General features: G+C 54.6%; 40 protein-coding genes (1 of these 40 only partly in view). 21 read left to right on the forward strand and 19 right to left on the reverse strand.

All coding sequences use genetic code 11. From position 1 onward, the window contains the following. From rsmF to yebS, 3 genes are all read right to left on the reverse strand, one after another. Window positions 1-1,108 carry the 5' portion of a 16S rRNA (cytosine(1407)-C(5))-methyltransferase RsmF gene (gene rsmF / locus HFD95_RS12350; protein ID WP_207713351.1) on the reverse strand. 320 nt of this gene lie to the left of the window's left edge, so the window shows 1,108 of its 1,428 coding nt (coding positions 1-1,108); its start codon is at window positions 1,106-1,108; its stop codon lies beyond the left edge, outside the window. A 161-nt stretch (window positions 1,109-1,269) separates the two neighbouring features. Next, complete coding sequence (locus tag HFD95_RS12355) at window positions 1,270-3,903, reverse strand: PqiB family protein (RefSeq protein WP_010258767.1); 2,634 nt, start codon at window positions 3,901-3,903, stop codon at window positions 1,270-1,272. Continuing rightward, window positions 3,872-5,116 (reverse strand): membrane integrity lipid transport subunit YebS, encoded by a 1,245-nt coding sequence (gene yebS / locus HFD95_RS12360; protein ID WP_029519361.1) that lies wholly within the window; start codon window positions 5,114-5,116, stop codon window positions 3,872-3,874. Before yebS ends, HFD95_RS12355 begins: the two co-directional genes overlap by 32 nt. Window positions 5,117-5,330: 214 nt before the next feature. Here yebS and HFD95_RS12365 point away from each other — a divergent pair, with 214 nt between their 5' ends. From HFD95_RS12365 to htpX, 4 genes are all read left to right on the forward strand, one after another. Further along, entirely contained in the window at window positions 5,331-5,831 is a 501-nt protein-coding gene (locus tag HFD95_RS12365; RefSeq protein ID WP_010258773.1) for a GAF domain-containing protein, read from the forward strand. 96 nt (window positions 5,832-5,927) lie between these two features. Continuing rightward, window positions 5,928-6,629, forward strand: a complete 702-nt coding sequence (proQ, locus tag HFD95_RS12370) for an RNA chaperone ProQ (RefSeq protein ID WP_010258776.1) — start codon at window positions 5,928-5,930, stop codon at window positions 6,627-6,629. A 19-nt stretch (window positions 6,630-6,648) separates the two neighbouring features. Further along, window positions 6,649-8,688, forward strand: a complete 2,040-nt coding sequence (prc, locus tag HFD95_RS12375; protein ID WP_010670770.1) for a carboxy terminal-processing peptidase — start codon at window positions 6,649-6,651, stop codon at window positions 8,686-8,688. Between the two features lie 244 nt (window positions 8,689-8,932). Then, window positions 8,933-9,814 carry a protease HtpX gene (gene htpX / locus HFD95_RS12380; protein WP_003852678.1) on the forward strand — a complete coding sequence of 294 codons (882 nt, stop codon included), beginning with the start codon at window positions 8,933-8,935 and terminating at the stop codon, window positions 9,812-9,814. Window positions 9,815-10,076: 262 nt separating this feature from the next. Here htpX and HFD95_RS12385 read toward each other — a convergent pair whose 3' ends face one another. Further along, window positions 10,077-11,447: an MFS transporter gene (locus HFD95_RS12385; protein WP_052270530.1), complete on the reverse strand. Its 1,371-nt coding sequence runs from the start codon at window positions 11,445-11,447 to the stop codon at window positions 10,077-10,079. Between the two features lie 187 nt (window positions 11,448-11,634). Between HFD95_RS12385 and kdgR the strand changes: the two genes are divergently transcribed. Further along, complete coding sequence (gene kdgR / locus HFD95_RS12390) at window positions 11,635-12,426, forward strand: DNA-binding transcriptional regulator KdgR (RefSeq protein WP_010670769.1); 792 nt, start codon at window positions 11,635-11,637, stop codon at window positions 12,424-12,426. A 30-nt stretch (window positions 12,427-12,456) separates the two neighbouring features. On the opposite strand, the gene HFD95_RS12395 is transcribed toward kdgR, so the two are convergent. After that, window positions 12,457-12,693: a YobH family protein gene (locus HFD95_RS12395; RefSeq protein WP_010258788.1), complete on the reverse strand. Its 237-nt coding sequence runs from the start codon at window positions 12,691-12,693 to the stop codon at window positions 12,457-12,459. 212 nt (window positions 12,694-12,905) lie between these two features. Here HFD95_RS12395 and HFD95_RS12400 point away from each other — a divergent pair, with 212 nt between their 5' ends. From HFD95_RS12400 to rlmA, 4 genes are all read left to right on the forward strand, one after another. Beyond that, window positions 12,906-13,178, forward strand: coding sequence for a YebO family protein (locus HFD95_RS12400; RefSeq protein WP_010258793.1), 273 nt, complete (start codon window positions 12,906-12,908; stop codon window positions 13,176-13,178). Between the two features lie 18 nt (window positions 13,179-13,196). Further along, a complete protein-coding gene (locus HFD95_RS12405; RefSeq protein ID WP_111533876.1) occupies window positions 13,197-14,207 on the forward strand; it encodes an MBL fold metallo-hydrolase in 1,011 nt (336 codons plus the stop codon). Window positions 14,208-14,862: 655 nt separating this feature from the next. Next, a complete protein-coding gene (cspE, locus tag HFD95_RS12415; RefSeq protein ID WP_003852684.1) occupies window positions 14,863-15,072 on the forward strand; it encodes a transcription antiterminator/RNA stability regulator CspE in 210 nt (69 codons plus the stop codon). A gap of 137 nt (window positions 15,073-15,209) precedes the next feature. Beyond that, the gene (gene rlmA, locus HFD95_RS12420) at window positions 15,210-16,019 is read left to right on the forward strand and encodes a 23S rRNA (guanine(745)-N(1))-methyltransferase (protein ID WP_167430303.1); all 810 of its coding nucleotides are present in this window, start codon (window positions 15,210-15,212) and stop codon (window positions 16,017-16,019) included. Here the strand turns inward: rlmA and HFD95_RS12425 are convergent. The 4 genes from HFD95_RS12425 to manX all read right to left on the reverse strand — a co-directional run bounded on the left by HFD95_RS12425 (window position 16,016) and on the right by manX (window position 19,253). Then, window positions 16,016-16,474: a DUF986 family protein gene (locus HFD95_RS12425; RefSeq protein ID WP_022625541.1), complete on the reverse strand. Its 459-nt coding sequence runs from the start codon at window positions 16,472-16,474 to the stop codon at window positions 16,016-16,018. The genes rlmA and HFD95_RS12425 overlap by 4 nt on opposite strands. A gap of 91 nt (window positions 16,475-16,565) precedes the next feature. Then, window positions 16,566-17,411: a PTS mannose transporter subunit IID gene (locus HFD95_RS12430; RefSeq protein ID WP_010260523.1), complete on the reverse strand. Its 846-nt coding sequence runs from the start codon at window positions 17,409-17,411 to the stop codon at window positions 16,566-16,568. Between the two features lie 15 nt (window positions 17,412-17,426). Beyond that, window positions 17,427-18,227, reverse strand: a complete 801-nt coding sequence (locus HFD95_RS12435; protein ID WP_010260525.1) for a PTS mannose/fructose/sorbose transporter subunit IIC — start codon at window positions 18,225-18,227, stop codon at window positions 17,427-17,429. A 63-nt stretch (window positions 18,228-18,290) separates the two neighbouring features. After that, entirely contained in the window at window positions 18,291-19,253 is a 963-nt protein-coding gene (gene manX / locus HFD95_RS12440) for a PTS mannose transporter subunit IIAB (RefSeq protein WP_010260527.1), read from the reverse strand. Between the two features lie 507 nt (window positions 19,254-19,760). Here manX and HFD95_RS12445 point away from each other — a divergent pair. Then, entirely contained in the window at window positions 19,761-21,341 is a 1,581-nt protein-coding gene (locus tag HFD95_RS12445) for a TerC family protein (RefSeq protein WP_010260533.1), read from the forward strand. 141 nt (window positions 21,342-21,482) lie between these two features. On the opposite strand, the gene HFD95_RS12450 is transcribed toward HFD95_RS12445, so the two are convergent. From HFD95_RS12450 to pabB, 4 genes are all read right to left on the reverse strand, one after another. After that, a complete protein-coding gene (locus HFD95_RS12450; protein WP_064691385.1) occupies window positions 21,483-23,045 on the reverse strand; it encodes an EAL domain-containing protein in 1,563 nt (520 codons plus the stop codon). Between the two features lie 224 nt (window positions 23,046-23,269). After that, window positions 23,270-24,634, reverse strand: a complete 1,365-nt coding sequence (locus HFD95_RS12455; protein WP_089414127.1) for an L-serine ammonia-lyase — start codon at window positions 24,632-24,634, stop codon at window positions 23,270-23,272. A 182-nt stretch (window positions 24,635-24,816) separates the two neighbouring features. Further along, the gene (locus tag HFD95_RS12460; protein WP_022625545.1) at window positions 24,817-25,380 is read right to left on the reverse strand and encodes a CoA pyrophosphatase; all 564 of its coding nucleotides are present in this window, start codon (window positions 25,378-25,380) and stop codon (window positions 24,817-24,819) included. After that, the gene (gene pabB / locus HFD95_RS12465; protein WP_167430304.1) at window positions 25,364-26,743 is read right to left on the reverse strand and encodes an aminodeoxychorismate synthase component 1; all 1,380 of its coding nucleotides are present in this window, start codon (window positions 26,741-26,743) and stop codon (window positions 25,364-25,366) included. The genes HFD95_RS12460 and pabB overlap by 17 nt, the downstream gene beginning before the upstream one ends. 110 nt (window positions 26,744-26,853) lie before the next feature. Between pabB and HFD95_RS12470 the strand changes: the two genes are divergently transcribed. Further along, on the forward strand, window positions 26,854-27,048 hold the full coding sequence (locus HFD95_RS12470; RefSeq protein WP_010260545.1) for a YoaH family protein: 195 nt from the start codon (window positions 26,854-26,856) through the stop codon (window positions 27,046-27,048). A gap of 11 nt (window positions 27,049-27,059) precedes the next feature. Here the strand turns inward: HFD95_RS12470 and HFD95_RS12475 are convergent, their stop codons facing one another. Continuing rightward, window positions 27,060-27,404 (reverse strand): RidA family protein, encoded by a 345-nt coding sequence (locus tag HFD95_RS12475; RefSeq protein WP_003852699.1) that lies wholly within the window; start codon window positions 27,402-27,404, stop codon window positions 27,060-27,062. A gap of 67 nt (window positions 27,405-27,471) precedes the next feature. Beyond that, complete coding sequence (locus HFD95_RS12480) at window positions 27,472-27,831, reverse strand: hypothetical protein (protein ID WP_045139908.1); 360 nt, start codon at window positions 27,829-27,831, stop codon at window positions 27,472-27,474. Window positions 27,832-28,184: 353 nt separating this feature from the next. Here HFD95_RS12480 and HFD95_RS12485 point away from each other — a divergent pair, with 353 nt between their 5' ends. Continuing rightward, entirely contained in the window at window positions 28,185-28,352 is a 168-nt protein-coding gene (locus HFD95_RS12485; protein WP_010260551.1) for a hypothetical protein, read from the forward strand. A gap of 382 nt (window positions 28,353-28,734) precedes the next feature. Here the strand turns inward: HFD95_RS12485 and HFD95_RS12490 are convergent, their stop codons facing one another. Continuing rightward, window positions 28,735-29,409: an ATP-dependent Clp protease proteolytic subunit gene (locus HFD95_RS12490; RefSeq protein WP_167430305.1), complete on the reverse strand. Its 675-nt coding sequence runs from the start codon at window positions 29,407-29,409 to the stop codon at window positions 28,735-28,737. 1,857 nt (window positions 29,410-31,266) lie between these two features. Between HFD95_RS12490 and HFD95_RS12495 the strand changes: the two genes are divergently transcribed. The 6 genes from HFD95_RS12495 (at window position 31,267) to rnd (ending at window position 38,669) form a co-directional block, all read left to right on the forward strand. Further along, window positions 31,267-32,004, forward strand: a complete 738-nt coding sequence (locus HFD95_RS12495) for a carbonic anhydrase (RefSeq protein WP_033771955.1) — start codon at window positions 31,267-31,269, stop codon at window positions 32,002-32,004. Window positions 32,005-32,246: 242 nt separating this feature from the next. After that, complete coding sequence (locus tag HFD95_RS12500; protein ID WP_010260556.1) at window positions 32,247-34,163, forward strand: ATP-dependent DNA helicase; 1,917 nt, start codon at window positions 32,247-32,249, stop codon at window positions 34,161-34,163. Between the two features lie 44 nt (window positions 34,164-34,207). Continuing rightward, window positions 34,208-34,906 (forward strand): tRNA (adenosine(37)-N6)-threonylcarbamoyltransferase complex dimerization subunit type 1 TsaB, encoded by a 699-nt coding sequence (gene tsaB / locus HFD95_RS12505; RefSeq protein ID WP_045139911.1) that lies wholly within the window; start codon window positions 34,208-34,210, stop codon window positions 34,904-34,906. 60 nt (window positions 34,907-34,966) lie between these two features. Further along, complete coding sequence (locus tag HFD95_RS12510; protein WP_010260563.1) at window positions 34,967-35,563, forward strand: Slp family lipoprotein; 597 nt, start codon at window positions 34,967-34,969, stop codon at window positions 35,561-35,563. A 209-nt stretch (window positions 35,564-35,772) separates the two neighbouring features. Continuing rightward, the gene (gene fadD / locus HFD95_RS12515; protein WP_010670758.1) at window positions 35,773-37,449 is read left to right on the forward strand and encodes a long-chain-fatty-acid--CoA ligase FadD; all 1,677 of its coding nucleotides are present in this window, start codon (window positions 35,773-35,775) and stop codon (window positions 37,447-37,449) included. A 98-nt stretch (window positions 37,450-37,547) separates the two neighbouring features. Further along, a complete protein-coding gene (gene rnd / locus HFD95_RS12520; RefSeq protein WP_061703877.1) occupies window positions 37,548-38,669 on the forward strand; it encodes a ribonuclease D in 1,122 nt (373 codons plus the stop codon). Between the two features lie 53 nt (window positions 38,670-38,722). On the opposite strand, the gene minE is transcribed toward rnd, so the two are convergent. From minE to minC, 3 genes are read right to left on the reverse strand one after another with little or no spacing between them, the layout of a single operon-like run. Then, entirely contained in the window at window positions 38,723-38,992 is a 270-nt protein-coding gene (gene minE / locus HFD95_RS12525) for a cell division topological specificity factor MinE (protein ID WP_008925314.1), read from the reverse strand. A 3-nt stretch (window positions 38,993-38,995) separates the two neighbouring features. Continuing rightward, the gene (minD, locus tag HFD95_RS12530) at window positions 38,996-39,808 is read right to left on the reverse strand and encodes a septum site-determining protein MinD (RefSeq protein ID WP_010260569.1); all 813 of its coding nucleotides are present in this window, start codon (window positions 39,806-39,808) and stop codon (window positions 38,996-38,998) included. Window positions 39,809-39,841: 33 nt separating this feature from the next. Then, window positions 39,842-40,549, reverse strand: a complete 708-nt coding sequence (gene minC, locus HFD95_RS12535; protein ID WP_010260571.1) for a septum site-determining protein MinC — start codon at window positions 40,547-40,549, stop codon at window positions 39,842-39,844. Between the two features lie 155 nt (window positions 40,550-40,704). On the opposite strand from minC, the gene HFD95_RS12540 reads away from it, so the two are divergent. From HFD95_RS12540 to HFD95_RS12550, 3 genes are all read left to right on the forward strand, one after another. Next, window positions 40,705-40,980 carry a YcgL domain-containing protein gene (locus HFD95_RS12540; protein ID WP_010260572.1) on the forward strand — a complete coding sequence of 92 codons (276 nt, stop codon included), beginning with the start codon at window positions 40,705-40,707 and terminating at the stop codon, window positions 40,978-40,980. A gap of 316 nt (window positions 40,981-41,296) precedes the next feature. Continuing rightward, entirely contained in the window at window positions 41,297-41,956 is a 660-nt protein-coding gene (locus tag HFD95_RS12545) for a fumarylacetoacetate hydrolase family protein (RefSeq protein WP_167430306.1), read from the forward strand. A gap of 65 nt (window positions 41,957-42,021) precedes the next feature. After that, the gene (locus HFD95_RS12550) at window positions 42,022-42,468 is read left to right on the forward strand and encodes a YcgN family cysteine cluster protein (RefSeq protein WP_010260578.1); all 447 of its coding nucleotides are present in this window, start codon (window positions 42,022-42,024) and stop codon (window positions 42,466-42,468) included. Window positions 42,469-42,687 lie beyond the last annotated feature (219 nt).

The raw sequence follows: 42,687 nt of genomic DNA on the forward strand, positions 1-42,687 counted from the left end.
CGGCCTTCGGGAACAGCCAGATCTCTTTATCACGCTGCCACAGCTCCAGCGACGCATCCCATTTAAGAGAGACAGCGGCGGCGGCCTGGGCTATCTCACTTTCCAGCTTGCGGCTGAGGTGGGAGAAGGGCAATTTACCCACTTTGTAGCCCGGCAGCGGTAAGGGCTCGACCGACGCGGTTTTACGCAGCCGCGCAACGAAAAAGCCTTCGCTGTCGAACATCTGCGGGAAGACATGCAGATAGCCCTCGGGCGTCGCGGCCTGTCCGGCACCCTCAAACAGCCCATCGAGCGCTACAACCTCAACAGCGTCGGGATAGCGCGCCAGCAGCCAGGCAATGACCTGCTGATTCTCAATCTGATTCAGGGTGCAGGTGGAGTAAACCAGCGTGCCGCCGGGTTTGAGGGCGTGAAAGGCACTGTCGAGCAGATCGCGCTGGGTCGCGGCGATCTCATGCGTACTTGCCAGCGTCCAGTTTTTCAGCGCATCAGCATCTTTGCGAATCACCCCTTCGCCGGAGCAGGGAGCGTCGAGCAGGATGGCGTCAAACTGTTCCGGCAGGGCTGGCCCGAAGACCCGCGCGTCAAAGTGCGTTAAGGCACTGTTGCTGACGCCGCAGCGGCTGATATTGGCGTGCAATACTTTTACCCGGCTGGAGGAGAATTCGTTAGCCAGGATAACGCCCTGATTGCCCATCCGCGCAGCAATCTGGGTCGTTTTAGAACCCGGTGCCGCCGCCATATCCATCACGGCGCTGACCTCTGACTGAGCATCAAACAGCGCGGTCACCGGCAGCATGGAGCTGGCCTCCTGAATGTAGAACAGGCCACTGAGATGCTCAGCCACGCTGCCCAGCGGCAGGCTCTCATCTTCCCGGCTGAGCCAGAATCCCTCTTCGCACCACGGCACCGGCGTCAGCTGCCAGTCATAACCCGCGGTCTGACTCAGAAAGTCAGCCACGCTGATTTTCAGGGTATTGACGCGAATACTGCGGCGCAGGGGTTGCTGACTGTAGGCAATAAATTGCGCGAGGCTCGCCTCATCGGGCAGGCTCTGGCGAATTAACGAGAGAAAATCGGCGGGGAAAAGCGAAGAAGCATCTGACACGGGCACATTCCAGTTAAGGCAAAGGCGGCAGTGTACCATGAGGAAAGGAAACGGGCAGCCAGGCTGCCCGTTTGAGGGAGTGAATAAGGCGTATGATCCCTGAGCCGGTGCTGACTTTAAACGCCTAAAAGGGCAGCCAGGCTGCCCGTTTGAGATAGCCTTTAGCGCGGAGACGGGATCGCCGTTCCCCAGTTACGCCAATCTTTCGGCGCTTCATCCTGCAGCAGGAAGTGTTTATCCGGATTCGCCTGTGGCGCCAGCGGCACCGTCGGCGGCGTCGCAAACTGAATGCCACCGCGAATAAACTGCTGGAAGGTCCCGGTTTTCACTACGCCACCCACCAGACCGAAGTCCAGGTTATAGCCGGATGCCAGCCAGAACACCGAGTTATTACGCACCAGATGCTGGTACTTCTTACTGATGCGCAGGGCGATCTGCACACGATCCGCCATATTACCCAGTGAAGTGCCGGTCACGGTACCCACTTCCACACCACGGAACAGCACCGGCGTACCCAGCGACAGTGAACCGGCCTCAGTGGCATCAACATAAATGTTCAGGCCATTAAGGTAGCGGGAGTCGGTAATGGTGCTCTCCTGCAGTTCAAACGTGCGCGCGGCGCCACCTTTACCGGGATCCACGTTGACGTAAGGCTGCAACAGGGTTTCCAGATGATTCACGCCGGTAGCGGAAATCTCCGGTGAGACCACCGAGAAACGGCTGCCGAGACGGGCGAAATCGTTGACATACTCCGGATAGAGTACCGCTTTCGCTACCACCTGATTGTTATCTTTGCTTAACGACAGTGACTCCACCTGGCCGACATTAATACCCAGGTAACGAATCGGCATTCCGGCAGAGAGCTTGCTGGCGTCATAGGTGTGCAGCGTAATCTGGCTACCCACCGCGCGGGCGGCGGTTTCAGACGGATAGAGGACGCGTTTGGCCCCTTTGGCCGACTGCGCACCACTCATATTGTCGAAACTGATCGCGCCTTTCAGCGCGCGGTTAAGCGGCGATGCCTGCACCGTCAGGCCGCTGCCGTTAAGGCTGACGCGTGCGCCACCCTCAGCCCAGAACACGCTTTCGCTGGTCAGCAGCTTGCGATATTCCGGCTGAATATGTACCGCAATATCAAAGGCGTCAGCGCGCGGCGTGACTTTGACAATCTCACCCACCTGAAATTTGCGGTAAAGCACGACAGAGCCGGCCTGCACGTCAGGCAGACTGTTGGCGGTCAGCATCAGCGTGGTAGAAGGGCCATCGCCGGTAATGCCTTCTTCCGCTTTTTCAGCATCGGCAAACAGCGGATAGGCACTTTTTGGCTCACCCTTTTTGCCCGGATCCAGCCGGATACCGCCATCCACCCATTCACGGGCGCTGGCACCTAATACCTGCATGCCATCAAGACCGAACTTCACATCCAGTCGACTGTTGACGATAAATTTGCTGTCGCCATGCACCAGATTGCGATTTTCAGGATTGACCGCTACCACGAAATTCACGCCATTTTCATCCAGCGTACGCGACATCACCTGACCAATCTGCATGCCGTGCAGCATCAGCGGCTGGCCCTGATCGATACCATAGCTCTCTGGCGCGCTGAGTTTTACCGTCAGTACATTGGGCTTCTGCAGCAGAGTCTCATTGGACGCCAGCACGGTGTAGTGCTGCTGCGGCTCGCCTTCGCCCGGCACCAGTTCCAGCGTGTTGCCGGTCAGCAGCGCGCTAAGGCTTGTATCCGTCAGGCTGATTTTCGGACTGTGCATCTCAATGCGGGTGCCGCTGCGCATCAGACCGACAACAGAGGGATCGATCGTCAGCTCGCCGGTGACCTTGCCGCCATCCTGCAGGTTCAGTTTGGTCAGCGTGCCGACCTCCAGTCCCTGATACATCAGCGGGGTGCTGCCCGCCTTGAGATTGTTGCCGTTAGGCAGATCCAGTGTGATCTGCACGCCGCGCTGACTATGTGCCAGATCGGGGTAGAGCCGGTAATTCTGCTCAGCTTTGGCCGTTTCCGCACCCTGTGGCGAGTCAAACGCGATCGCGCCATTGACCAGCGCCGCCAGACTCTCCAGCTGCACTTTAGCCCCGCTCAGGCTGACGTCAGCATTCATGCCTGACACATTCCAGAAACGGCTGTTGGTTTTCACCAGATTGATAAAGCGACGGTCAATCAGCACATCAATCGACACGCCATCGGATTTGCTGTTAATGCTGTAGTCATAGACCCGGCCAACCGGAATTTTGCGGTAATAGACCAGCGAGCCGGTGTTGAGCGAGCCGAGATCGGGCGCATGCAGATGGATCATCAATTCGCCGGTATTCACCCGATACTTGGGCTGCGTATCCAGCGCGGTGAACGACTCGCTGGGTTTACCTTTACCCGGCATCATCCCGATGTAGTTGCCGCCGACCAGCGCATCCAGCCCCGACACACCCGCCAGCGAGGCTTTAGGCGTCACCAGCCAGAACTGCGTATCTTCACGCAGCGCATCGCGCATGTCGCTTTTGATGCTGGCTTTAATCTGAATGCTGCGATAATCATCACTGAGATTAATGCCCTGTACGGTGCCCACTTCCACGCCCTGATAGCGGATCGGGGTGCGACCCGGCACGATACCATCCGCCGTCTGGAAATTGATGGTGATGGTGGTGCCGCGCTCCTGATAATTGGTCCAGAGCAGCCAGCAGGCGATCAGCATCGCAATAATCGGCAGCAGCCAGAAGGGCGAAATTTTGCGCTTATTGCGCAGCGTTGCGTTAGTCGGTGTAGTCGGCGTTTCCTGTTGCATGTGCATCCCAGAGCAGGCGGCTGTCCAGCCACTCAACAGACATAATGGTCAGGATGACGGCCGCGCCAAAAAACAGCGCCGCCGGTCCCATGGTAAAAGCCAGCAGCTGATCACGGTTGACCAGCGACATGGTTAACGAAATGACAAACAGATCGAGCATTGACCAGCGGCCAACCCAGGTGACAAACCGCAGCAAGCGGATGCGGGTTCTCAGCCCCTGTTCACAGCGAAAATGAATGCTGAGCAGCAGCGTCAGCATCACCAGCACCTTGATAAACGGCACCAGAATACTGGCGATAAAAACAATCGCCGCCACCGGAATATTGCCTTCGCCCAGCCCCAGGATGCCGGAGAAGATGGTGTCCTCACGCCGTGAACCATTAAGGTAGACCACGGAGATCGGCATCAGATTCGCGGGGATTAACAGCACAATCGATGCGATGAGCGCGGCCCAGGATTTCTGCAGGCTGTGGCGGCGTCGGAAGTCGAGCGGCGTGTGACAGCGCGGGCAGCGGCCCCGTTCATCGGGTATGCTGGTGTTGTGACAGTTCAGGCAGACCTGCATATCGTCACGGGCCATATTGCCAGGCGTCTGCGGGTAGAAATGCTCCCACAGCTGCTCCATATTCAGATGGATCAGTGTCAGCACGCTCAGCACCGTCAGGGCGATGTAAGCCGCCAGCCCGTAGCCAATCTCCAGCGAAGCATAGTCCTGCACTTTAATTGACGCCACGGCGATGCCGATCAGATAGATATCGAGCATCACCCACTCTTTCAGCTTCTCAAGCATCAGCAGAACGGGGCGCAGATTCATGCCGAGCCGGTGGCCGATACCGAGATAACAGATACCCGCCACGAGCGTCACCGGCGCGCCGATGGTGCAGAACGCCACCATCGAGGCCGTCAGTACATCACCCTGCTGGGTCATCTGGATGATGCCTTCCAGTACGCTGGCATCGATGCGCATGCCAAGCAGCCGGATATCTACCAGCGGCAGGGAGAAAGCAAAGGGCATTAACACAATCATGGTGGCGGCCATCGCCATAAGACGGGTCATCGGCCAGTCGCGACCACTGAGAATTTCGGCGTTACAGCGTGGGCAATGTGCCGACTGATGCGATTTCACATCCGGTAAGGAAAAAAGGGTATCGCATTGCGGGCAACGCTGATAACGTGCGTGAGGCAATGTCTGGCTGATAGCGTGAATTTTCATAGGGTGATGCAATCTTCGCTCTTCAGAAGTAACAGATATCGGTCATAAAGACATTGTCTGTGTGCCTGTCTCGGGCATCACGCTTCGATCCACAGAATGCTAAGGGTATAGCAACTAACGCTATGATTCACCTTGTGGCTCTGGATATTTAAAACTTATTTTTAACGAACGGTCTTTAATGCCCCGTTCAGATGTCATTGGTAACGGTTAAATAATGAACAAAACTGCCTTTTACGCCGATTTGAATCGCGATATGCGCGCCTTACTGGCGGGAGAAACGGCGTTCCTCGCCGCGATGGGAAACTTTAGCGCGCTGCTGTACGAACGTCTCGATGGCGTGAACTGGGCTGGTTTCTACCTGCTGACGGAAGCGGATACGCTGGTGCTGGGCCCGTTCCAGGGCAAAATCGCCTGTGTGCGCATTCCGGTCGGTAAAGGTGTGTGTGGCACGGCGCTGGCAGAAGAAAAAGTGCAACGCGTAGATGATGTGCATGCCTTCCCGGGCCACATCGCCTGTGACGCTGCCAGCAATGCTGAGATTGTGATTCCTCTGAAAGTGAATGGCACTGTGGTTGGGGTGCTGGACATCGACAGCGTAGCGTACAATCGCTTTGACAGCGACGACGAATCGGGGCTGGTCACACTGACTGATGGGCTTTGTGAAGTGCTTGCGAACAGCGACTTAGAAAAATATCTGCAGCTGACGCGCAGCTAATCGACTGGATCACATGGCATTTAGCGATGTTGTCATTATAATGTCGCCTGTTCATGCCTGCGCTGGTCGGCAAACCCGTTGTAATCAGGAAATTTCATGGAAAATCAACCTAAGTTGAATAGCAGTAAAGAAGTCATCACTTTTCTGGCGGAGCGCTTTCCGCACTGCTTTAGCGCTGAAGGTGAAGCGCGTCCGCTCAAAATCGGTATCTTTCAGGATCTGGTCGAGCGTGTTCAGGGCGAAATGGGTCTGAGCAAAACACAGCTGCGTTCCGCGCTGCGTCTCTATACGTCAAGCTGGCGTTATCTGTACGGCATCAAAGCTGGTGCTATCCGTGTCGATCTCGACGGTAATGCCTGTGGCGTGCTGGATGAGCAACACGTTGAGCATGCACGTAAGCAACTGGAAGAAGCGAAAGCACGCGTCCAGGCGCAGCGTGACCAGCAGCGCGCCGCGCGTCGTGAAGCAGGCGAAAGCGAAGAGGGCGCGGCACCGCGTCGTCCACGCAAGCCCGCGGCACGTAAGCCTGCAGAAGGCGAAGCCGCGCGTAAACCGCGTCCGCAGACCACTGCACCGCGTGCGACCGCCTCACAGCATCGCAAGCCAGCCCCACGTCCGGAGCAGGAAGCCCGACCCATCACTGATACCTCAACTTTGCAACCCGGCCAGAGTATTAAAGTTAAAGCAGGCAAAAGTGCGATGGACGCTACCGTTCTTGAAGTATCAAAAGACGGCGTTCGGGTCCAGCTCGCTTCCGGCATGGCAATGATTGTGCGCGCAGAACACTTGCAGTTCTGAAACGGAGGCTAACCCCGGCATGAACACCCTTTTTAAAGTTGGACTTATTGCGGGCCTGCTATTAGCAGGCCCAACCTTCGGCGCGGAGAACATTACCCGCGCCGATCAGATTCCCCAGCTTCACGAAGATCCGCAGGATCCGACGGTCAGTGAGCGCGTAACCTCGCGCTTTACCCGTTCCCACTATCGCCAGTTCGACCTGGATCAGAACTTTTCAGCGAAAATTTTTGATCGCTATCTGAACATGCTCGACTACAGCCACAATGTGCTGCTGGCGTCAGATGTGGCGCAGTTTGCCAGCAAAAAAACCACCGTCGGCGATGAGCTGCGCAGTGGCAAGCTGGATCTCTTTTACGATATTTATAATCTGGCGCAGAAACGCCGTTTTGAGCGCTATCAATATGCGCTGACGGTGCTGGCTCGTCCGATGAATTTCAGCGGCAATGACACTATCGACATTGACCGCGCTAAAGCACCCTGGCCAAAAGATCAGTCTGAACTGAATGCGCTGTGGGATGCCAAGGTCAAATATGATCAGCTGAGTCTGAAGCTGGCGGGCAAAGATGATAACGAGATCCGCGACGTTCTGACCAAGCGTTACAACTTCGCTATCCGTCGTCTGGCCCAGAGCAACGGTGAAGATGTTTTCCAGCTGGTGATGAACGCTTTTGCCCGCGAAATCGATCCGCACACCAGCTATCTGTCGCCGCGTAACACCGAGCAGTTCAACACCGAGATGAGCCTGTCACTGGAAGGCATCGGTGCGGTTCTGCAGATGGATGACGACTATACGGTGATCAACTCGATGGTCGCAGGCGGCCCGGCCGCGAAGAGCAAAGCCATTACCGTTGGCGATCGCATCGTCGGTGTGGGTCAGCCAGGCAAGCCGATGGAAGATGTGATCGGCTGGCGTCTGGATGATGTCGTGGCAAAAATTAAAGGACCTAAGGGCAGCAAAGTGCGCCTGGAAGTTCTGCCAGCCGGTAAGGGTACTAAAACCCGTACTGTGACGCTGACGCGTGAGAAAATCCGTCTGGAAGATCGCGCGGTTAAATTGACCATCAAAAATGTCGGCAAGCAGAAAGTGGGCGTGCTCGATATTCCTGGTTTCTATGTCGGCCTCACCGACGACGTAAAAGTACAGCTGCAGAAACTGCAGAAACAGAACGTCGACAGTGTGGTGATCGATCTGCGTACCAACGGCGGCGGCGCGCTGACCGAAGCAGTCTCGCTTTCTGGTCTGTTTATTCCGAGTGGTCCGGTAGTTCAGGTACGCGACAACAATGGTCGGGTTCGTGAAGACAGCGATAACGACGGCGTTGTCTACTACAAAGGACCGCTGGTGGTGCTGGTCGATCGTTTCAGCGCCTCAGCCTCTGAGATCTTCGCTGCCGCGATGCAGGATTACGGTCGTGCGGTGATTGTCGGCGAGCCAACCTTTGGTAAAGGCACCGTTCAGCAGTATCGCTCTCTGAACCGCATCTACGATCAGATGCTGCGTCCGGAGTGGCCTGCGTTAGGCTCCGTTTCTTACACCATTCAGAAGTTCTATCGCATTAACGGCGGCAGTACACAGCGTAAAGGCGTCACGCCGGATCTGCTGATGCCAACCGGCGTTGAAGCGGCTGAAACCGGTGAGAAATTTGAAGATAACGCACTGCCGTGGGACAGCATCAAAGCGGCGACTTATGTCAAAACCGGTGATGTGAAACCGCTGGTAGTGCAGCTGACTAAGCAGCATGCTGACCGCATTGCTCAGGATCGCGAGTTCCAGTACATCATGAAGGACATTGCCCGTTACAATGCCCTGAAAGATAAGCGCAACATCGTGTCGCTTAATCTCGCTCAGCGCGAGAAAGAGAATCACGAAGATGATGCGTCTCGTCTGGAGCGGATCAACGCGCGCTATCAGGCCGAAGGCAAAAAACCGCTGAAAAATCTGGATGAGTTGCCGAAAGATTATAAAGAGCCGGATCCCTATCTTGATGAGACGGTGAAGATCGCTAACGATCTTGCGCAACTGGAGAAATCCCAGCCAGAGGCGCCAGCGGCTAAATAATCCGCTGTTGCCAGAAAAAGCACCGCTCAGCGGTGCTTTTTTTTGTACTCAGAAAAGTTTCCAGTAAGCAATGATTAGCGCTGGTGAAGGTGCCTGAAGGCTGGGCTCCTCATCAGGCGTGTCAGAATGTAAAGTTATGTCTTTTTAGGCACTTAAACGTTAAGGTTGCTTGAAAAGCAGCCCAATGCCCATAGGATATGGATCCGCGTATAGGCGCGTGAACTACTGAGGAAGATTAACAAAAATGATGCGTATTGCTCTTTTCCTGATGACCAACCTGGCTGTGATGTTGGTATTCGGGCTGATTCTCAGCCTGACAGGGATCCAGTCAAGCAGTGTTCAGGGCCTGATGATCATGGCAGGCCTGTTTGGCTTCGGCGGTGCGTTTGTTTCACTGCTGATGTCGAAGTGGATGGCACTGCGATCGGTTGGCGGTGAAGTGATTGAACAGCCACGCAACGAAACCGAGCGCTGGCTGGTGGATACAATTGGCCGTCAGGCACAGCAGGCGGGTATTGCGATGCCACAGGTGGCGATCTATCACGCACCTGACATCAACGCCTTTGCGACTGGCGCACGGCGTAACGCCTCACTGGTTGCTGTCTCAACCGGTCTGCTGCAGAACATGAGCCGTGATGAAGCGGAAGCGGTGCTGGCACACGAAGTGTCACACATCGCCAACGGCGACATGATCACCATGACGCTGATCCAGGGTGTGGTGAACACCTTTGTGATTTTCGTTTCACGTATTCTGGCGCAGATCGCGGCGGGCTTTATGTCCGGCAACCGTGATGGTGAGGAGAGCAGCAACGGCAACCCGCTGGTCTACTTTGCGGTGTCGATGGTGCTGGAACTGGTGTTTGGTATTCTCGCCAGCATCATCACCATGTGGTTCTCGCGTCACCGTGAGTTCCATGCCGATGCCGGTTCAGCGAAGCTGGTGGGTCGTGAGAAGATGATTGCGGCGTTACAGCGCCTGAAAACCAGCTACGAACCGCAGGAGCCGAGCAGCATGATGGCGTTCTGTATTAACGGTAAAGGCAAATCGTTCAGCGAGCTGTTTATGTCGCATCCGCCGTTAGATAAGCGTATTGAAGCACTGCGTAGCGGTCAGTATCTGAAGTAGCGTTCAGCAGAGCAAAAAAGGCGACCCTGGGTCGCCTTTTCTGTTTAGAAATCACAATCAGACTGAATCTGACAGCAATATCTTAGCCAAACATGCAGGGAACCCGGGCAGAGGAGGAAAGCGTCCCGCGCCATGGATGGTGCGGGCCGACCGTCATGGATGACAGAAGTCTTTCCGATCTGACCGGGTTCCCTGTGAAGGCTCGGCCTTACAGCGAATCGGGTCACACTCTGTCAGGTGGTCGCCTTTTCTGTTTCTGCCATCAGGCGCGGGTCTGCGTCATCCGCGACACACTGACCAGCGCGGCCACGGCGGCAAAGCTGCCCGCCAGCAGCAGCGAAGCGTGCGTCCCGCGATCATCAAACAGATTAAACATCAGCGCGACCAGCGCGGCACCCATACTCTGGCCCAGCAGGCGGGCGGTGCCCAGCATGCCGCTGGCGCCGCCGCTGCGATGACGCGGAGCGGAAGTGACGATAGTGTGGTTGTTGGGTGACTGAAACAGTCCAAAACCGGCACCGCACAGCATCATGCGCCAGATAATATCGCCATCACCCGGGTTGGCCGGCAGCCAGGCGAGCAGAAACAACCCCAGGGCGAACATAGCCAGCCCGATGCCGCCCAGCAGCCCGGCATGCACCCGTTCAATCAGCCGGCCGGCAATCGGCGCAAACACCATGGTTGCCAGCGGCCAGGGCGTCAGCAGTAACCCGGTTGCCACCTCATCACGCTGCAGGACGTTTTGCAGAAAGAAGGGCAGCGACACCATCGCCAGCATCTGCGCACAGAACGAACAGACAGACGTTCCCATCGACAGGCTGAAAATCGGGATACGCAGCAGATCAACCGGCAGCAGCGGCACCGCCATGTTTAACTGACGACGAATAAAGAACCAGCCCACAACCAGCAGAGCAATGACCTCCGACAGCACCAGCAGATGACTCTGTCCCTGTGCAAACCCGCTCAGCGCAGAGATGATCAGACCAAAGAACAGGGCGTTCATGATCGCGCTGGGAACATCAAATTTCTGCGCCGTCGCTTTCTGCGGATTATCAGGCAGCGTGCGCAGCGCCAGCCAGAGCGCAATGGCACCCAGCGGGACGTTAATCAGAAACAGCCACTTCCAGCTTGCCACCGAAAGAATCGCTGCGGCAACCGTCGGGCCTGCCGCGGTTGAAACCGCCACGACCAGCGAGTTGATCGCCATGCCGCGTCCCAGATGACGCTGCGGATAGATAATGCGTATCAGCGCGGTATTCACACTCATCAGCGCTGCACCCCCTAACCCCTGCAGCACGCGGGCGAAAGTCAGCATGGTCAGGGTGGTGGAGAAGGCGCAGAACAGCGAAGTGGCAATAAACAGCGCCAGGCCCGCCTGATAGACGCGGCGATAACCCAGCATGTCGCCCAGAAAGGAGAGCGACAGCAGCGAGACGATAATCGCAATCTGATAGGCGTTCACTATCCAGATCGACTGCGCCGGGCTGGCATTCAGTTCGCGTGAGATAGTGGGCAGGGCGACATTGGCTATCGCGCCATCCAGCACCGCCATGGTCAGACCCAGCGCGATGGTGACGATTGCCATATAGCGCTGACGCGCGGGTAATCCATCCTGAGGAGGGGAGAGTGTCATAAGTTAATTACTAAAGAGGGTGAATATCATCATGCTAATGAAATTAACGCTGAAATACAGCGATCGGACGGAGAAAAAACTGTCTTTAAATATGACGTAATGGTTAAAGCATTGCTGCCTTCGTATGCCTCACTCTATACTGACAGTCCGTTCCATTTTTTTTGAAACAGGTTTAACAAGGTGCGCGATGTCCTCTGCTGAAAATGATAAACAGCCCGATTCCGTCTCTTCGGTACTTAAAGTGTTCGGCATTCTGCAGGCGCTGGGTGAAGAGCGCGATCACGGTATTACTGAGCTCGCGCAGCGCGTGATGATGTCAAAAAGCACCGTTTACCGTTTCCTGCAGACCATGAAGTCGCTGGGTTATGTCACGCAGGAAGGTGAGAGCGAGAAGTACTCACTGACACTGAAGCTGTTTGAACTGGGCGCTAAAGCGCTGCAGAACGTCGATTTAATCCGCAGTGCGGATGTGCAGATGCGTGAGCTTTCGCGTCTGACCAAAGAAACCATTCATCTGGGGGCGCTGGAAGAGGACAGTATTGTCTACATCCATAAAATCGACTCCCTCTACAACCTGCGTATGTATTCGCGCATTGGCCGTCGTAATCCGCTGCATACCACCGCAATTGGGAAAGTTCTGCTCGCCTGGCGCGATCGCAGCGAGGTTGAGGAGATCCTGCGGGATGTCGAATTCAAACGGAGCACGGCCAATACGCTGTTAAGCGCGGAGGCGTTGATTACGGCGCTGGATCAGGTAAGAACGCAGGGCTATGGTGAAGATAACGAAGAGCAGGAAGAGGGTTTACGCTGCCTCGCTGTGCCGGTCTTTGACCGTTTTGGTGTGGTGATTGCGGGACTGAGTATCTCTTTTCCCACCATTCGCTTTTCAGAAGATGCCCGCCAGGATTACGTGGCCATGCTGCATCGGGCGGCGCGCACGCTCTCCTCAGAGATGGGCTATCACGACTATCCGTTCTGAAAACAGCGGGCCATGTGGCCCGCTGTTTTGTTAATTATCGATCACTTCTCCGCTTTTCTTCAGCAACGGACAATCAGTCACGCCCACCACGCCACTGTCAGTATGCAGATACTGCGCACTGATCACACCGCGAGCGGTCAGATAGCTGCACTGCAGGCCAAGGCCGGCGGCATTTTTAGTACTGCCGGTTAATACGCCATAGCCGGTAAACAGCATCGCCAGCCAGATCACCGCCAGCAAGCCTACCGTACGAATAAACAGTTTCATTATGTCTCCTTGTGAAAGATAACTCAGCGCTCCACCTGGTGCCGCCGGTTATGATGATATCAGCATGCCTCGCTTTTCTGGTGGGATCGATCAGAGATAACTGAAACGGCAAATTCTGCATTGATGTTAACCCCATTATCTTTTGCGATGGCGACAGGTAGAATGGGCGGTTGCCATGTTCTGGCGTTTCCACTGAGTTTTACGAGGCAGTTATGAATGAGTTAGCCGCAAATTCGGGCCCACTGGTCAGCTATGGCCTGCTGGTCATTATTTTGATTGTGGCGTTTATCGCCTGGTTCTTTGTCAACCGCGCCAGCGTGCGCGCCGGTGAGCAAATCCGCTTACTGGAATCTTTGCTGGAAGAGCAGAAGAAACAGAATCAGCTGCTGCGCCGTCTGATTGAGATGCAGCCAGGGGCAGAGAGTAAAAAAACCGATGACGATCGCGAGAAACGCGACTTTATCCGGTTGATTCCGGAACGATAATCACAGCAGAGAGGCGGGATGGTCTGGAAAAATCCGTGGTATGACAGCAGCAAAGCGCATCACACGCCCGAGGGATTCTGCAATCCTGAACCGGAACGGCGCAAGCCGGGCGATCTGCAGCGCTGGCGCAGGGAGCGCAAAGCACAGGGACTGCCGCTGCCACCGCAGCAGGGCTACAGGGCTTTCACCGAACAGTGGTGGCAGCCCGCTGATATCAGCGGCAGTGACGATCGCATCTGGTGGCTGGGACATGCCGCCGTGCTGCTGCGACTGAACCAGCAATATATCCTGATCGATCCCGCACTCTCGTCACGCGCCTCGCCACTCTCTTTTGCCGGGCCGCAGCGAAAAACGCCAGCACCGCTTAGCATCGCTGATCTGCCGCGTCTGGATGTCGTGCTTATTTCACATAACCATTACGATCATCTTGATCGGCCAACGGTTAAAGCGATCGTCCGGCGTTTTCCGCAGGCGACCTTCATTGTGCCGCTGGGCCTGGAAAAATGGTGCAGGGCGCGGGGCGTGAAACAGGTCCATCAGCTCGACTGGTGGCAACAGTTTACTGTCGGCGACCTCTGTTTTGATGCGGTGCCGGCACGTCACTGGAGTATGCGAACGCCGCGCGATCGAAACCGTTCGCTCTGGTGCGGCTGGGTCGTGCGTTCTGCCTCCGTGCGCTTCTGGTTCTCGGGCGACAGCGGCTACAGCGATAGCCTGCCGGAGATTGCTGCCCGACTCGGCCCGTTCAGCCTGGCGGCTTTGCCGATTGGCGCTTATGCACCTGAATGGTTCATGGCTGGCCAACATATGAATCCCGATCAGGCGGTGGCGCTGTGGCAGGCAGCAGGCAGGCCGCTGACGCTGCCCATCCACTGGGGCGTGTTCGAACTGGCCGATGAGTCGCTGGATGCACCACCCAAAGAACTGGCGGATGCGCTGCTGCGGGCAAACGAGCAAAAGGGCGGTTTCGCACCGTGGCGAATAGGCGAAAGCCGCGGGCTGAATAAGGATACCCAGGAATTATCCTAAAACCTCAGAGATAAACAAAGGCCCGATTTTTATTATCTGATATCAATTTTTCAAATCAAAAGTTAAATTCTTAATAAGTAAAATCGGGCTCAATGCTTTTATTTGGAGCACGACGACTGTCTGGCTCCTGCTTTTGGTGCAAAAAAGTGTTATCTGTACGAAATAAAAGGCGCTGTACAGGATTGAAGCCGGATTATTGATATTTTCAACTTTTCGCGCTTCGCTTATTCATTCTGTTATTGCCATATTTGTGAAATATTAATTTCTTATGGTATCCATTGGGTTAGACCCGGCAACAGAGGCAGGAGAGGGCGCTGACCAGGGAGCGTGCTTAATTTGCATCGGCATTTGTAAACGCCACAGAACAGGCAATGTGAGCCTTCTGGCAATTATGTGCGCAGGCTGGCTGAGGCCCTTAAAAATGGCTTGCCATTGTTTTTAGGATATGTGATAACAAATCCTGAGTTAAACGAGGTACAGTTCTGTTTATGCATGGCATCTTCTGTAAAGAAGTCTGTAAAGAAGAACGAGTAAAGACGTTGACGTTGAATACCGCTTCCTTGCCGAACCTTAATTAGTGCCTCATGCAGTAATGTCTCTGGTTTTTCTGTAAGACAGCCTTCGGGCTAAATAAACATCTAAAGGAATTTGCAAAATGGCAAAGATTAAAGGTCAGGTTAAGTGGTTCAACGAGTCTAAAGGTTTTGGTTTTATCACCCCTGCTGACGGTAGCAAAGATGTGTTCGTACACTTCTCCGCTATTCAGGGTAATGGTTTCAAAACCCTGGCTGAAGGCCAGAGCGTTGAGTTCGAAATTCAGGACGGCCAGAAAGGCCCGGCAGCCGTTAACGTTACGGCTATCTGATTCAACTCCGCCTCGGTGCATTGCACCCTGACATGAAATCTCAAAGCCCTGGCTTCTCAGCCGGGGCTTTCTTTATGCTTCCGATGCGTAAACGTTAAGGTTACACTGCGCCGCGTTATCTGATGCCGGAGCACCCTATGTCCCTGATTTGCCCTCTTTGTCACTCTCCTCTCGCCTTTACTGCGCGCAGCTGGTGCTGCGAGAATCGCCATCAGTTTGACCAGGCGAAAGAAGGGTATGTCAATCTGCTGCCCGTTCAGCATAAACGGTCACGTGAACCGGGTGACAGTGCAGAGATGATGCAGGCACGACGCGAATTTCTTGAGGCAGGCTACTACCAGCCGCTGCGTGATCGGGTCGTCAGCCTGCTTGCGCCCGCGCTGAGCCAGCCGGAGTGCAAAATCCTGGATATCGGCTGTGGCGAAGGTTACTACACCGCCGCACTGGCTGACGCAGCAGGCGAGGATGGGCAGGTCTATGGGCTGGATGTCGCCAGAATGGCGATCCGGCTGGCAGCAAAGCGCTATCCGGCGGTACGCTTCTGCGTCGCCTCCAGCCAGCGCTTACCCTTTGCCGATCACGCGCTGGATGCGGTTGTCCGAATCTACGCACCCTGCAATGAAGCGGAACTGGCGCGCGTGCTGAAGCCGGGTGGCCTGGTACTGACCGTGACACCGGGCCCGCATCATCTGCAGCAGTTCAAGGCGCTGATTTACCGCGAAGTGCAGTTGCATGTGCCGGAGCAGAAAGCGTATCCCGGATTCCATCAGGTGGCGCAGCATGCGCTGCGTTACCCGATGGCATTAACCGGCGCAGCCGCGACGACCCTGCTTCAGATGACGCCGTTCGCCTGGCGGGCGCGTGAAGAGGTCTGGCAGACCCTGCAGCAGAGCGAGCAGTTCAGCTGCGACGCAGACTTTACCCTGACTGTGTGGCAGCGCGACTAGCGCGCCTCGACCAGGGTGTTATAGATGCGCTCCAGATCGTCGAGTTGCTGCACCGCGATCAGCAGCCGACGCTGTTCCAGCTGAATCACCAGAATGCCATCCTCAGAGAGATTCATGCCCTGAATTCGCCGGTAATCGATCCAGACACCGGCGTAAAACAACCCCTCACTTTTCATCAGCAGCGTTGGCTTTCGCAGCCAGAATAACCAGAACGCCAGAAAACTCAGCACCATCAGCAGTGAGGTGGTGAGCTGCGGGCCGTGATGGCTGACGTTGTTCCACAGCAGGATCAGCAGCAGGCCGATGAAAATCAGGCTATCCAGCTTATGCTGCCTGCGCAGCGCAACCCGTAAGCGGGTCGGGCCGTGGCGACGCGGCAGAATCGCCTCATGATAAATGGCAAACCCCATCAGGGCGGCAATACAACACGCAATCAGCGCGTCGGTTAATGACATCACAGCTACCTCAAACAGGGTGAGCTCAGCCGGTTGTGGCTCAGCTCACCACGCTTAAAAGCCGGGAGCACAGGCTCCCGGCCGGGTGAAATTACAGACCGAGCAGGCCGATCCAGTAACCAAAGATACCGATGGCAAAGAAGCCGACGATAATCCACAGCGCGTTCACTTTACGGCGTAACAGCCACATACAGCCAAAGGTCAGCAGCAGCGGCACCACGCCCGGCATCAGCTGATCGAGGATCGACTGTACAGTGGTGACGGTGGTTTTACCGGTCGAGTCGGTAATACGTGACACCACCAGCGGGATGTTAACGTGTGTCCACTTGTTGACCAGCGCCCCCATGACAAACAGGCCGAGAATCGACGCCCCCTCCGTGAGTTTCTGCAGGAAACCGCCGCCCATATCACTGACGATGTCGATCCCTTTGCGATAGCCATAGGCCACGCCGTAGTAGCGGGTCAGCAGACGTGCCAGGTTAAACAGCACAAAGAAGAGCAGCGGACCCAGCAGACTGCCACTCATGGCGATACCGGCTCCCAGCGCGGCAAACACCGGGCGCACCGTACCCCAGAAGATCGGGTCGCCAACACCGGCCAGCGGTCCCATCAGGCCGACTTTAAGGCCGTTAATCGCGCCATCGTCGATCGGGGCGCCGTTAGCACGCTGCTCTTCCATCGCCATAGTCACGCCCAGAACCGGCGCGGCCACATAAGGATGGGTATTAAAGAACTCCAGATGACGCTTGATCGCCTGCTTACGATCATCATTGTTCTCAGGATAGAGACGGCGGATCACCGGCACCATTGAGAAGCAGAAGCCCAGCGCCTGCATGCGTTCAAAGTTCCATGAACCCTGGAACAGATTAGAGCGCAGAAAGACGGCGCGAACATCACCGGGTGTCAGTTTCTTTTCGACTTTCGTAATATCAACCATGTGCTCACCTGTTCCTTAATCGAGTTCGTTATCAAGATCGTTTGCGGTCGCAGCACCTGATGGTGCTCCCGCCACACGGTTGTATTTCGGGCTGAGCTGAATGTAGAGCACCGCCATGACCACGCCAATGACGCCCAGCGCCACCAGGTTAAAGTTGGTGAAGGCCGCGGTGACGAAGCCCAGGTAAAAGAACGGCATCAGGTAGCCTGCGCGCATCATGTTGATGACCATCGCATAACCGACCACCACAATCATGCCACCGGCGATATTCAGGCCGTTGGTAACCACGTCCGGAATAGAGCTGAGTAAGGCGTGAACCGCACTGGTGCCGACCGAAATCGCCACAATCAGCGCCGGGATGGCGATACGCATCGCCTGTAACAGCAGGGCAGAGACGTGGATCCAGGAGATGGCCGTGAGATTACCTTTCTCTGCGGCTTTGTCAGCCGCATGCTGGAAGGCGACGGTCAGCGTACGCACGATTATGGTCAGTACCTGTCCGGCGGCGGCCAGCGGAATCGCCAGCGCAATACCGGCACCCACACTTTGACCGCCAGCGATAACCAGGATGGTCGAGATAATGGAGGCGAGGGCGGCATCAGGCGCAACGGCGGCACCGATGTTCATCCAGCCCAGCGCAATCATCTCCAGCGTACCGCCGATAATAATGCCGGTTTTCATATCACCCAGCACCATACCAATCAGGGTACAGGCCACCAGGGGACGGTGAAACTGGAATTCATCCAGAATCGACCCCATACCGGCAATACAGGCGACAATAAAAATCAAAATAATTTGTAGCGAGGTTATTTCCATCATACTTCTTGTCCTCAGCAGGATAACCAGGAGCCCGGAAACGCAGGCGCATAAGTGCTTCTGTTACGCGTTAACTTTCGCGATCAGATCCATCATTTTCAGTTTCTGGTCACTGGAAACTTTACGCACTTCCAGTTCAATATTGCGTTCATTGAGTTTGCGGAATGCGGCAATATCTTTTTCATCGACCGAGACCGCATTATTGACCTGAGTTTTCCCCTGGCGGAACGCCATACCGCCGATGTTGACGGTTTTAATATCGACACCCTGTTCCACCACGCGCAGTACATCGGTGGGGTTGGTAAACAGCAGCATCACGCGATCCTGACCATACTTCGGGTTGTTCCACACCCGCACCATCTTATCAACATCCACCACATGGGCCGTGACGCCGGGCGGAGCAACCTGCGTCAGCAGGGTTTTGCGCACATGATCGTTGGCCACTTCATCGCTGACTACGATAATGCGCTGAACGTTGGTCTCTTTGGTCCAGCGCGTTGCCACCTGCCCATGAATCAGACGGTCATCAATGCGTGTCAGCCCGATTTTCATGTGGTCACCGGGCGCCATCGGCTTAGCCGGTTGCGCCGCAGCGGCCGGTTTTGCCGCGGCTGGCGCCGGCGCTTCTTCTTTGGCTTTCAGGGCTTTGACCCCTTCACGGCCGGTCTCCACCGCCACGGCGACCAGCTCGTCAAAACCGGGGTTGTCATCGCGCGCCATCAGGGTTTCGACCAGCATCGGGATATTGACCCCGGCGATGACCTCATACTGCGGTTTGTCGACCACGATGCGACTGGCCGCATTAAACGGACTGCCACCCCAGGTATCAACTAAAAACAGGACTCCCTGCGTCGTATCAAGTTCTGCCAGTCGTGCCTGATATTTTTCAATCAGCGTTTCTGCATTTTCACCGGGGACAAAATCTATCCAGCCGACATTGTCCTGCTCGCCCAACAGCATTTCTGCTGTTTTCAGCAGTTGTTCCGCTGCCCAGCCGTGTGTACCAATTACTATCGCAATGGTCACGTGCTACCTCCGTTCGCTAGAGATGCTCATCTGAGTCAATGAACTGTATTGAATTGCTTTGATGATCTGTTTAACCGGATGATTCGAATTATCGGTATAGCGTCGAAAAAACATGGGTTAACTACGTCAAGGCGGTAAAGTCGCGATTTATTTTAGTGATCGAAAAAATAAATTATGTGATGTCTGTCAGCTATTCATCCTGTGAAGTGACCAGTAACCCTTTTTATGCGCCTGATCATCCGTCAGGCAGATTGTAAAAATAAGAAAATTTTTTGACGCAATTCGCCGACCTGATACATTAACGTTCTGTTTATTACTCAGGAGTAACGGGCTTCAGCCCACCTTTATGGATCGTCACCGACGTCGCTTAATCTGTTCTTTGCGCCTGCTGGCGCGTCACCCTTCGCCTCACGGCGTTTTCACCGCTTTCCCGACTACCTGCATGTCACGCATTGCTGCGCTGATAAGCGGCACCGCGATCTGTTCCCTGTTCTGGAGTCATAAATAATGGAATTTTTATTCGACCCCTCAATCTGGGCGGGTTTACTGACGCTCGTGGTGCTGGAAATTGTACTCGGCATTGATAACCTGGTCTTTATTGCCATCCTGGCCGACAAACTACCGCCGAAACAGCGTGATAAAGCACGCCTGATTGGCCTGTCACTGGCGCTGGTCATGCGTCTGGGTCTGCTGTCGTTGATCTCCTGGATGGTGACGCTGACGACGCCTCTCTTTAGCGTAGGCGGTTTCAGCTTTGCCGGTCGTGATTTAATTCTGCTGGCGGGTGGTCTGTTCCTGTTGTTTAAGGCGACCATGGAGCTGCACGAGCGGCTGGAGAACCGGCAGCTCGACGGATCCGGTAATCGGGGATATGCCAGTTTCTGGGCTGTCGTGACGCAGATTGTGGTACTGGACGCCGTCTTCTCGCTGGATGCTGTGATTACCGCCGTGGGTATGGTGAACCACCTGCCGGTGATGATGACCGCCGTGGTGATTGCGATGGGTGTGATGCTGTTGGCATCTAAGCCGTTAACCAACTTTGTTAACGCGCATCCGACTGTAGTGGTGCTCTGTCTGAGCTTCCTGCTGATGATCGGTCTGTCGCTGGTGGCAGAAGGCTTTGGTTTCCATATTCCTAAAGGCTACCTCTATGCGGCGATTGGCTTCTCGATTCTGATTGAGCTGTTCAACCAGGTTGCACGTCGTAACTTTATCCGCCATCAGTCAAATCGCCCGATGCGTGAACGCACCGCCGAAGCGATTTTACGCCTGATGGGGGGCCGCAACCGTGCCCAGACCGCCAGCAATGGCAATACCAGCAGCAGCGAAGAGGCAGCACTGGCGGAAGCGATGCCGCAGGAAGCGTTTAAAGATGAAGAGCGCTATATGATTAATGGCGTGCTGACGCTGGCTTCCCGCTCGATTCGCAGCATCATGACGCCGCGCGGTGAAATCTCCTGGGTCGATGCGAATCGGCCGGTAGATGAGATTCGCGGTCAGCTGCTTGATACCCCACACAGCCTGTTCCCGGTCTGTCGGGGTGAACTGGATGAAATTGTCGGCGTAGTGCGAGCCAAAGAACTGCTGGTGGCGCTGGAGCACGGTGTGGATGTGGCAACGTTTGCGGCCAATACACCGACTATCGTGGTGCCGGAGACGCTGGATCCGATCAACCTCCTTGGCGTGCTGCGTCGTGCCAAGGGCAGCTTCGTGATTGTCACCAATGAGTTTGGTGTGGTTCAGGGTCTGATTACGCCGCTGGACGTGCTGGAAGCGATTGCGGGTGAATTCCCGGATGAAGATGAAACGCCCGATATTATTGCGGATGGTGATGGCTGGTTAGTGAAAGGGGGGACCGATCTGCACTCGCTGCAGCAGTTGCTCGACTTCCATGAGCTGGTCGACCCGACAGAAGACCACGCCTCGCTGGCGGGCCTGCTGATTGAGCAGAAAGGGCAGTTACCGCTTCCTGGCGATGTGATTGATATCACTCCGCTGCACTTCCAGATTATCGAAGCGACCGACTACCGTATCGATCTGGTGCGTGTCACTAAAGATAAACCGCATGACGAGGATGAAGAGGGCTAATCGTTCTCGTTGATGCAGAGGCGCTGCCGGGCTTACCGGCCGCGCTGAATTTCTCTGACAGCCGCTGGCTCATTGCCGCGGCTGTTTTTTTGTCTGTGGCGTAAGGTCATCAGGCAGGGCGAAACGGGGCTCAGGCTATTGTCACCTGCGGGCATCAGCCTGATGCTGCGCCAGCCACGCCGGGAAGTCCTGCAGCGGCATCGGGCGGGCAAAATAGTAGCCCTGCAGATGATCCACGCCGCGTTCGCGCAGATAGGCCGCCTGCTCAGCTGTTTCCACGCCTTCGGCCACCAGACTGATATTCAGGCGCTGGGCCAGCGAAATCACCATATCCGTCACCGTGGCATTAATCGCGTCAGTGCCGATGGCTGCGGTGAAAATCTTGTCGATTTTCAGCACATCTGGCTGCAGATCTTTCAGGTAGGAGAGCGAGCTGTGACCGGTGCCAAAATCATCAATCGCCAGCCGGACACCGATGTCGTGCAGTTGCGCAATCACCGACTGGTCCACGACCGGCAGGGCATCGCGCTCGGTGAGCTCCACCACCAGTTTCGGCACCGGATTGGCAGGCCACCACAGGTTGTGCAGATCTTCCAGAATGGCGTGGTCGCGGAAGTGGCTGGCGGCAACATTAATGGCGATATGGAACGCGGGATCGTCGGGCAGCTGCGGTAACTGACTCACCACCTCATTCAGTACAAAGCGCGTCAGCGGTTTGATCAGGTTCTGTCGCTCGGCCAGGGGAATAAAGACATCCGGTGCAATCCAGCCCTGACGGGGATTGTGCCAGCGCAGCAGTAACTCAATACCGTCGCACTCACCACTTTTGGTGTTGATCAGCGGCTGGCAATAAACCATAAACTCACGGGCCGTAATGCCATAACTGATTTGCCAGCTCAGGCTCATACGATTTGCGGTCGCCAGCCAGACGATGTAACCCATAAGCAGACTCAGCAGCAGCGCCAGCGGGAGCTGTGAGGGCAGCGTCGCCAGCGCCAAGCGGGTCGGAGAGGGGCCATAGAGGGTAAGCGTAAACGGATAGCGCAGCGAGCCCTGCTCATAGCTCACTTCGTCTTCTGACGGCACCGTGGGCTCGATCAGCGGATTGCCATACTCCAGGCTCTCTCCATTGACGTTAAAGACAGCGCGCTCCACCCAGGGCAACTGCGGTTCCAGCAGATAATTGCTCATCATTTCGATGTTGATCACCTGCAAAATCCCGGAGCGGTTATCCAGGCTCTTTGGCGTCCACAGCAGTAAAATGGGCGAGCCTTTCAGCAGATACTCATCGGTTGCCAGCGTCATGCGCTGACTGTTAAAGGCTAAATCAGGGTAGGTCTGACTAAAGGGAATGGTGCGCGACCCGTAGATACTGGAGCAGTAGAGCACGTCGTTATCCACCAGCAGGATCGCCCGGACCGTCTGCAGGGAGGAGATTTTTTCGATGAGTGGAAAGCGAACATCCTGACAGGGAACGCCGACCAGACCCAGCGTATTATTGGCTGAAACCTCCAGCGGTGAAAACATCCGGTCAAACCGCATAATCGCTTTATCGGCGAAATCCATCGCCTGCTGCTCGATACGTGACTTCTCTTCGATATAGCGAAAGGCCAGGGTTAATATCAGCACCACGGTGGCGATCGACAGCGCTATCAGCACACGCTTGCGTCTGAATTGTCCAACATTTTGCTGGGCCATAAACATCTGTATCCACCTTCCCAAAAGCCAGTAAAAAGCAAAACACAACGGGGTGAGTATCGGCACGGTCAGATCAACATTGAGGCCGGAATGCAGAAAAGCGGGTCTGGAAAGTTGCGTAAGCCGGACGGCTGCGCGGAAATCACTCTACCGGTTAAACCTGCGCTGAGATAGCGCAGGATGCGGATTTTATTACGTTTGCACGTTTTTTAATCAGTTAATCGTTTCGCTTAATCACACTGAACTTTAATCGCCAGACCGCCACGCGAAGTTTCACGATATTTGGCGTTCATATCTTTGCCGGTTTCATACATTGTCTCGATAACCTTATCCAGCGAGACGCGGGGTTCGCTGGTGCGCCTAAGTGCCATGCGCGCCGCGTTAATCGCTTTAACCGAGGCGATAGCATTGCGCTCAATGCAGGGCACCTGAACCTGACCGGCTACCGGGTCACAGGTCAGTCCAAGGTTATGTTCCATGCCGATTTCAGCCGCCACGCAGACCTGCTCCGGACTGCCGCCCAGCAGTTCAGCCAGACCGGCCGCCGCCATAGAACAGGCGACACCCACTTCACCCTGACAGCCCACTTCCGCGCCTGAAATAGAGGCGTTCATTTTGTACAGCACGCCGATGGCGCCAGAGGCGAGGAAATAGCGCAGGAAAATGTCGGGTGTCACCGGCTCAATGAAGTGATCGTAGTAAGCCAGCACCGCAGGCACGATACCGCAGGCACCGTTAGTGGGCGCGGTCACCACGCGGCCTCCCGCGGCGTTTTCTTCGTTAACGGCCAGCGCATACATATTGATCCAGTCGATTACAATCATCGGATCGCTGGAGTGCTTGTCAGAGGAGGTCAGCAGACGACGCAGGGAGGCGGCGCGACGGGGCACGCGCAGTGGCCCTGGCAACACGCCTTCGGTATTCAGACCGCGGTCGATACAGGCCTGCATCGTCTGCCAGATGTTAGTGAAATAGGCATGGATCTCATCGCGGCTGTGCAGCGCCAGCTCATTTTTCATCACCAGACCTGAGAGTGACAGGCCGGTTTCACGACAGTGAGCCAGCAGATCTTTGGCGGAGTGGAACGGCCAGGGCACAGAGACTTCATCCAGTGCCGACTGTCCGAAATGCTCTTCATCAACAATGAAACCGCCGCCAACGGAGTAATAGGTTTTTGACAGGATCAGCAGTTCGCCCGCAAACGCGAGCAGGCGCAGGCCATTTTCATGCAGCGAGAGGTTCTCACTGCGAAATACCATGCCGCCTTCGCGCGGGAAATCCACTTCGTGTGCGCCTTTCGCCAGCAGCAGTCGCTCACGCTGCTCAACATCTTTAATAAAGGCGGGGATCGCATCGATATCCACCGTATCCGGCGATTCACCCGCCAGACCCATAATAATGGCGATATCAGTGTGATGGCCTTTGCCGGTCAGAGAGAGAGAACCGTAAACATCCACGGCGATCCGGGTGACCTCCTGCAGCTTTTCCTGTTCGCACAGCAAATCCACAAACTGTTTACCTGCTTTCATCGGGCCGACAGTATGCGAACTTGAGGGGCCGATGCCCACTTTGAACATGTCAAAAACACTAATCACAGGTGACACTCCTCACAATTATTCTCAGTCTGCCGGGGCAGTTTATGGCGCCCATAGTAATGGTCATGCACCAGGAAAGAGCAGCTTTTCGCATGAAATAAACTTATCAAAACTCATAGAAAAAATTATAGTGCAGCGCGCCAGTAACCTGACGGGCCGGAGAGAGAAAAACGAGAAAGGTTTCAGAATGCGATCTGAGCACTCAGTGATCGGATAATACCCGCGGTCATGCCCCACACCAGATAATCCTGATAGCGCGACAGCCAGACCGGGTGGCGAACGCCAGCCCGATGCACCTCCAGCGCGCTGTAGCGGCTGAGCTGCAAAGCCTCGGCCAGCGGCATCTCAAAGGCGCTGCTCACCTCATCCGGATTAATCGTTAACCGCAGATCGGCCGGAATGATCCCCAGTACCGGCGTCACCTGAAAGCCGGTGCTGCTGGTCACGGCGGGCAGTGCGCCTAATACCTCGACCTGATGCGGCTCAATGCCAACCTCTTCCTGTGCTTCACGCAGTGCTGTGGCGATGAGCGATGCGTCAGTGTCATCCTGCATCCCGCCGGGAAAAGCGACCTGTCCGGCATGTTTGCGCAGGGCGTGTGAGCGCTGCGTCAGCAACAGACCGGGTTCAGGGCGTGCCACAATCGGCACCAGCACCGCCGCATGGCGCCCGGATAGCAATTGTGTGCTGCGGGCTGGCTGCTGCAACAGAAAACGGCTGCGAAAATCATCAAGCGTCAGGGCCAACTGAACCTCCGGTTTGTTCCAGTGCCGGTAAGATCCGGCTGACTTTGTCGAGTGTTTCCTGATACTCCGCTTCGGGATCGCTGTCTGCAACAAGCCCGCCGCCCGCCGCACAGTAGAGCTGCTGACCTTCAGCGATCAGCGTGCGAATGGTGATGCTGGTATCCATCCGGCCACACAGGCTGAGATAACCGATGCTGCCGCACCAGGCATTGCGCCGCTGCGGCTCCAGTTCATCAATAATCTCCATCGCCCGAATCTTGGGCGCACCGGTAATCGAGCCGCCCGGAAAACAGGCGCGCAGCAGATCGGTGGCCTGCAGGGTATCAGGCAGCTGCGCCCGCACCGTGCTCACCAGGTGGTGTACGGCGGGGAAGGGTTCAACCACAAACAGTTCAGGCACCGTGACCGAACCGGGTAGCGCCACGCGGCCAATATCGTTGCGCAGCAAATCGACAATCATCAGGTTTTCGGCCCGATCTTTTTCCGCATGGCGCAGCGACTCAGCCTGTTGCGCATCAGCAATCGGATCGTCACAGCGTGGCCGGGTACCTTTGATCGGTCGGGTTTCGATCTGTTTATTATTCAGTGACAGAAAGCGCTCCGGCGACAGGCTCAGGATTGCGCTCTCCGGCAGACGCAGAAAAGCGCTGAACGGCGCGCGGTTAGCCGCATTGAGTATACTGAACGCCTGCCACTCATCACCCTGGTAACCGGCCTGAAAGCGCTGCGCCAGATTAACCTGATAACAGTCACCCGCCTGAATATAGGCCTGAACCGCCGCAAAACGCGCAGCGTAATCTGCATAGCTCAGGTTGGAGCGCCAGCGGCTGGTCAGTGAAAAGGGCACGGCCTCGCGCGCCGGCCATTGCGCCAGCCAGGCGGCGCGTTCTTCCGCGTTCTTTAACGCCACCAGCGTCAGGGTCTGCTGATGATGATCGGCAATCAATGCCCAGTCATAGATACCCACCGCCATGTCAGGCGTGGTGAGATCGGCTGCGGCCTGCTGAGGCAGGGACTCAAACCGGCGGCCCAGATCATAACTAAACAGGCCCAGCGCACCGCCCTGAAACGGCAGGGCATCGCTGGCAGCCGGCGTCACGCCCAGCGCATCACACTGCTGCTGCACCAGCAGCAGGGGATCGGCGGTTGATTCGGTCGTGCCGGTCGGGTCGCTGAGGGTAGTCATCGCACCGCGGGTCACCAGGGTGGCGCGGGGATCGGCAGTCAGAATATCAAAGCGGTTGTCGCTGTGGTTCGCCTGCGCGGAGGAGAGCAGCATCGCCCAGGGCAGATGGGCAATCGGGGCAAAACGCTGAGTCAGCGCATCCGGGGTATAATCAAGACTGAGGGTTTCAACAATCATCGGGCAGAGAAATCAGAGAGCAAAGAGGCGGTCAGACTGCCATATTTTTTCCTGACTGGCACCTGTTAGTTCCGCGTGGGATACTGTCTGCCCCAACGCAGGAGTGAAACATGTTTATAGGAATACCGGCTCTCTCTCATGAGCAGCAGCAGCAGGCCGTCGAACGTATTCAGGAATTGATGGCGGGAGGTTTGTCGAGCGGTGAAGCGATCACCCAGGTGGCGCAGGAGATCCGACAAAATTTCAAGGGCGAACGGATTCGGGCGCTATTCGAAGACGAAGATGAAGAAAACGAAGAGGAATAACGCCCGGCGTTTTAACGTGCAGCGATAATTTTAATTTCGATTTTGTACTTCGGATTCAACAGACCGGCCTGTACCGTGCAGCGCACCGGCGCATTACCTGGGGAGACCCATGCGTCCCATGCGCGGTTCATCGCAGGGAAATCGGCCTTATCCACCAGAAACAGCGTCGCATCAAGGATTTTGCTTTTATCGCTACCGAGCCGTGTCAGAATCGCATCAATCACTGCCAGCGCATTGGCTGTCTGCGCTTCTGCGTCGGCATCCAGATTCTCAGGCACGCTGGTGTAATAGATCGTGTCGTTGTGGATCACGGCTTCGGACATACGGTGTTCCGGGTCAATGCGGGTAATACTCATCGGTTTCTCCCTGGTTAATTGCGCATTAGCCTGGCACACTCCCGACATCGCTGTCACCCCTTACGCTTTACAGGCAGCGCTCAACAATCGCCTGTCTGTCCGCCATCACCTGAGGCGCCATCCGGAAAGTCGTGAAATATTTCACCTCAGCCCCTTTTCGGCGGGGCGACACATCCGCAAAAATCGAATCTTCCCAGGTGAAAACGCTGATCTCGCTGCCGTTGGGCTGGGTGTGGGTGGTGTTATCTCTGGCAATGACGCTGGTGGTGGACCAGCCGCGATAAATACAGTCACTAAGCTGAGGGACGGTGCGGGTGCTTTGACCCTGAAAAACAGGCTGCTGAAGACGAGCCTGATCAGGCGTAGGTGCCTGGCAGCCGCAGAGCAGAAGCACGCCAGCCAGAGAGCCGATGTGGAAACAGTTCATACATTCCTCCGCCTGAGTCAGGCAGTCGGGTTAAGGCCATCTGTTTAACACCGCCTGAACGGCTGCAATGTTAAACCAGTCTCAGCACGTCAGCCTACGGGTGCCACATCCCAACGGTAAGCTGATTTAATCATTATAATCTGCGCGTTTGTTTACTCGCTGCGTTCCTCTGCATTTGCTAACTGCATCACACTGTCTGCATCATGATCATGAGCCGCGGACGTTGTCACTGTTGCAGCCCTGCTGCACTAAAGCAGCATAAAGCGTCGAAAGAGCGGGAGAAGTGAGGGCACGTGCGGCAGAAAAATGTTATAAAACAGCAGATAAATCGCGCTACGGATGAGGATTCAGGCATGGCGAATACGCAGTATCTTTTTTGGGTGATGGTCGGCGCACTGACGCTGCTGTTTATTGTGGTTTCGGCATTTGTTGGATTGTCCCGTGGCAGTAAGCAGGGCTTTATTACCTTCGCTATTCTGTTCATCGTTATGCTGGCGGGCGCGTTGTACGTCCGCTTATAAGCAGGTCGCAACAGCAGCGTCGCCAATAATCGTGATATCAGGTCACCAGCCAGAAACAGATAAACGCCCAGTACCAGAATGAGCCGTATCTGGCTGAGCGGCCTGCTTTATTTGCCGCTTTTTATCTGGCCAGTGTTGAATCAACTCTGCTATTGCTGCTCAAAAAACTCACCAGGCAAGGGTAGCGCTTACTGCGAAAATCCACCGTGATATTGATGGTGAGATCCTGCGGCGCCCCATCTGAACGTCGTCTGCGTTATGTTCTTCTCTGGATTACCCGCTAACGGCTCGATATGTCTCCCCGCCAGCACGCCCATCTGTCCAGGCGGCGCATATCTGATAAAAAGTATTCGTCCAGCAGGCATAAATAACGCTATTTTTGCTAGTCGCTGGCCTCTGAAGTGAAAATGTAATAAGCGACATCAGCGGGGGCGATTCCTTCAACACGTTTTTGTGCAATACCCTGTTTTACAGATTCTGGAAAACGCAGGTAAATACGGTTGTCTTCACTGAATAAGGCTTTATCTATCTCTATCCCGTCATCTTTGAAACAGGATGCATAGGTGTCCCTGAATATTTTACTGACATTATCGATATCTCTGCTGAGTAAAATGACTTCATTTTTTTTCAGATAGTTGCTCTGAATGTTTTGACTCGCTGCAGGGTGGATTAAAAACGTTGCGCTGGGTAATGTTTCCCTTTGCGCCCCTGAGCAATAAATCAGGGTAGCAGCCGAACCCGTCATTGCGGCATTGATGGTTTTTATCGGAATCCTTGACCCCCTGACGGCCTGGCCGCCCATATAGCCAGCTTCCATGTCGCCGCCAAAGCTGTTTATATAAAGCGATATTTCTTTTACAGCGGGGTAACTTGCATTAATATCATCGATGCCTGCCATCAATTCTGCCACTTTAGTGCCATTAACCTCGCCAATGTAAACGATTTTTGCCGATTTTATCTCTTGCGCTTTCAGGGTGTTATTTATCACCACTGACGTTTTTGCTATGCAGCAAGCGGAAGTGACGCCCAATAATAGAAAAGTGAAATAACGCACCATAAAAAACTCCATTTAAGGGTATGACGCTGTCAGTTTAAGGATCAGTAATGTTTAAAAAGAAAATAGCCCGTTGTAACTTCCAGGGTGATGATATAGAAGATAAGTACGATGAATATCAATAATAAACTCGCTCTGGCGTAGTTTTTCTTTGAACGTTTAGTCCTTCGGTTTAAGGACCAGTAAAGCAGCATGAAAAGATTTAATACGGGTATGCCGGTTAAAATTAATGTGACAATCCAATCCCATAGGGAGACATCATCGACGTGTTGATTATTTTCCACAGTGTTTTTTACGCTATGTGAGTGGTGGAGTAACGACGTTAACTGCTACGACGTGCAGATCATTTCCTGACAGCTGACGAGTTTTTATTGATTCGCTGAGGATAAACGTCAGACCAGTCTGGTTGTTCGCCGGACATAATCGCGCGCCGCTGTGCAGGGCTGATCCCCTGGTTTATATGCGGCATGACAGGTTCACTATGTTGACCAACTGGGTTAAGTTTGACCTCATCGTTGGTAACGCAACCGCTCAGCGTCAGAATCACTAAGCTATACTGGGGTAATTTAGGGAACAATGATATTTCTCCTTGTTGAGGTAATGGTGTCCATTTTGACGGATAGATGCAACAGGGTAGCAACAGCCAGATTACATCCCATTTAACTTATAATATAAAACCCCACTTCATTTACATTAAAGGATATCTTTAGCGAGATATTCTTAAACGGCCTTTTAAAGAGGACGGATGCCGTGGGGCATGGTTTCTATTGTGATGTGACTCATCCGGCGACAATTTTTTATTGCCTGTGAGAGATAACAGAACGCCTGAATTTTTAATTACCTCTCTACCATCTGTTAAGTCAGCGTGGCTGCATCAGAGGAAATATTCAATCCGCTAATGCTCACAGGTTACGTTTAAATTCTGTCTCTTTTATATCAGGGATTTTTTCTTATAACAACATAACGATGTTTAATGCTACTCCTGTTGAGTTTTTATTTAATGTTACCTTTCTTTGTGCATAATTGTGCTTTGAATCGCATCATTAACTTTTCGTGTCCCTATATTATAGCAGTTAAGTTCCGGCCTTTTATTCATTAAACGAGTAAGAGGTTTTTTTGAAAACACAGTTTTTTCAGCGGCGAATTATTAAACCCGCTATCCGACTGACGTCAATGATAACGCGGCTGGAGGAGGCGAATGGGCATCCGATTAACCGGTACGCTATCAGCACCGGCTGTGACGCAAGGCTGTTTCACGCAGTGGCGAAGCAGAGTCTGCGGCAGCGCCCGCATTTCTGATATCTTTTGCGAGCCTTGCAAAACAGATGGCAGGAGTAAGCTACACTCAAAGGGCATAGCAAAATTGCTATCTGACACCGGAGGAAATTATGTCTGAACGCCCTGATTACGATGAGCCGCTGCCCGATGACGCTGAGATTTATCCTGAAGATGAGGAAGAAGATGAAGAAGAGGAACCATTAGAAAAGGATGTCTAGCGTCACCTGCATAATCTTTTATGACGCGTTATCGCGTTGCACCGCAAAACCGCCTGCGTGCAGTTTTGCGGTTTCTTACGTCGCCTGAATTTAGTGCAAAATTTCCCTCCCGGCTCGTTTCGACGATCAAAATGATAAATACAGAAAAATGAAACTCTTTTATTCAGAGAGATTGATATCAACCCTTTCCTGAAGTGCTTAAAAACGTAACATCGTGATGTTTGTTAATTAAATTAACATTGATTGTAATTATAAACTCTTTATTCGTTCTGATTTTGATTTAACGCATTTTGTCACCTTGCTGATTCAGTAGTCAGCGGAATAGTATCCCTGCCGCAAATAAGCTTATAAAGCAGGGATAAAAATGAAATTACCAAAAATGTTAAGTCTGGTTGTGGCGCTTTCTACCCTCAACGTAGCCGGTGCGGCGGAACCGCACTGGACGTACGAAGGCAAAGCTGGCCCGGAACACTGGAGCGAACTGACCAGCGACTTCCACATCTGCCACGAAGGTAAGTCCCAGTCGCCTATCAATATTAAAGATCCGATTGAGGGACATTTACAGGCACTCGATCTGGCCTACCATACGTCGGCTGAGAAGGTGATCAACAATGGCCACACGATTCAGGTGACCGTTGATGAAGAAGATGATTTTGTACTGGATCGGGAAAAGTTCACACTGCGTCAGTATCACTTCCATACGCCGAGTGAGAACCAGATCAATGGGCACACCTTTCCCCTGGAAGCCCACTTTGTACACAGCAAAGAGGATGGCGATCTGGCCGTGGTCGCGGTGATGTTTAAGGTCGGTGAAGAGAATCCGGCGCTGGCACCGTTGATCGACGCTATGCCGAAACAGGAAAACCAGCAGGTAACCATTAATCGCCAGGTAAACTTACGCGATCTCTTCCCGGAAGATCTGCACTATTATCGTTTCAGCGGCTCCCTGACGACGCCGCCCTGCAGCGAAGGGATTCGCTGGCTGGTGCTGAAACAGCCGGTTTCGCTCTCTCAGGCGCAGCTCGACGCCTTTAAACAGGCGCTGAAAACCACCAATAATCGTCCGTTGCAGCATCTCAATGGGCGCATGATTGTAGAGTAGTCACAGCGATTTCTACTGCCTTTCGCGGTGCAACTTCTCATCAGGTATCCCGGTGCTGCGAGCGCTTCTCTTCAGGCGGCCACGTGCCGCCTTTTTCCCCATCTTTCAGACGCGATCCAGAGTCTTTACCTGCCACGCCCCCAACGGCTGGAAATAGATAAGTTATTGATAATTATCAATTTTGCTTTGTTGATCCAATACTGACATAATTACAGTGTTTTTGCCGTTCTTAGTGAGGGTATGTGGCAGACGATTTTGCAGTGGATGGCGCGCTGGCGCTGGCGATCGCAGGCTTTAAGCCGCGTGAAGCACAGCGTGAGATGGCGCAGGCGGTATCTGAAGCCGTAAAACAGCAGGGTGAACTGGTGGTCGAGGCCGGTACCGGCACCGGAAAAACTTATGCCTACCTGGCTCCCGCTCTGCGGGCCGGTAAAAAAGTAATTGTCTCCACCGGATCCAAGGCGCTGCAGGATCAGCTCTATGGCCGCGATCTGCCTACGATGATCAAGGCGCTGGATTTCAAAGGTAAAACGGCCTTGCTGAAAGGGCGCTCCAACTACCTTTGCCTGGAACGCATGGAACAGCAATCGATGGCGGGTGGCGATCTCACCGCGCAGGGGCTGACCGATCTGGTGACGCTGCGCAGCTGGTCATCGCAGACGGAAGATGGCGACATCAGCAGCTGTGCGGGCGTGACCGAAGACAGCCCGGTCTGGCCGCTGGTCACCAGCACCAACGATAACTGCCTCGGCACTGACTGCCCGCGCTATAAAGAGTGCTTTGTGGTCAAAGCGCGTAAGCGCGCTATGGACGCCGATGTGGTGGTCGTGAACCACCATCTCTTTCTTGCCGATCTGGTGGTGAAAGAGGGCGGCTTTGGCGAACTTATTCCCGAAGCTGATGTGATGATCTTCGATGAAGCCCATCAGCTGCCCGATATCGCCAGTCAGTATTTTGGTCAGCAGCTCTCCAGCCGCCAGTTACTCGATCTCGCCAAAGATATTATTACCGCCTACCGCACCGAGGTGCGTGATGCTCAGCAGCTGCAGAAATCCGCTGACCGCCTGGCGCAGTGCGCGCAGGATTTTCGCCTGTCATTAGGCGATCCCGGCTATCGCGGTAACCTGCGTGAACTGCTGAGCGATAACAACATCCTGCGAATGTTTACGCTGCTGGATGATGCGCTTGAGCTCTGTTACGACGTTATCAAACTCTCACTGGGCCGTTCAGCCCTGCTGGATGCCGCCTTCGAGCGGGCCGCGCTCTACCGTGGCCGGTTAAAACGGCTGCGGGCGATTAACGAGCCGGGCTACAGCTACTGGTATGAATGTACCTCACGTCACTTTATCCTGGCGCTGACGCCGCTCTCGGTGGCAGAACGCTTCCGTGAAGTAATGGATAATCGTAAGGCTGCATGGATCTTCACCTCAGCCACCCTGGCGGTGGATGAGAAAATGGCACACTTCGCCGAACGGCTGGGTGTGAATGCAGCAAAAAGCCTGATTCTGAACAGCCCGTTCGATTTTGCGAAGCAGGCGCTGCTCTGCGTTCCGCGCAATCTGCCTGAGCCTAACCGTCCGGGTGGTGCACGCCAGCTGGCCGCAATGATGAAGCCGCTGATTGATGCTAATAAAGGCCGCTGTTTCTTTCTGTGCACGTCGCACCTGATGATGCGTGAGCTGGCCGCAGAATTTCGCGCCTCAATGACGCTGCCCGTGCTGGTGCAGGGTGAAACCAGCAAGGGTCAGTTGCTGAAACAGTTCATTGATAAGGGCAATGCCCTGCTGGTGGCGACCAGCAGCTTCTGGGAAGGCGTGGATGTGCGGGGTGATGCGCTGTCGCTGGTGATCATCGATAAACTGCCGTTCACCTCACCGGAAGATCCGCTGTTGAAAGCCAGAATGGAAGATTGCCGGATTCGTGGCGGCGATCCCTTTACGGATGTGCAGCTGCCGGATGCGGTGATCACCCTGAAGCAGGGCGTGGGACGTTTAATCCGCGATACCGACGATCGTGGCGTACTGGTGATTTGCGATCAGCGTCTGGTTTCTCGTCCTTATGGCGCGCTGTTTCTCAATAGCCTGCCACCGACGCCGCGCACCCGGGACATTGCCCGCGCCATCGCCTTTATCCGCCAGCAACCCGAACCAGACGCGTAATTTTATGCTAAGATGCGCGCCGTTTTCTTTCTTCTGAGGTAGTCATGTCAGCCCGAATTTTAGCGCTGGATACGGCGACAGAAGCCTGTTCAGCCGCCTTGCTGAATCAGCAACAGATTGATGCCCGATTCGAAATTGCCCCGCGCGATCACACCCAGCGTATTTTACCGCTGATCGAAGAGCTACTGCTGGCACAGCAGCTGGAACTGACCGACCTGGACGCGCTCGCCTTTGGTCGCGGCCCTGGCAGTTTTACCGGCGTGCGGATTGGCATTGGTATTGCGCAGGGACTGGCACTGGGCGCTTCTCTGCCAATGATCGCGGTTTCCACGCTGGCAACGCTGGCGGAAGGCGCATGGCGTCTGCACGGTGCTACCCGGGTATTAACCGCTATTGATGCGCGGATGGGCGAGGTCTACTGGGCCGAATATCAGCGTGATGAACAGGGTGCCTGGCAGGGTGAGGCCAGCGAAAGCGTGCTGTCGCCCGAAGCGGCACTGGCCCGGATGCAGGCGCTTTCTGGCGAATGGATGACCGCAGGCACCGGCTGGCAGGCTTATCCTGCCCTGCAGCAGGGACACGAACTTACCCTGAAAGCCAGTGACGTTACGCTGCCCGCTGCAGAAGATATGCTGCCGCTGGCGACCCTTGCGCTGGCGCAGGGGAAGACGCTGCTGCCGGAAACGGCGGAGCCCACTTATCTGCGTAATGAAGTCGCCTGGAAAAAATTACCTGGCCGGTAAAATGCACGCAACTTATTGTTATGCGTCCAGTCTAACTCTTTACCTAACGGGAGAACGTCTATGTCGTCAATGTGTGGTAAAGGGCTTTCAGGTCTGCTGCTGACCTGTGTGCTGGCGTTAACCGGTTGTGTCTCAATTCCTGACACGCTGCAGGGCAGCTCACCTCAGCCGCAGCAGGATCTGTTGCGGGTCATGAGCAATCCTTCGCTCTTTGTCGGGCAGGAATCTCGCTTTGGCGGCAAGGTAGTGAATGTCACTAACCTGAACGGCAAAACCCGGCTTGAGATTGCTGCGCAGCCGCTGGATGATAGCGCCAGACCACGTCTGGGTGCGGCCTCGGTCGGTCGGATTTATGCCGATATCCGCGGTTTTGTTGATCCGGTGGATGTAAGAAACCAGTATGTGACGGTGCTGGGTACCCTTAAGGGGACAGAGCAGGGCAAAATTGGTGAAGCGGATTATAAATTTGCGGTCATCGATGTGCGCGGTTATCAGCGCTGGCGACTTACCCAGCAGGTGACAGCTCCACCTCAGCCGATGGATCCCTGGATCTGGTATGGTCCGACCCGCCATCGCGGTGGATACTGGGGCCCGAATCCCTACTGGGGAATGATGAACAGTGGGCCGGCAGAGGTGCAGACCATTCTGACTGAGTAAGTGCAAAAAACATTTAAGTATCAGCCCGGTCGCGGTGCTCGCTGCCGGGCTTTTTATTTGCCTGTTTTATCAGCACGAAATTTAGTGATGCACTTCGCAACCTCAACATGCCAAAACAGGCAAACTGGTACAATCAGTTAAAATATTGTTAACAAACCAGATTGGCTGAGGCAGCGATGGAAATACAACATAATTATCGGGGTGGATCCTTGAATAAGGTTTGGCTGAAACGCTACCCGGCAGATGTGCCTGCCGAAATAAGTGCAGATCGTTACACCTCGCTGGTGGATCTGTTTGAGCAGGCCGCAAAACGCTACGCCGATCAACCCGCGTTCCTGAACATGGGTCAGAAGATGAGTTATCGTCAGCTGGAAGAGAAGAGCCGCGCTTTTGCCGCCTATCTTCAGCAACAGCTGGGCCTGAAAGCGGGTGACCGGGTGGCACTGATGATGCCGAATTTACTGCAGTATCCGGTGGCCCTGTTTGGTGTGCTGCGTGCAGGTATGGTCGTAGTCAATGTGAATCCGCTCTATACGCCGCGCGAACTGCAGCATCAGCTCAATGACAGTGGGGCCAGTGCGATTGTCATTGTCTCGAATTTTGCGCACACGCTGGAAAAAGTGGTGGCGAAAACCGCTGTGCGGCACGTCATCCTGACCCGGATGGGCGATCAGCTGGCGCCGATAAAAGCGACACTGGTTAACTTTGTCGTTAAGTATGTGAAGAAGCTGGTGCCCAAATACCATCTGCCGGGGGCAATCTCATTTCGCCACGTACTGGAAGTCGGCGAAACGCTCAATTATCAACGCCCGACGGTCTCCAATGACGATCTCGCCTTCCTGCAATATACCGGTGGCACCACTGGCGTGGCCAAAGGGGCGATGCTGACCCATCGCAACATGCAGGCGAATCTTGAGCAGACACGCGCGACCTACGGCAAGGTGCTGCGTGACGGTAAAGAGTGTGTCGTCACCGCGCTGCCGCTTTATCACATCTTCGCCTTAACGGTGAATGGCCTGCTGTTCCTGGAGCTGGGCGGTCAGAATCTGTTGATCACCAATCCGCGCGATATCCCCGGCTTTGTTAAAGAGCTGGGGAAATTTCCGTTTACCGCCATTACCGGCGTGAATACGCTGTTTAATGCGCTACTCAACGATGAGCAGTTTAATAAACTCGATTTTTCAACGCTGCGTCTTTCCGCCGGTGGCGGAATGGCGGTGCAGAAAGTGGTGGCCGAGCGCTGGGAAAAACTGACCGGACACTATCTGCTGGAAGGCTATGGCCTGACAGAGTGTTCTCCGCTGGTGTCAGTCAATCCCTATGACATCAGCTGTCATACCGGCAGTATCGGTCTGCCGGTGCCCTCGACCGATGTGCTGATTCTGGATGACGCCGGCAATGAAGTTCCTCCGGGTGAACCGGGCGAACTTTGCATCAGCGGCCCGCAGGTGATGCTGGGCTACTGGCAGCATCCGGAAGCGACAGCGGAAGTGCTGAAAAATGGCTGGCTCCACAGCGGTGATATTGTTACCGTTGACCAGGAAGGCTTTATTCGCATTGTTGACCGCAAAAAAGATATGATTCTGGTATCAGGTTTTAATGTCTATCCGAATGAAATCGAAGACGTGCTGATGCAGCATCCTAAAGTGCGTGAAGCCGCGGCTATCGGTGTCCCCAGCGATCTTTCTGGCGAAGCGGTAAAAGTCTGCATCGTGAAAAAAGATGCATCGCTCACCAAAGAAGAGGTGCTCGATCACTGTCGCCGTCAGCTGACCGGTTACAAGGTGCCGAAAATCATTGAGTTTCGTGATGAGTTGCCTAAAACCAACGTCGGCAAGATCCTGCGGCGTGAGCTGCGCGACGAGGCGAAACCCGGCGCGAGCTGAATCCGGGCAGAAATTGAGGTTGAACGCCGGCATGTCCGGCGTTTTTATTGTTTTTAACATGGAGCGCCGCGCGTTGTTGGCTGCGGTGGAAATCAGACGTGAACTATTCCCTTATCGACCAGGATGATCAACTGGCAGACGTGTGTCAGAAAGCGCGCCAGCACGCGGCGGTGGCCCTGGATACCGAATTTGTCCGCACCCGCACTTACTACCCTCAGCTTGGCCTGATCCAGCTGTTCGACGATCAACAACTGGTGCTGATTGACCCGCTGAATATCCGTGACTGGTCACCCTTTATTGCCTTGCTGACCGACACCAGCGTCACCAAATTCCTGCATGCCGGGGGTGAAGATCTGGAAGTCTTCCTGCACCGTTTCGGCGTGCTGCCGACGCCCATGATCGATACCCAGATTCTGGCTGCCTTTTCTGGCCAGCCGCTCTCCTGGGGTTTTGCCTCAATGGTGGCACATTTCACTCAGGTCGAACTCGATAAAAGTGAATCACGCACGGACTGGCTGGCGCGCCCTCTGACCCAGCGTCAGTGCGAGTATGCGGCGGCGGACGTTCACTATCTGTTGCCAATTGCGCGTCAGCTGATGATCAATACGGAAGAGGCCGGCAATATGTCGGCGGCACTCAGTGAGTGCGATAACCTGTGTCAGCGTCGTCTGGATAGCCTGTCGCCGGATGAAGCCTGGCGGGATATTACCAATGCCTGGCAGTTGCGCCCGCGTCAGCTGGCGGCGTTACAGCGACTGGCGGCCTGGCGTCTGAAGCTGGCGCGTGAAAAAGATATGGCCGTTAACTTTGTGGTGCGCGAAGAGCACCTGTGGAAAGTGGCGCGCTTTATGCCCGGCTCGCTGGGCGAGCTGGATCATCTGGGGCTGTCAGGCCACGAAATTCGTTTCCACGGCAAAGCGCTGGTGGCGCTGGTGGCAGAAGCTGAGGCGCTGGATGAGAGCGAACTGCCGGCTCCGCTGGGCAATCTGATTGACCATCCGCACTACAAGCCGGTGTTTAAAGCGATGAAAGCGCTGGTGCAGCAGGTGAGTGAGCAGAGTGGATTCAGTCAGGAGCTGCTGGCGTCACGACGTCAGATTAATCAGGTATTAAGTCAGCACTGGGGCCTGAAGCCACAGGGACGTCAGCCGGAGTTACTCACCGGATGGCGGGGCGAACTGCTGAAACCCGGCATTGAGGAGATTCTGGCGGGTTGTTAACCGGTTAAATTTCCCCTGCCAGAGCGCAGGGGAAATTCAGCAAACGGTCAGCGTCATTTAGTCACTTCATCCGTTTCCGGCAGCGTCACGTTCAGCTCCAGAATCGAGATATCATCACCTTTCTGGTCGAGCTGAACCGTTACCATTTCTGGATCGATCTTCACATATCTGCAAATCACTTCCAGAATGTCGCGCTTAAGTTGCGGAAGATAGTGGGGCTCACTGTCGCCCCTTCTCCGTTCTGCCACGATAATCTGCAGCCTTTCCTTGGCTATATTGGCAGTGTTCTTCTTCCGGGATAAAAAGAAATCAAGTAATGCCATGGTTTATCCCCCGAACAGGCGTTTCAGGAAACCCTTCTTCTCTTCTTCGATAAAGCGGAAGGGGCGTACTTCACCGAGCAACCGTTCAACGGTATCGGCATAGGCTTTGCCAGCATCAGATTCGCCGTCAAGAATCACCGGTTCGCCCTGGTTAGAGGCACGTAACACCGATTGATCTTCAGGGATCACGCCGACCAGAGGAATGCGCAGGATCTCCAGCACATCTTCCATGCTCAGCATATCGCCACGGTTCACCCGGCCAGGGTTATAGCGGGTCAGCAGCAGATGCTCCTTCACCGGGTCCTGACTGTTTTCAGCGCGACGGGATTTGGATGAGATGATGCCGAGGATGCGGTCGGAGTCGCGGACAGAAGAGACTTCCGGGTTGGTGGTAATAATGGCTTCATCGGCAAAGTAGAGCGCCATCAGTGCGCCCGTTTCAATCCCTGCCGGTGAGTCACAGACGATGAAATCGAACTCCATCTTAGCCAAATCGTTCAGAACTTTTTCAACACCCTCCCGGGTCAGCGCATCTTTATCACGGGTCTGCGACGCAGGCAGAATGTAGAGCTGCTCCGTGCGTTTGTCGCGAATCAGCGCCTGGTTCAGTGTGGCATCGCCCTGGATTACATTAACAAAGTCGTAGACCACACGGCGCTCACAGCCCATGATCAAATCCAGGTTACGCAGACCGATATCAAAATCGATCACAACTGTCTTTTTGCCTTTCTGCGCTAAACCGGTGGCGATGGCCGCGCTTGACGTGGTCTTACCAACGCCCCCTTTACCGGATGTAACTACAATAATGCGTGCCATAAATGTTGATTTCCTTAACAAAAGAAAAGGGGCCTAATTAAGTGTCTGGATAGTCAGCGCGCCATCCTGCAGGCACAGGCGCGCAGCTTTACCAAAAAATTCTTGCGGGATCTGATCCATGATCCAGTACTCTCCGGCAATCGAGACCAGCTCGGCAGCCAGGTTGGTACAAAAAATCTGGCAGTTGCGGTCACCGCTGGCACCCGCCAGGGCGCGACCGCGCATCATGCCGTAAATGTGAATATTGCCATCGGCGACCAGTTCAGCGCCGGCGCTGACGCTGCTGGTGATGATCAAATCGGCATCACGCGCATAAATCTGCTGGCCCGAGCGCACCGGGGTGTTCACGATGCGGGTTTTCGTTGCTACCGTTTCGGTTACAGCCGGCAGAGGTTCAGGTATCGGCTGCGGCGCGGCGGCTTGCGGTCTGGCCTCTTTACCTTCTGCCAGCACGGGCAGGCCGGCACGGGCGATCATACGTTTCAGCGCTTCGTCTTTGCAGCCGCTTACGCCGACAATGCGTAAACCGGTGGCGAGAACCGCCTGTTGCAACAGTTTCCAGTTAACATCGGCACTTAATGTCGAGACGTTAAGTACCACCGGCGCGTTTTTCAGGAAATCTGGAGCCTGGTCAATCTTGTCCTGGAGTGCCTTGCGAATCACCGCAGGGTCATGGTGATGCAAATGGACGACAGACAGGGTGAAACTGCTACCTTTGAATTCGATTGGCGTTTGCGACATCTGTCCCGACTCAGTCCTGTTTTCACTACCGAAAGCCTGGCGATGATAAAATCATCGTGGAAGCGCTAACGGTGAATATTCGAAGTTCTGCAAGCATGTTATAGTTACAGCTATATTCAGACAAGCCTCAACGCCGGTTAATTCGAGTAAAAAATATGTTTTGTGTGATCTACAGAAGCCCGTTACGTGACCAGACTTATCTCTATGTTGAAAAAAAGGACGATTTCTCGCGCGTTCCGGAAGAATTGCTGAAAGGCTTTGGCAAGCCGCAGCTGGCGATGGTGCTTAAGCTGGCGGGGCGGGACAGGCTGGCTAATGCGGATATCAATAAAGTTAAGCAGGGATTGAGCGAGCAGGGCTATTATTTACAGCTCCCTCCGCCGATTGAAAGTCTCCTCAACATTCATTTACAGGCCGATAAAAAACTTTAACTCGGATTCTTCTGTAAATATAAATCCTGTCGGTGCGATCCTGGCAGGATAATATTGCCCTGATGCTGCGCAAAATTAACGGTGCAGCTTATCTGTTTCACCCCTTTTTAAATTCCCTGCTCAATTTTTTCTCCCGATTTGTACGATTATTCAGCGCTTCAACCCCTGCATTTACGCTTTCTGACAAATTACGCACCCCGGACCGTTAAAAGGATCTTATTATCACGCTATGAGGTTGGCATTTCGATCAACGCATGAGCAAACATCAACCCGCCAGCAGCGCTGGCATCACACCTAACCTGAACAGGGGATGAGCATGTATCAGCATCGTAACTGGCAAGGCGCTCTGTTAGATTTTCCGGTCAGCAAAGTGGTTTGCGTCGGGAGTAATTATGCAAAGCACATTAAAGAGATGGGCAGCGCAACCCCAACCGAACCGGTGATCTTTATCAAGCCGGAAACGGCGCTGTGTGATTTGCGTCAGCCGCTCTCTATTCCCGACGCGTTTGGCGAGGTCCATCATGAAGTTGAACTGGCGGTGCTGATCGGCGCGACACTGAAGCAGGCGACCGATGCGCATGTGGCTAAGGCGATTGCAGGTTATGGCGTGGCGCTGGATCTGACACTGCGTGACCTGCAGGCCGGGCTGAAAAAAGCGGGCCAGCCGTGGGAAAAATCCAAAGGCTTTGATAACGCCTGTCCTGTCTCTGGTTTTATCCCGATGACGGAATTCAGTGGCGATCCGCAGAACGTCGAGCTTAAATTGCTGGTGAACGGTGAAGTGCGTCAGCACGGCAACACCGAAGACATGATTCATAAAATCCTGCCGCTGATTGCCCATATGAGCCACTACTTTACGCTGCGTGCAGGCGATGTGATTCTGACCGGTACGCCAGAAGGGGTAGGCCCGATGCGCTCGGGTGATCAGCTGGAAGTTTCACTGGCGGGTCACGGCATCAGCACGCGCGTACTCTAAAAACTTGCATCACCGCCGCATAGGCTTTATAAGGTGCGGTTTAGGCACAATCCGGACAAATCATCATGACTGACACCCCTTTCTGGCAACAAAAACGCCTGGCACAAATGAGCGATGAGGAATGGGAATCCTTGTGTGATGGTTGTGGACAGTGTTGCCTGAACAAATTGCAGGACGCCGACACCGATGAGATCTACTTCACCAATGTCGCCTGTGATCAGCTCAATATTAAAACCTGCCAGTGCCGTAACTATGAGCGCCGCTTCGAGCTTGAAGAGGATTGCATCAAGTTAACGCGCGAAAATCTGACGACCTTCAACTGGCTGCCGCGCACCTGCGCCTACCGGCTGCTGGGTGAGGGCAAAGATTTACCCGTATGGCATCCGCTGCGGGCCGGTTCGAAAACAGCGATGCATGCGCAGCGTATTTCGGTGCGGTATATTGCGGTGCGTGAGAGTGAAGTGCGGGACTGGGAAGATCACATCATTGATCGCCCCGATCGCAACGGCTGAGTGCCGCGCTATCAATCGGAACAGAAAAAAGGCTGCCAGTGGCATAATGCTGGTCAGTTAAGCGACAGGTGATAACGCAGTCTGGTGCCGGGCAGGGGCTGGCGGTCCTCGCGCCGCTGCGCGGTTCCTTCACTCCATTCCTCTGCCTGACGGACCGCCGGGGATGGCACATCCTGTGCCGCCCCGCCTTTCGCCCGCGTCCTGCGGGCTCTCCTGGCA

Origin of the sequence: Pantoea sp. EKM10T (assembly GCF_011800685.1) — a bacterium.
Classification (GTDB): Bacteria; Pseudomonadota; Gammaproteobacteria; order Enterobacterales; family Enterobacteriaceae; genus Pantoea; species Pantoea agglomerans.

Bases quoted from the DNA above. Each gene is read 5' to 3' on its own strand.
- HFD95_RS12355 (WP_010258767.1), bottom strand. From the start codon at position 3,903: ATGCAACAGGAAACGCCGACTACACCGACTAACGCAACGCTGCGCAAT.
- yebS (WP_029519361.1), bottom strand. From the start codon at position 5,116: ATGAAAATTCACGCTATCAGCCAGACATTGCCTCACGCACGTTATCAG.
- HFD95_RS12365 (WP_010258773.1), top strand. From the start codon at position 5,331: ATGAACAAAACTGCCTTTTACGCCGATTTGAATCGCGATATGCGCGCC.
- proQ (WP_010258776.1), top strand. From the start codon at position 5,928: ATGGAAAATCAACCTAAGTTGAATAGCAGTAAAGAAGTCATCACTTTT.
- prc (WP_010670770.1), top strand. From the start codon at position 6,649: ATGAACACCCTTTTTAAAGTTGGACTTATTGCGGGCCTGCTATTAGCA.
- htpX (WP_003852678.1), top strand. From the start codon at position 8,933: ATGATGCGTATTGCTCTTTTCCTGATGACCAACCTGGCTGTGATGTTG.
- HFD95_RS12385 (WP_052270530.1), bottom strand. From the start codon at position 11,447: ATGACACTCTCCCCTCCTCAGGATGGATTACCCGCGCGTCAGCGCTAT.
- kdgR (WP_010670769.1), top strand. From the start codon at position 11,635: ATGTCCTCTGCTGAAAATGATAAACAGCCCGATTCCGTCTCTTCGGTA.
- HFD95_RS12395 (WP_010258788.1), bottom strand. From the start codon at position 12,693: ATGAAACTGTTTATTCGTACGGTAGGCTTGCTGGCGGTGATCTGGCTG.
- HFD95_RS12400 (WP_010258793.1), top strand. From the start codon at position 12,906: ATGAATGAGTTAGCCGCAAATTCGGGCCCACTGGTCAGCTATGGCCTG.
- HFD95_RS12405 (WP_111533876.1), top strand. From the start codon at position 13,197: ATGGTCTGGAAAAATCCGTGGTATGACAGCAGCAAAGCGCATCACACG.
- cspE (WP_003852684.1), top strand. From the start codon at position 14,863: ATGGCAAAGATTAAAGGTCAGGTTAAGTGGTTCAACGAGTCTAAAGGT.
- rlmA (WP_167430303.1), top strand. From the start codon at position 15,210: ATGTCCCTGATTTGCCCTCTTTGTCACTCTCCTCTCGCCTTTACTGCG.
- HFD95_RS12425 (WP_022625541.1), bottom strand. From the start codon at position 16,474: ATGTCATTAACCGACGCGCTGATTGCGTGTTGTATTGCCGCCCTGATG.
- HFD95_RS12430 (WP_010260523.1), bottom strand. From the start codon at position 17,411: ATGGTTGATATTACGAAAGTCGAAAAGAAACTGACACCCGGTGATGTT.
- HFD95_RS12435 (WP_010260525.1), bottom strand. From the start codon at position 18,227: ATGGAAATAACCTCGCTACAAATTATTTTGATTTTTATTGTCGCCTGT.
- HFD95_RS12445 (WP_010260533.1), top strand. From the start codon at position 19,761: ATGGAATTTTTATTCGACCCCTCAATCTGGGCGGGTTTACTGACGCTC.
- HFD95_RS12450 (WP_064691385.1), bottom strand. From the start codon at position 23,045: ATGTTTATGGCCCAGCAAAATGTTGGACAATTCAGACGCAAGCGTGTG.
- pabB (WP_167430304.1), bottom strand. From the start codon at position 26,743: ATGATTGTTGAAACCCTCAGTCTTGATTATACCCCGGATGCGCTGACT.
- HFD95_RS12470 (WP_010260545.1), top strand. From the start codon at position 26,854: ATGTTTATAGGAATACCGGCTCTCTCTCATGAGCAGCAGCAGCAGGCC.
- HFD95_RS12475 (WP_003852699.1), bottom strand. From the start codon at position 27,404: ATGAGTATTACCCGCATTGACCCGGAACACCGTATGTCCGAAGCCGTG.
- HFD95_RS12480 (WP_045139908.1), bottom strand. From the start codon at position 27,831: ATGAACTGTTTCCACATCGGCTCTCTGGCTGGCGTGCTTCTGCTCTGC.
- HFD95_RS12485 (WP_010260551.1), top strand. From the start codon at position 28,185: ATGGCGAATACGCAGTATCTTTTTTGGGTGATGGTCGGCGCACTGACG.
- HFD95_RS12490 (WP_167430305.1), bottom strand. From the start codon at position 29,409: ATGGTGCGTTATTTCACTTTTCTATTATTGGGCGTCACTTCCGCTTGC.
- HFD95_RS12495 (WP_033771955.1), top strand. From the start codon at position 31,267: ATGAAATTACCAAAAATGTTAAGTCTGGTTGTGGCGCTTTCTACCCTC.
- tsaB (WP_045139911.1), top strand. From the start codon at position 34,208: ATGTCAGCCCGAATTTTAGCGCTGGATACGGCGACAGAAGCCTGTTCA.
- HFD95_RS12510 (WP_010260563.1), top strand. From the start codon at position 34,967: ATGTCGTCAATGTGTGGTAAAGGGCTTTCAGGTCTGCTGCTGACCTGT.
- minE (WP_008925314.1), bottom strand. From the start codon at position 38,992: ATGGCATTACTTGATTTCTTTTTATCCCGGAAGAAGAACACTGCCAAT.
- minD (WP_010260569.1), bottom strand. From the start codon at position 39,808: ATGGCACGCATTATTGTAGTTACATCCGGTAAAGGGGGCGTTGGTAAG.
- minC (WP_010260571.1), bottom strand. From the start codon at position 40,549: ATGTCGCAAACGCCAATCGAATTCAAAGGTAGCAGTTTCACCCTGTCT.
- HFD95_RS12540 (WP_010260572.1), top strand. From the start codon at position 40,705: ATGTTTTGTGTGATCTACAGAAGCCCGTTACGTGACCAGACTTATCTC.
- HFD95_RS12545 (WP_167430306.1), top strand. From the start codon at position 41,297: ATGTATCAGCATCGTAACTGGCAAGGCGCTCTGTTAGATTTTCCGGTC.
- HFD95_RS12550 (WP_010260578.1), top strand. From the start codon at position 42,022: ATGACTGACACCCCTTTCTGGCAACAAAAACGCCTGGCACAAATGAGC.